The sequence below is a fragment of the Streptomyces sp. NPDC046215 genome, from assembly GCF_040646215.1.
GTDB lineage: Bacteria > Actinomycetota > Actinomycetes > Streptomycetales > Streptomycetaceae > Streptomyces > Streptomyces stramineus.
This window is the reverse complement of record NZ_JBEYZW010000045.1, coordinates 1-54,485: the sequence shown is the minus strand read 5'-3', so window position 1 is coordinate 54,485 and position 54,485 is coordinate 1. Positions and strand designations below refer to the sequence as shown.

At 72.1% G+C, this 54,485-nt stretch carries 50 protein-coding genes, 4 tRNA genes and 3 pseudogenes (1 of these 57 running past the window's edge); 34 read left to right on the top strand and 23 right to left on the bottom strand.

The window, feature by feature from the left end; all coding sequences use genetic code 11:
* Nucleotides 1-570: the 3' portion of an SDR family oxidoreductase gene (locus ABZ951_RS20390; RefSeq protein WP_344084772.1), read on the top strand. 195 nt of this gene lie to the left of the window's left edge; 570 of the gene's 765 nt are visible here — the last part of the coding sequence; its start codon lies beyond the left edge, outside the window; it ends in the stop codon at nt 568-570.
* A 67-nt stretch (nt 571-637) separates the two neighbouring features.
* Here ABZ951_RS20390 and ABZ951_RS20385 read toward each other — a convergent pair whose 3' ends face one another.
* The gene (locus ABZ951_RS20385) at nt 638-2,095 is read right to left on the bottom strand and encodes an aminopeptidase P family protein (RefSeq protein ID WP_344084769.1); all 1,458 of its coding nucleotides are present in this window, start codon (nt 2,093-2,095) and stop codon (nt 638-640) included.
* 123 nt (nt 2,096-2,218) lie between these two features.
* A complete protein-coding gene (locus tag ABZ951_RS20380; RefSeq protein ID WP_344084766.1) occupies nt 2,219-3,856 on the bottom strand; it encodes a SpoIIE family protein phosphatase in 1,638 nt (545 codons plus the stop codon).
* A gap of 867 nt (nt 3,857-4,723) precedes the next feature.
* Here ABZ951_RS20380 and ABZ951_RS20375 point away from each other — a divergent pair.
* Nucleotides 4,724-5,461, top strand: coding sequence for a bifunctional DNA primase/polymerase (locus ABZ951_RS20375; protein WP_361280397.1), 738 nt, complete (start codon nt 4,724-4,726; stop codon nt 5,459-5,461).
* 359 nt (nt 5,462-5,820) lie between these two features.
* Nucleotides 5,821-6,477, top strand: a complete 657-nt coding sequence (locus tag ABZ951_RS20370; protein WP_361280395.1) for a hypothetical protein — start codon at nt 5,821-5,823, stop codon at nt 6,475-6,477.
* 379 nt (nt 6,478-6,856) lie between these two features.
* Here the strand turns inward: ABZ951_RS20370 and ABZ951_RS20365 are convergent, their stop codons facing one another.
* From ABZ951_RS20365 to ABZ951_RS20355, 3 genes are all read right to left on the bottom strand, one after another.
* Nucleotides 6,857-7,825, bottom strand: coding sequence for a DUF5926 family protein (locus ABZ951_RS20365; protein WP_344098193.1), 969 nt, complete (start codon nt 7,823-7,825; stop codon nt 6,857-6,859).
* Nucleotides 7,826-8,621: 796 nt separating this feature from the next.
* Nucleotides 8,622-9,095, bottom strand: coding sequence for an ATP-binding protein (locus ABZ951_RS20360; RefSeq protein WP_344096719.1), 474 nt, complete (start codon nt 9,093-9,095; stop codon nt 8,622-8,624).
* 181 nt (nt 9,096-9,276) lie between these two features.
* Entirely contained in the window at nt 9,277-10,137 is an 861-nt protein-coding gene (locus tag ABZ951_RS20355) for a glycerophosphodiester phosphodiesterase (RefSeq protein WP_344096717.1), read from the bottom strand.
* Nucleotides 10,138-10,392: 255 nt separating this feature from the next.
* On the opposite strand from ABZ951_RS20355, the gene ABZ951_RS20350 reads away from it, so the two are divergent.
* On the top strand, nt 10,393-12,141 hold the full coding sequence (locus ABZ951_RS20350; RefSeq protein WP_361280392.1) for a trypsin-like peptidase domain-containing protein: 1,749 nt from the start codon (nt 10,393-10,395) through the stop codon (nt 12,139-12,141).
* A gap of 84 nt (nt 12,142-12,225) precedes the next feature.
* Here ABZ951_RS20350 and ABZ951_RS20345 read toward each other — a convergent pair whose 3' ends face one another.
* Nucleotides 12,226-12,990: an MOSC N-terminal beta barrel domain-containing protein gene (locus tag ABZ951_RS20345; RefSeq protein ID WP_344096713.1), complete on the bottom strand. Its 765-nt coding sequence runs from the start codon at nt 12,988-12,990 to the stop codon at nt 12,226-12,228.
* 292 nt (nt 12,991-13,282) lie between these two features.
* Here ABZ951_RS20345 and ABZ951_RS20340 point away from each other — a divergent pair.
* The 4 genes from ABZ951_RS20340 to ABZ951_RS20325 all read left to right on the top strand — a co-directional run bounded on the left by ABZ951_RS20340 (nt 13,283) and on the right by ABZ951_RS20325 (nt 14,776).
* Nucleotides 13,283-13,369 (top strand) — tRNA-Ser (locus ABZ951_RS20340).
* A 96-nt stretch (nt 13,370-13,465) separates the two neighbouring features.
* Nucleotides 13,466-13,987, top strand: coding sequence for a DUF3515 domain-containing protein (locus ABZ951_RS20335; RefSeq protein WP_344096711.1), 522 nt, complete (start codon nt 13,466-13,468; stop codon nt 13,985-13,987).
* Nucleotides 13,988-14,127: 140 nt separating this feature from the next.
* The gene (locus tag ABZ951_RS20330) at nt 14,128-14,508 is read left to right on the top strand and encodes a cupredoxin family copper-binding protein (RefSeq protein WP_361280390.1); all 381 of its coding nucleotides are present in this window, start codon (nt 14,128-14,130) and stop codon (nt 14,506-14,508) included.
* Nucleotides 14,509-14,650: 142 nt separating this feature from the next.
* Entirely contained in the window at nt 14,651-14,776 is a 126-nt protein-coding gene (locus ABZ951_RS20325) for a hypothetical protein (RefSeq protein ID WP_344096706.1), read from the top strand.
* 16 nt (nt 14,777-14,792) lie between these two features.
* On the opposite strand, the gene ABZ951_RS20320 is transcribed toward ABZ951_RS20325, so the two are convergent.
* Nucleotides 14,793-16,190: a glutamine synthetase gene (locus ABZ951_RS20320; RefSeq protein ID WP_344096704.1), complete on the bottom strand. Its 1,398-nt coding sequence runs from the start codon at nt 16,188-16,190 to the stop codon at nt 14,793-14,795.
* Nucleotides 16,191-16,327: 137 nt separating this feature from the next.
* Here ABZ951_RS20320 and ABZ951_RS20315 point away from each other — a divergent pair, with 137 nt between their 5' ends.
* Nucleotides 16,328-16,543, top strand: a complete 216-nt coding sequence (locus ABZ951_RS20315; protein WP_344096702.1) for a DUF4287 domain-containing protein — start codon at nt 16,328-16,330, stop codon at nt 16,541-16,543.
* 95 nt (nt 16,544-16,638) lie between these two features.
* Here the strand turns inward: ABZ951_RS20315 and ABZ951_RS20310 are convergent, their stop codons facing one another.
* Together ABZ951_RS20310 and ABZ951_RS20305 are read right to left on the bottom strand one after the other, a co-directional pair.
* Nucleotides 16,639-17,472, bottom strand: coding sequence for a helix-turn-helix transcriptional regulator (locus ABZ951_RS20310; RefSeq protein WP_344096700.1), 834 nt, complete (start codon nt 17,470-17,472; stop codon nt 16,639-16,641).
* 10 nt (nt 17,473-17,482) lie between these two features.
* Nucleotides 17,483-18,361, bottom strand: a complete 879-nt coding sequence (locus ABZ951_RS20305; protein WP_344096698.1) for a hypothetical protein — start codon at nt 18,359-18,361, stop codon at nt 17,483-17,485.
* Between the two features lie 304 nt (nt 18,362-18,665).
* Between ABZ951_RS20305 and ABZ951_RS20300 the strand changes: the two genes are divergently transcribed.
* From ABZ951_RS20300 to ABZ951_RS20290, 3 genes are all read left to right on the top strand, one after another.
* Nucleotides 18,666-19,721, top strand: a complete 1,056-nt coding sequence (locus tag ABZ951_RS20300) for an ALF repeat-containing protein (protein ID WP_344096696.1) — start codon at nt 18,666-18,668, stop codon at nt 19,719-19,721.
* 282 nt (nt 19,722-20,003) lie between these two features.
* Nucleotides 20,004-20,972: a hypothetical protein gene (locus tag ABZ951_RS20295; RefSeq protein WP_344096694.1), complete on the top strand. Its 969-nt coding sequence runs from the start codon at nt 20,004-20,006 to the stop codon at nt 20,970-20,972.
* A 56-nt stretch (nt 20,973-21,028) separates the two neighbouring features.
* Entirely contained in the window at nt 21,029-21,682 is a 654-nt protein-coding gene (locus ABZ951_RS20290) for a hypothetical protein (protein WP_344096692.1), read from the top strand.
* Nucleotides 21,683-21,982: 300 nt separating this feature from the next.
* Here ABZ951_RS20290 and ABZ951_RS20285 read toward each other — a convergent pair whose 3' ends face one another.
* A complete protein-coding gene (locus tag ABZ951_RS20285) occupies nt 21,983-22,657 on the bottom strand; it encodes an alpha/beta fold hydrolase (protein ID WP_344096690.1) in 675 nt (224 codons plus the stop codon).
* Between the two features lie 145 nt (nt 22,658-22,802).
* Here ABZ951_RS20285 and ABZ951_RS20280 point away from each other — a divergent pair.
* A pseudogene (locus tag ABZ951_RS20280) lies at nt 22,803-22,914 on the top strand (IS5/IS1182 family transposase); the annotation flags it as partial.
* Nucleotides 22,915-23,087: 173 nt separating this feature from the next.
* Nucleotides 23,088-23,615 carry a hypothetical protein gene (locus tag ABZ951_RS20275; protein WP_344096688.1) on the top strand — a complete coding sequence of 176 codons (528 nt, stop codon included), beginning with the start codon at nt 23,088-23,090 and terminating at the stop codon, nt 23,613-23,615.
* A 62-nt stretch (nt 23,616-23,677) separates the two neighbouring features.
* Here ABZ951_RS20275 and ABZ951_RS20270 read toward each other — a convergent pair whose 3' ends face one another.
* Both ABZ951_RS20270 and ABZ951_RS20265 read right to left on the bottom strand, forming a co-directional pair.
* Nucleotides 23,678-24,874, bottom strand: a complete 1,197-nt coding sequence (locus tag ABZ951_RS20270) for an FAD-dependent monooxygenase (protein WP_344096686.1) — start codon at nt 24,872-24,874, stop codon at nt 23,678-23,680.
* A gap of 2 nt (nt 24,875-24,876) precedes the next feature.
* Complete coding sequence (locus tag ABZ951_RS20265) at nt 24,877-25,239, bottom strand: nuclear transport factor 2 family protein (RefSeq protein WP_344096684.1); 363 nt, start codon at nt 25,237-25,239, stop codon at nt 24,877-24,879.
* A gap of 188 nt (nt 25,240-25,427) precedes the next feature.
* On the opposite strand from ABZ951_RS20265, the gene ABZ951_RS20260 reads away from it, so the two are divergent.
* The 7 genes from ABZ951_RS20260 (at nt 25,428) to ABZ951_RS20230 (ending at nt 31,484) form a co-directional block, all read left to right on the top strand.
* Entirely contained in the window at nt 25,428-26,306 is an 879-nt protein-coding gene (locus ABZ951_RS20260) for a LysR substrate-binding domain-containing protein (protein WP_344096682.1), read from the top strand.
* A 338-nt stretch (nt 26,307-26,644) separates the two neighbouring features.
* Nucleotides 26,645-26,959 (top strand): hypothetical protein, encoded by a 315-nt coding sequence (locus ABZ951_RS20255; RefSeq protein ID WP_344096680.1) that lies wholly within the window; start codon nt 26,645-26,647, stop codon nt 26,957-26,959.
* 181 nt (nt 26,960-27,140) lie between these two features.
* Entirely contained in the window at nt 27,141-28,298 is a 1,158-nt protein-coding gene (locus ABZ951_RS20250; RefSeq protein WP_361280384.1) for an OB-fold domain-containing protein, read from the top strand.
* The gene (locus ABZ951_RS20245) at nt 28,295-28,690 is read left to right on the top strand and encodes a MaoC family dehydratase (protein WP_344096907.1); all 396 of its coding nucleotides are present in this window, start codon (nt 28,295-28,297) and stop codon (nt 28,688-28,690) included. Before ABZ951_RS20250 ends, ABZ951_RS20245 begins: the two co-directional genes overlap by 4 nt.
* On the top strand, nt 28,687-29,853 hold the full coding sequence (locus ABZ951_RS20240; protein WP_344096905.1) for a lipid-transfer protein: 1,167 nt from the start codon (nt 28,687-28,689) through the stop codon (nt 29,851-29,853). Before ABZ951_RS20245 ends, ABZ951_RS20240 begins: the two co-directional genes overlap by 4 nt.
* Nucleotides 29,854-29,906: 53 nt before the next feature.
* Nucleotides 29,907-30,746 carry a DUF1906 domain-containing protein gene (locus tag ABZ951_RS20235; RefSeq protein WP_344096903.1) on the top strand — a complete coding sequence of 280 codons (840 nt, stop codon included), beginning with the start codon at nt 29,907-29,909 and terminating at the stop codon, nt 30,744-30,746.
* Nucleotides 30,747-30,944: 198 nt separating this feature from the next.
* Nucleotides 30,945-31,484, top strand: a complete 540-nt coding sequence (locus tag ABZ951_RS20230; RefSeq protein WP_344096901.1) for a SigE family RNA polymerase sigma factor — start codon at nt 30,945-30,947, stop codon at nt 31,482-31,484.
* Nucleotides 31,485-31,654: 170 nt separating this feature from the next.
* On the opposite strand, the pseudogene ABZ951_RS20225 reads toward ABZ951_RS20230, so the two are convergent.
* The 3 genes and pseudogenes from ABZ951_RS20225 to ABZ951_RS20215 form a co-directional block, all read right to left on the bottom strand.
* Nucleotides 31,655-32,003, bottom strand: a pseudogene (locus ABZ951_RS20225) (hypothetical protein).
* Between the two features lie 87 nt (nt 32,004-32,090).
* The gene (locus ABZ951_RS20220) at nt 32,091-32,630 is read right to left on the bottom strand and encodes a hypothetical protein (protein WP_344096899.1); all 540 of its coding nucleotides are present in this window, start codon (nt 32,628-32,630) and stop codon (nt 32,091-32,093) included.
* The gene (locus ABZ951_RS20215; protein ID WP_344096897.1) at nt 32,627-32,872 is read right to left on the bottom strand and encodes a helix-turn-helix transcriptional regulator; all 246 of its coding nucleotides are present in this window, start codon (nt 32,870-32,872) and stop codon (nt 32,627-32,629) included. The genes ABZ951_RS20220 and ABZ951_RS20215 overlap by 4 nt, the downstream gene beginning before the upstream one ends.
* A 279-nt stretch (nt 32,873-33,151) precedes the next feature.
* On the opposite strand from ABZ951_RS20215, the gene ABZ951_RS20210 reads away from it, so the two are divergent.
* Nucleotides 33,152-34,066, top strand: coding sequence for a hypothetical protein (locus ABZ951_RS20210; RefSeq protein ID WP_344096895.1), 915 nt, complete (start codon nt 33,152-33,154; stop codon nt 34,064-34,066).
* Nucleotides 34,067-34,178: 112 nt separating this feature from the next.
* On the opposite strand, the gene ABZ951_RS20205 is transcribed toward ABZ951_RS20210, so the two are convergent.
* Nucleotides 34,179-35,216 (bottom strand): hypothetical protein, encoded by a 1,038-nt coding sequence (locus ABZ951_RS20205; protein ID WP_344096893.1) that lies wholly within the window; start codon nt 35,214-35,216, stop codon nt 34,179-34,181.
* A gap of 171 nt (nt 35,217-35,387) precedes the next feature.
* The gene (locus tag ABZ951_RS20200; protein WP_344096891.1) at nt 35,388-35,639 is read right to left on the bottom strand and encodes a hypothetical protein; all 252 of its coding nucleotides are present in this window, start codon (nt 35,637-35,639) and stop codon (nt 35,388-35,390) included.
* 111 nt (nt 35,640-35,750) lie between these two features.
* Here ABZ951_RS20200 and ABZ951_RS20195 point away from each other — a divergent pair, with 111 nt between their 5' ends.
* From ABZ951_RS20195 to ABZ951_RS20185, 3 genes are all read left to right on the top strand, one after another.
* A complete protein-coding gene (locus ABZ951_RS20195) occupies nt 35,751-36,578 on the top strand; it encodes a helix-turn-helix transcriptional regulator (protein ID WP_361280380.1) in 828 nt (275 codons plus the stop codon).
* Nucleotides 36,575-36,790 carry a DUF397 domain-containing protein gene (locus ABZ951_RS20190; protein ID WP_344096887.1) on the top strand — a complete coding sequence of 72 codons (216 nt, stop codon included), beginning with the start codon at nt 36,575-36,577 and terminating at the stop codon, nt 36,788-36,790. Before ABZ951_RS20195 ends, ABZ951_RS20190 begins: the two co-directional genes overlap by 4 nt.
* 108 nt (nt 36,791-36,898) lie before the next feature.
* The gene (locus ABZ951_RS20185) at nt 36,899-38,554 is read left to right on the top strand and encodes a long-chain fatty acid--CoA ligase (RefSeq protein WP_344096885.1); all 1,656 of its coding nucleotides are present in this window, start codon (nt 36,899-36,901) and stop codon (nt 38,552-38,554) included.
* 76 nt (nt 38,555-38,630) lie between these two features.
* On the opposite strand, the gene ABZ951_RS20180 is transcribed toward ABZ951_RS20185, so the two are convergent.
* Nucleotides 38,631-39,005, bottom strand: a complete 375-nt coding sequence (locus ABZ951_RS20180) for a hypothetical protein (RefSeq protein WP_344096883.1) — start codon at nt 39,003-39,005, stop codon at nt 38,631-38,633.
* A gap of 306 nt (nt 39,006-39,311) precedes the next feature.
* Here ABZ951_RS20180 and ABZ951_RS20175 point away from each other — a divergent pair, with 306 nt between their 5' ends.
* Both ABZ951_RS20175 and ABZ951_RS20170 read left to right on the top strand, forming a co-directional pair.
* Nucleotides 39,312-39,806, top strand: a complete 495-nt coding sequence (locus ABZ951_RS20175; protein WP_344096881.1) for an RICIN domain-containing protein — start codon at nt 39,312-39,314, stop codon at nt 39,804-39,806.
* A gap of 86 nt (nt 39,807-39,892) precedes the next feature.
* Complete coding sequence (locus ABZ951_RS20170) at nt 39,893-40,204, top strand: hypothetical protein (protein WP_344096912.1); 312 nt, start codon at nt 39,893-39,895, stop codon at nt 40,202-40,204.
* Between the two features lie 353 nt (nt 40,205-40,557).
* On the opposite strand, the gene ABZ951_RS20165 is transcribed toward ABZ951_RS20170, so the two are convergent.
* From ABZ951_RS20165 to ABZ951_RS20155, 3 genes are all read right to left on the bottom strand, one after another.
* Entirely contained in the window at nt 40,558-41,253 is a 696-nt protein-coding gene (locus tag ABZ951_RS20165) for a hypothetical protein (protein ID WP_344096879.1), read from the bottom strand.
* Between the two features lie 253 nt (nt 41,254-41,506).
* Nucleotides 41,507-42,346 (bottom strand): class I SAM-dependent methyltransferase, encoded by an 840-nt coding sequence (locus tag ABZ951_RS20160; protein ID WP_344096877.1) that lies wholly within the window; start codon nt 42,344-42,346, stop codon nt 41,507-41,509.
* Nucleotides 42,347-42,760: 414 nt separating this feature from the next.
* A complete protein-coding gene (locus ABZ951_RS20155; RefSeq protein ID WP_344096875.1) occupies nt 42,761-43,993 on the bottom strand; it encodes an MFS transporter in 1,233 nt (410 codons plus the stop codon).
* Nucleotides 43,994-44,093: 100 nt separating this feature from the next.
* Between ABZ951_RS20155 and ABZ951_RS20150 the strand changes: the two genes are divergently transcribed.
* Complete coding sequence (locus ABZ951_RS20150; RefSeq protein WP_344096873.1) at nt 44,094-44,690, top strand: TetR family transcriptional regulator; 597 nt, start codon at nt 44,094-44,096, stop codon at nt 44,688-44,690.
* Between the two features lie 131 nt (nt 44,691-44,821).
* On the opposite strand, the gene ABZ951_RS20145 is transcribed toward ABZ951_RS20150, so the two are convergent.
* Both ABZ951_RS20145 and ABZ951_RS20140 read right to left on the bottom strand, forming a co-directional pair.
* A complete protein-coding gene (locus ABZ951_RS20145; protein WP_361280377.1) occupies nt 44,822-49,948 on the bottom strand; it encodes a PAS domain-containing protein in 5,127 nt (1,708 codons plus the stop codon).
* Between the two features lie 201 nt (nt 49,949-50,149).
* Nucleotides 50,150-50,608, bottom strand: a complete 459-nt coding sequence (locus ABZ951_RS20140) for an SSI family serine proteinase inhibitor (RefSeq protein ID WP_344098084.1) — start codon at nt 50,606-50,608, stop codon at nt 50,150-50,152.
* 241 nt (nt 50,609-50,849) lie between these two features.
* On the opposite strand from ABZ951_RS20140, the gene ABZ951_RS20135 reads away from it, so the two are divergent.
* From ABZ951_RS20135 to ABZ951_RS20110, 6 genes and pseudogenes are all read left to right on the top strand, one after another.
* A tRNA-Ser gene (locus tag ABZ951_RS20135) sits at nt 50,850-50,940 on the top strand.
* Nucleotides 50,941-51,147: 207 nt separating this feature from the next.
* A tRNA-Arg gene (locus ABZ951_RS20130) sits at nt 51,148-51,220 on the top strand.
* Between the two features lie 42 nt (nt 51,221-51,262).
* Nucleotides 51,263-51,336: transfer RNA gene (locus tag ABZ951_RS20125), tRNA-Met, on the top strand.
* A 189-nt stretch (nt 51,337-51,525) separates the two neighbouring features.
* Nucleotides 51,526-51,852: pseudogene (locus ABZ951_RS20120) on the top strand (winged helix-turn-helix domain-containing protein); the annotation flags it as partial.
* Nucleotides 51,853-51,949: 97 nt separating this feature from the next.
* Entirely contained in the window at nt 51,950-53,476 is a 1,527-nt protein-coding gene (locus tag ABZ951_RS20115; RefSeq protein ID WP_344098083.1) for an MFS transporter, read from the top strand.
* Nucleotides 53,477-53,604: 128 nt separating this feature from the next.
* On the top strand, nt 53,605-54,393 hold the full coding sequence (locus ABZ951_RS20110) for a TetR/AcrR family transcriptional regulator (protein ID WP_344098082.1): 789 nt from the start codon (nt 53,605-53,607) through the stop codon (nt 54,391-54,393).
* Nucleotides 54,394-54,485: the final 92 nt, after the last annotated feature.

Genomic DNA, 54,485 nt, shown 5'->3' with positions numbered 1-54,485 from the left:
GTCGTCCACGAGGCCGACCTCACGAACGTGGTGGAGGTCGAGGGGCTCTTCGACGTCGCCGTGGCCGCTTTCGGCAAGGTCGACTGCATGGTCAACACCGCCGGCATGGTGATCAAGAAGCCGATGACGGAGGTGACGGAGGAGGAGTTCGACAAGATGTTCGCCGTCAACTCCAAGGCGGCGTTCTTCATGATGCGCGAGGCCGCGAAGCGGCTGGAGGACGACGGGAAGATCATCACCGTCGTGACCTCGCTGCTCGCGGCCTACACCGGCCTGTACTCGGTGTACGCGGGCAGCAAGTCCCCGGTCGAGCACTACACCCGGGCCCTGTCGAAGGAGCTGTTCGGGCGGCGCATCTCCGTCAACAACATCGCGCCGGGACCGATGGACACCGGCTTCTTCTACCCGGCCGAGGACGACGACTCGATCGCGTACCACAAGTCCTCGGCCATGAACGGGGAGCTGACGAAGATCGAGGACATCGCGCCCTACGTGAAGTTCCTTCTCACGGACGGCTGGTGGCTCAACGGCCAGACCGTCTTCGTCAACGGCGGCTACACCACCCGCTAGGCGCGGAACGCGGCCGGCCGCGGCCCCCGGCAAGGGGACGCGGCCGGCGCGCGGGTACCGCGGGGCGTCAGCCCTTCAGGGCCGCCATCCACGCCTCGACGTCCGCCGACGTGCGCGGCAGCGCCGCGGAGAGGTTCCGGTTGCCGTCCTCGGTGACGAGGATGTCGTCCTCGATCCGGACGCCGATGCCCCGGTACTCCTCGGGCACGGTCGTGTCGTCGGCCTGGAAGTACAGGCCGGGCTCGACGGTCAGCACCATGCCGGGCTCCAGGACGCCGTCCACGTACGCCTCCGTCCGGGCGACCGCGCAGTCGTGCACGTCCAGGCCGAGCATGTGGCCGGTGCCGTGCAGGGTCCAGCGGCGCTGGAGGCCGAGCTCCAGGACGCGCTCGACCGGGCCCTCGACCAGGCCCCACGCGACGAGCTTCTCGGCGAGGACGCGCTGCGAGGCGTCGTGGAAGTCCCGGAACTTGGCGCCGGGCCGGACGGCCGCGATGCCGGCCTCCTGGGCCTCGTACACGGCGTCGTAGATCTTGCGCTGGAGGTCGGTGTACGTGCCGTTGATCGGCAGCGTGCGGGTGACGTCCGCGGTGTAGAGGCTGTGCGTCTCCACGCCGGCGTCCAGGAGCAGCAGCTCGCCGGAGCGGACCGGGCCGTCGTTGCGCACCCAGTGCAGGGTGGTGGCGTGCGGGCCGGCGGCGCAGATGGAGCCGTAGCCGATGTCGTTGCCCTCGACGCGGGCACGCAGGAAGAACGTGCCCTCGATGTAGCGCTCCGAGGTGGCCTCGGCCTTGTCGAGGACCTTCACGACGTCTTCGAAGCCGCGGACGGTGGAGTCGACGGCCTTCTGCAGCTCGCCGATCTCGAACGCGTCCTTCACGAGCCGCTGCTCGCTGATGAAGACGCGCAGCTCCTCGTCGCGCTCGGCAGTGACCTTGTCGGTCAGGGCCGCCTCCAGGCCGGCGTCGTGGCCGCGCACGGCGCGGACCGGGCCGGTGGCCGCGGCCAGGGCGCCGGCGAGCTCGCGCACGTCCGCGCAGGGCAGGCCGTACAGCCGCTCGGCTTCGGTGAGGCTGTGCCGGCGGCCGACCCACAGCTCGCCCATGCCGTCGAGCCAGAACTCGCCGTTCTCGCGGTTGGAGCGCGGCAGGAGGTACAGCGTCGCGTCGTGGCCCTCGGGCCCGGTGGGCTCCAGGACGAGGACGCCGTCCTGGGTCTGGTCACCGGTGAGGTAGACGTACTCGGTGGAGGCGCGGAAGGCGTACTCGGTGTCGTTCGAGCGCGTCTTCAGGTTGCCCGCGGGGACGACCAGCCGCTCGCCGGGGAAGCGGGCGGAGAGGTCGGCGCGGCGGCGGGCGGTCTCGGCGGCCTGGGCGATGGGCTGCAGGTCGCGCAGCTCGGTGTCGGCCCAGCCCGACTTCATGCTGGCGGCAAGCTCGTCGGAGACGGCCGGGTAGAGGCCGTTCTTCCGCTGCTTGATCGGCTCGTCACCTTCGGGGTTCTCGGGCGCGGGCTGCTCGGTCACTGTTTCCTCCTCGGACGGGGCCGCTTTCCATCGTATGTGCGAGGAAATGTGCGGGAGAAGGCTGTGACCGCAGGAGGTGGGCCGAAACAAGATCGGTCAGGACCGGAGGCGTGGCGGTGGAGGTCAGTCGAAGCGGGCGGCGAGCAGGACGACGTCCTCGGGGCTGTCGGTGCCGGTGGGGCTCTCGGAGTCGTCCGGCAGCACGGTCCGCAGGATGTGCTCCACGACGGCGTCGGGGTCGTGCCGGGCGGCCCGGGGGACGCTCGCCGCCGCGGCGTGCAGCCGGGCGAAGGCCCGGTCCATGGTGTCGCCGGTGCGGTGCAACAGCCCGTCGCTGTAGAACAGGAGCGTTTCGCCGGGCGCGGGTTCGATCTCGATGCTGGGCGCCTCCCAGCACGCGAGCATGCCCAGCGGAGCGGACAGCGACGTCTCCACGTACGCGACCCGGTGCTCGCCGATGATCAGTGGGGGGCAGTGCCCCGCGCCCGCCAGGACGACCTTCCGTTCGGCCGGGTCCCAGTAGGCGAAGACCGCGGTGGCGGAGCGGGCCGGCTCGGTCAGCCGCAGCAGCAGTTCGAGGTCGGACAGGACCGCGACCGGATCCTCGCCTTCCATGACGGCGTACGCCCGGAGGGAGGCCCGCAGCCGGCCCGTCGCGGCGACCGCGCCGGGCCCGGAGCCGGTGACTCCGCCCACGGTGAGCCCCAGCGCGCCCTCGGGCAGCGGCAGCGCGTCGTACCAGTCGCCGCCGCCCCGCGGCCCGGTGCGGTGCCGGACGGCCAGCCGGACCCCCGCGATCCGGGGCAGTCGGCTGGGCAGCAGCTCCTCGTGGAGGGTGGCCGCGGTCTCCCGGGCCTCCGCGAGGGCGAGGTGACGGGCGAGGTGCTCGGTGGCGTAGTCGCGGTAGAGGCCGGCGAGGTGCCGCTGGCGGCCGGTGGGTTCGGCGGGCTCGTCGTAGAGCCAGACGGCCGCGCCGAGCCGTCCGGCGGCCTCGGACTCCAGCGGCACGGCGTAGCTCGCGCCGTAGCCGAGGCGGGCGGCGACCTCGCGGTGGCGGGGGTGGAGGTTCTCGTCGGCGGCGATGTCGGGGTGGGCGGCGCCGGCGCGGGAGCCCGCGGGGGGCAGGTCGTCGAAGAGCCGCCCGCAGGCGTCGTAGGCGGCGGGCGGGCCGGTGGTGCCGGCCGGGAGCGGCCCGTGCGGGATGGTCTCCAGGTGGCCGAGGTCGGCCTGGCCGAGGCCGAGCCCGACGGTGGTGCGGCGGTCGCGGCCGGGGCCGTGGGCGGGCTGGAGGGTGACGAGGCCGCGGCGGGCGCCGACGAGGGCCGCTCCGGCGCGCAGCAGCTCGCGCAGGGCGCTGTCCAGGGTGTCGGTGCGGGCGAGGCGCTCGGTCAGCTCCTGGAGCGCGGTGAGGTCGCAGATCCAGCCCGCGAGGTGGTCCTGCACGACGGCGTGGGGCGCGGGGCGGGGGCTGCGGGCCGGGGCGGGTGCCCCGCATGGCCCGGCGGTCGCGGGGCAGGAGGCGGAGCTGGACGGCCCCGCCCCTCCGGGGGATCCCGCGGGGGACGCGCCCCCGGGGCCGTGCGGGGAGCGGGCGGAATCACCAGGTCCGGCGGGACCGGCGCATTCGCCGGTGCCGGGGGATCCGGCGGAGTCGGTGGGGGAGGCGGCTTCGTCCTCGGCGGAGGCGGGGGGAGGAGTGTGGGAGGGAGCGGACAGCGGAGGGTTGATTCCGGCCACTTTCGGCAGATGGGGTGTAGTCATGGCCTGCTGCCCGGGGCGGGCCGCTCGGCGGCGCGGGGGAATGCGGTCCTCGGCAGCCCGCTCGGCGCCCTGTCGAACCCTCTTGACCAGCTGGTTAGCCAGTGCCTTTTCGTCAATAGCATCGCAAACCCCCTGTCGTGTTGCGCGCTATCAGTGCTCCACATGTACACGCCTGGGTAAGGCGATGTCCAGCATTGGACCGGTGGGATTGGTGGTGTCTATGGGGTTTCAAAGTTGGCCGGAAAATGGTCCGGCGGCCCGGGATTCACGATCGACTGACGTCGCTCGACAGCGCGTCATATCCACCTCGGTGGGTACGTACTCGGAGAAGGGCAGGGGCAGTTGGGGCCGCCCCGGAACCCGGTGGAGGGCCCGAGCGTCTTACACCGGCAACAGCCGCGCCCATCCCCCGAGGGCGTGGGGCGACCCGTGCCGCAGGGCGAGGGGCGTTCAGGTTCGGCACAAAGCGCCATACGCGCGCCACCCCCCGCCATGTTTCACGCTCGGCCCGTGGCGTGATGCGCTGCGTTGTACATGCAGTGACATTGGAACCACGTGGTGTGCCGGCTTCATAAGAGCCACGGCGTGTTGTGCGGCGTGCCACGCAGGGTCGTAGTGCCATGGAGTGAAGGCGCAGCCCGGCGCGATGCATTCGGAATGCGCAGTTCAGTTCCGTTCGGCCCTGTGCAGTCCAGCAGTCCCGTTCAGCCCGTACGGCCCGTGCCATCCCGTTCAGCCCTGTTCGGTCCCGTTCAATCCGCGCAGTGCCGTGCAGTTCCCTGCACAGCCCTGCCCCTGTAGTGCGAAAAGACCCTTGTCTCCGGCAAGGGCTCCAACTTCGGCGTTAACGGAAAGGAACGAGCGCTCATGCGCGAGATCCTCGGAAGGCGACGCAAGCTCTCGCTCCGGCGGAGCGGCAGGTCCGCAGTACTGACGGCGGCCCTGGCCTACGCCACGGAGTGGCAATGGCCCGTGGTCCCCGGCGTGGGGCTGCTGGCCGGTGACGGCCGCGAGCCCGACTGCGCCTGCCCGCACCCCGACTGCGCGGCCCCCGGCGGCCACCCCTTCGACCCGGGGCTGCTGGCCGCGACGACGGACGCCCGGATGGTCCGGTGGTGGTGGACCCAGCGCCCCGACGCCCCGGTGGTGCTCGCCACGGGCGGGCGTGCGCCGTGCGCGGTGAGCCTGCCGGCGGTGGCCGGCGCACGCGCCCTGGCGTCCTTCGACCGCGCGGGCGTGCGCCTGGGTCCCGTGGTGGCCACCCCCACCCGGTGGGCCCTGCTGGTGGCCCCGTACTCCCTCGCCGTCCTCGGCGAGCTGCTCCACAGCCAGGACTGGGTGCCCGGCTCGCTGCGCTTCCACGGGGAGGGCGGCTACGTGGCCCTGCCGCCGTCGCCCACGGGGGCCGGCCGGGTGCGCTGGGAACGCGCGCCGCAGCCGCCGGCCCCGGCGCCGGCCGCCGGGAGCGCCCGCACGGTCCGGGCGCTCCGGGCCCGCGCGGCCGAGCCCGCGCCGCCCTGGCTGCCGGACATCTCCACGCTCGTCGACGTCCTCGTCGAGGAGAGCGCGGGCACGCCGGGGGGCGGCAGCAAGCTCGCGTACTGACGCGGCAGAGCGGCCGCAGGGGCCCCTGGGGGCCTCGGGAGGTTCCCGGCGAGGTCCGGGACCGCAGGAGGAGCGGCGACCCCTTCAGGGGGGAGCCTGTGCGGGGACGAGAGAGCGCGTACGGACGGGAGACGCACGCGCTCTCACTCGTACGGGTGTAGCCGCTCCGGGAACTGCGGGAAACGGCCGCGCGGCCGCCGTGCGGGAGGGGTTCCGCCCGCTATGTTCGGCTGCGGGCCTGTGCCGGATTCCGTGCCGGGCGCCGCCGGTTTCTGCGGGGTGTCGGCGGGTGTCCCTTTGGCCGTCCCCGCGGTCCGGCTTTCGCGGCGAGTGCAGGTGGTCCCCATGAAGCGTGCGTCATGAAGCGTGCGTCCGGTGTGCCGAGTGCGGCGCAGCAGCGCGCGGCGAATCTCAGGATGGTCGCGCTCGCGAGCGCGGTGGCTCTCGCCATCGTGCTGCCGCTGGCGGTGGCCACGGCGGGTCCCACCGGGCTGATGCGGCCGGAAAAGGCCCAGGGGAAGCCCCGCGGGGCGGTCGGCGAGCGGCCGGGGGCCGCCGCGGCGCTCCCCGACGAGCCGGGCGCCTCGCCCTCGCCGGCCCGCGCCGCGGACCCCGGACCCCGCCGCTCCGTGCGGTGCGGCCCCGAACTGACCTCGCCCGAGGGCGTGGAGGCCCAGACGTGCGTCCTGGAGCAGGGCACCGACACCTGGGCCCGGACGTACTACCGCAACGCCACGGGCGGCCCTGTGACGGCCGTGCTGACCCTGATGGGCCCCGACGGGCGGACGGTCGAGGTGCACTGCCGGACGGACGCCTCCGACGAGCCCGGCGGGTGCGAGACCCCGCGCGAGCGGACGACCCGTGCGCCGGAGCACGGCCGGGAGCGTGCCCAAGGGCGTGCGCCGGTTGGTGAGGGCGGCCAGGAGGCGTACACGGCGGTCGCGGAGATCGCGTCGCCCGAAGGGGATCTGCTGCTCAGGTCCGGGAGCAACTCACCGGGGGACCGGGCCGATTAGGCGCCGCCCGCGGACCGGGGGCCGGGGGATCGGCCGTACGGGTCCGGGCATGGAAGCGCCCGGTCGCTGGCGACGGGGGATGCACCAGCGACCGGGCTCCTAGAACGGTAACAAGAGATCGGCCGTTCGCAAATTCGATCGCGGATTTCCGGACGCGTATTTCCGGGCTGACAGCGGGAGTTGTGACAGGAGTCACGTAATTGACGCCCGCTCCACCCCCGGAATCAGCGGCTCCGACCGGTTGCGTGCCCGGCCAACGGGGGATCCGGCAGGCTTCCTGCCGGTTCCGTGTCAGCTTTCTGCCGAATTCATGTCCGGTCCGCGTCGTCCGGTCGGCACTTCGCTGCCGTTCTCGCCTGCCGTGCGGGCCGATCGGGCTTCAGTTCAAGGTGACCTGACGGCTGGTGAGGCCGCCGCGGGCGCGCCGCTCCTCCGCCGTCAGGGGTGTCTCGTTCGCGAGGGCCGCGGCCAGCCGCTCCGCGAACGCGGCGGCCGGCTTCTCGACGTCCTCCGCGCGCATCGCGCTCGGGAGGTCCCAGACGGGCACGGTCAGACCGTGCGCGCGGAACGAGCCGACGAGGCGCGTCCCCTCGCCGAGCGAGGTCTCACCGGTGACGTGCAGCCGGGCGAGGGCGTCCAGAAGCTTCTCCTCCGGGTGCAGCATGACCCAGCGGAGGTGGTTCTTCTCCGGCGTCTCGCACCAGTAGGCGGCGTCCACGCCGGAGAGCCGGACGGTCGGGATCGCGGCGGCGTTGGCTCGATCCAGCGAGGCGGCGACCTCCCCGGTGGCGCTGTCGGCGTTCTCGACCCAGAACTCGAATCCGGTGTGCACGGCCGGCTCGAAGGGGCTCGCGGGGTCGAGCAGGTCCTGCAGGCGCGGCCCGTCGGCGTCGGCGCGCCCGGCGGTGACCGGGCTGCCGGGCTCGGCCGCCAGGGCACGCCGGAGGGTGTCGGCGAGGTCGCGGCTGAGGTCGCCGGACGCGGTGTCGTTCTGCAGGCCCAGCAGCACGGCGCCGTTGTCGCGGCGCAGCGCGGGCCAGGCCATGGGCAGCACGGTGGCCAGCGTCACGGACGGCACGCCGTCGGGCAGCCCGCCCTTGAGCGTCAGCTCGACGGTCGCGGCGGGGACGAGCTCGCGCAGCGCGACCCAGTCGGCCTCACCGGGCAGCCCCTCGAACGGCCGCTGCACGAGCTCGACGGCGCTGTGCGCGGCTTCGCGCCCGTGGCACGCCTTGTACCGCCGCCCCGAACCACAGGGGCAGGGCTCCCGTGCACCGACGACGGGAACGGCCCCGTCGACGGCCTTGGGCGTGGCGGCCTTGGTCTGGGGGCGGCGCTTCTTGGCCATGGCGTGCGTGTCTCCCGGTCGGTGCAGGTACAGATGCGTATGGGCTGATGCCTGCGCGAGCCTAGCGGTCACGGGGGGCGGGGGCGTGGGGGCGCGGGGTAGGGGTGTGGCGGGGGTTGCGGCGGCCGCCGGGACCGGGTTGCGGTTCGCGACGGTGACGGCGCTAGGAGGCCGTGCTGTTTGCCGGCGTGGTGGCGGGGTGGGGGCTGCGGGGGTCGGGGCTCTCGGCGGGGCGGCCTTGGCGCTGGCCGCGCAGGCCCGGCGGCGAAGCGTTGCTGCCTGTCGGCGTGGGGGGCGCCGACGCGCAACACCTCGCGGATCGGGCCGACGTGGCTCGCCGCGTGCCGGGCGGCGTCGGCGGTGGTGCGGGGCCGCTGCCGTGCGTCAGGGCGGCCGTTGGATCCGTCGGCAGTCGCGGGCGCGGCGGGCTGACATCGCCGGTGACCTCGGTCCGCCGGGTCGGCGGGAGCCTGTGCCGTGGCCAGGGCTTGAAGGGCCGGGCCGGGGTCGGGGTCGGGGTCGCTGACCGTCTCGCGTCGGGTGCGCCCGGTTGGGCGGTAGTTGTCACGCCCGGCCGGAGGCCACCGCCGCTCAAGGCAGTGATCAGCGGGAACACCGGGAAGGCCAAGGCCGGGAAGGCTGAACGCCGGAAAGGCCGATGGCGGGGGTGCCGGCCCGTCGTCGCGCGCGGGGCGCGCCTCGGGCTGGGGCCCACCGGCCGTGCCGGGTGACAGATGCGCCAGGTGACGGACGCGCCGGGCTCGCACGCCCGTGGTCTACGCGCGTCGCGCCCCCGTCATGCCAGCTCGTCGATATCGATGAACGCCATGTCGGGAACGAGATCCATCCGCGTGGCGAAGCCGCCCCGCGCCGAGAGTACGGCCCATACGGTCACTTCGCCGCGGGCATCCCGGACGCCCCAGTCCTGGGAGAGGGCGTTGATGATGTTCAGGCCGCGGCCGCCGCGCGCGGTCACCGAGGGAGTGGCCGGAAGGGGCCGGGTGGGGCCTCCGCCGTCCGTGACCTCGACCGTGAGCCGACCGTGTTTGTCCACTCTCCAAGCGACACGTATCCCCCCGTCCTTTTCCGCGTCTCTGTCGCCGTTCTCCGGGCTCAGCGGGCGTCCGTGCCGGTACGCGTTGCTGAGCAGCTCCGAAAGAATCAGTACGGCGTCGTCGATGACTGAATCCGATACCCCGCTGATGCGCAGATCCTCACGCATCCGGTGTCTTGCCTGGCCCACCGCGCTCGGACCATGGGGTACGGCCATGATCGACGACGTGGGCACCTCCTGTGCCACCACCAACGCCACCCCCGAGACCTCCTTTGCCCCACGTCAGGGGATGGATGCCCCAATGGCCTGGACCGGAAACCGGCCATCCGCGAGACGGCGAGGCACTCGGACCAGTCGAACACACACCGAACGCGCCGGTGCACTCCATGTAATGGCGCTACCGCCGACCGAGTTGGGAAAGCACCTGCTTGGGCCGGTTTGTGATCACCGCGTCCACGCCGGCCCGCGCGCACAATTCGACGTCGGCCGGATCGTTCACCGTCCAGACGTGCACCTGGTTCCCGGCGCGGTGCAGCCGCTCCACGTAGCCGGGGTCCTTCCTGATGATCCGGATGCTCGGCCCGGCGATCCCCACGCCCGCGGGCAGCCGGCCGTCCCGGTGCCTCGGTGAGAGGAACTGCATCAGGTAGACGGTGGGGACGGCGGGCGCCCCCGCCTGGACGCGGTGCAGGGAGCGGGCGGAGAAGCTCATGACGCGCACGGCCGGGGGCTCGCCCGTGGGCGGCTTGGTGAGGCCGAAGCGGTCGAGCAGCGTGAGCAGTCGGTCCTCGACCTGCCCCGCCCAGCGGGTCGGGTGCTTGGTCTCGATGGCCAGCTCCACGCGGCGCCCGGCGTCGGCGACGAGCTCCAGGAGCCGTTCCAGGGTGAGGACGGCGGTGGCGTCGAGGTCGGGGGCCTCCCGGTCGGTCGCCTCGCCCTTCCAGGAGCCGAAGTCGAGGGCGGCGAGGTCGGCCAGTTCGAGCGAGGAGACGGCGCCTCGGCCGTTGGACGTGCGGTTGACGCGGCGGTCGTGGACGCACACGAGGTGGCCGTCGGCCGTGAGGCGTACGTCGCACTCCAGGGCGTCGGCGCCGTCCTCGATGGCCTTGCGGTAGGCGGTCAGCGTGTGTTCGGGGGCGTCCTCGGAGGCTCCGCGGTGGGCGACGACGGACAGCGGGTGGGCCCCGGGGGCGATGTCCCGGGCCGAGTGCGCATAGGTCACCGCGTTATGGTGCCACCGCCCGGCACCGTCACGCATGCGGTCCTCTTTGCTATGGATGTGATGGATTCATCGTGGACGTTCCCCGGGGGCCCGGGCCGGGGCGGCAGGGCACAGCCTCCGCTTACGGTGGTCTGACGTGACATGGGAAAAGCTGGCGACGGAACCATCCATGACGTGGGCGCGTAGGACATGTACACGTAAGACGTGTGCGAGGCGCGAGCACGCAGGCGTGGCCCGACGTCGCGACGAGACTGATGTGCACCTGGTGGTGCACGTGATGAGGAGAGAGCTGTGAGCACCGAGAACGAGGGCGCCGCCGTTCCGTCTGCGGCCGCCGAGTCGGAGCGCCCCGTTCCCGCCGCGCCGCCGGTGCCGAGCGCTCCGCCGGAGCCGGTGGACGCGGCGCCGGCCGCGGAGCCGTCTGCGGCTCCCGCTCCCACGGCGGAGGAGGCCCCCCAGCGGGCACAGCAGCCCCAGCAGACGGCCACTCCGGAGCCTGCCCATGCCCCGGAGCCTGCCCATGCCCCACAGGCCGCTCAGGCTTCGGAGCCCGCCCATGCCCCGGAGCCCGCTCAGGCCCCGCAGGCCGCACAGCCCCAGCAGCCCTCCCAGCCCCCGGCTGACGCGACGGCGCAGCTGCCGGTCACGGCCCCCGCCCCGCAGGCAGCACAGCCCCCCCAGGCCGCACAGCCCCCGCAGTCCCCGTACGCCCAGCCCGGAATGCAGCAGCAGTCCCAGCAGCCCCAGCCCCCGCAGGGCGCCTGGTACGGCGCGGCCACCCCGGATCCCCAGCACCAGCCCTACGGCGGAGCCCCCGGCGCCGGCCCCGTCTACCCGGGCGGCCCCGGCGCCCCCGCCGGTCCGGCCGGCCCCTGGGGCGCCCCCACCCTCCCGCAGCCCCCGGCCCGCAAGCGCGGCGGCGGCCTCGTCGCGGCCGTCCTCGTCGCGGCCCTGGTCGCGGGCGGTGTCGGCGGCGGCATCGGCTACTGGACGGCGCACCGCGCCGACGGCGACAGCTCGACGACCGTCTCCTCGTCCGGCGACCCGAAGCTGGAGAGCCGCGCCCCCGGTTCCGTCTCGGACATCGCGAACAAGGCGCTGCCGAGCGTCGTCACGATCGAGGCCCAGAGCGGCGGGGGTGAGGGCGGCACGGGCACCGGCTTCGTCTACGACAAGCAGGGCCACATCCTCACCAACAACCACGTGGTCGCCTCCGCGGCCCAGGGCGGCGGCAAGCTCACGGCGACGTTCTCCAACGGCAAGCAGTACGACGCCGAGGTGGTGGGCCGCGCGCAGGGCTACGACGTCGCCGTCATCAAGCTGAAGAACCCTTCCGGCGCCACCCTGAACCCGATCCCGCTCGGCAACTCCGACCGCACGGCCGTGGGTGACGCCACGATCGCGATCGGCGCGCCCTTCGGCCTGTCGGGCACGGTCACCACGGGCATCGTCAGCGCCAAGAAGCGCCCGGTGGCTTCCAGCGACGGCGGGGGCGCGGGCAACGCCTCGTTCATGAGCGCGCTCCAGACCGACGCGTCGATCAACCCGGGCAACTCCGGCGGCCCGCTGCTGAACGCCCAGGGCGCCGTCATCGGCATCAACTCCGCCATCCAGTCCGCGAACAACGGCGGCGGGCTCGGTGGCGCCCAGCAGCAGGCCGGCAGCATCGGTCTGGGCTTCGCGATCCCGATCAACCAGGCGAAGAACGTCGCCGACGAGCTGATCAAGACGGGGAAGCCGGTCTACCCGGTCATCTCCGCGATAGTGAACATGAAGGAGGTCGGCTCGGGCGCCAAGATCTCCCCGTCGGGCGACGGCGGCTCGCCGGCCGTCACCCCCGGCGGCCCGGCCGACAAGGCGGGTCTGAAGCCGGGCGACGTGATCACCAAGATCGACGACACGGCGGTCGACAGCGGCCCCACGCTGATCAGCGAGATCTGGACGCACCGCCCCGGCGACAAGGTCAAGGTCACCTACACGCGTGACGGCAAGCAGGCCACCACGGAGGTTGTCCTGGGCGAGCGCAAGGGCGACAAGTAAGGCGTGAAGCCTGATGCGTGAAAGGGGCGGCCGGAGAACCTCCGGTCGCCCCTTTCACGTCTGCCTGCCTCAGATCCGCCGGGCTCAGGCCACGACCGGGTCTCCGACGAGGAGCCGCGCCGTGCCCTCGGGGTGGACGAGGGCCCCGAGGACGTTCTTGCGGTGGCGGGCCAGCACGCGGTGGATCTCCCGGTCGGCGGGCAGGCCGCGCTGCTCCCGGGTGGTCATGGCGCACCGCGGCGTCGGCTTGCGGACCCAGGCGGTCGCGTCGCCGATCCGGATCGTCCGGCCCGTCCACGACTCCTCGGGGTAACCATGGCCGACCGTCCGTACGACGATGTTCGGGCGGAAGCGGCGGACGTCCCAGTCGCCGTCCGGGTGGAGCAGGCGGGCGGCGCGCAGGCTGGACGTGGTGAGCACGTGCAGGGTCGACTTGGTGTCGAAGAACAGACCGGGCTGGGTCGAGAGGTCCTTGGCGAGGCTCTCGTCCTCGGGGTCGGGTTTCTCGAACACCGCACTCATACCGGCGACCGGTTGCACCAACTCCGCTTTGCGGTCCAGCCAGTCGCTGAGCCGGGTGGTCAGCTCCGGGTCGTCGACGGAGAGTTCGGCCTGCCCGGGCAGGGTGACGAGCACCCCCTCGCTCGGGCAGGTGCGTGCCGTGGCGAGCAGCAGCCGGGGTTCCTTCTTCGCGGAGAGGAGCTTCCCGGCGGTGACGTCGAACACCGCCCGGGTGCGGTCGCCGGCGATGCCGTGTTCGCTCAGCTCGGCGACCGTTATCCGCTCGCCCCCCATGGACTTGACGGGGTAACGCCACATCTGCGCGACAGTGCCCGCGCTGCCAGGCATCGGCCTGCCCTTCCATGCTGATCACGGTGCCGCCCGGGGGTAGCGGCACCGTGGGTCTCGGTGAGGGAAACATACCGTACGGTCTGCTTTCTCTCCACCCCCCCTGGCCCGGCAAATCCTCGCCGCTCACCGCCCCGGCCCCCGACCCGCCCCGAAGGCCGGAGCACGCCCGAAGGAGGCGCCCTTCCCTGCCGCCGGGCCCCGGGACCGTCCCATCTCTTGATCACCGCTGCACGGCGGATTCGTCCACCCGGTAGGCTGTTCCCGCGCTGCCGCAGGTGCGACGGCGCGGGGAGAGTTGCCCGAGCGGCCTAAGGGAACGGTCTTGAAAACCGTCGTGGCAGCGATGTCACCGTGGGTTCAAATCCCACACTCTCCGCCGTGTGGCCGTCCGGCCAGGTTGTGAAGGGGTGCCCCGGGTCGGGGTGCCCCTTTCGCATGGGCCTCGGCTCCGGCCGGGTGGAGGGGGGTTTGTGTGGGCCGGGTCAGCGACCGCGTCGTGCTGAGTGCCTCGCGTCGGCTCGCCGTACTCCTGCTGTTCGCTGCCGTCGGCTGTTCGGGCGGTGGTGGGGCGGAGAGTGCCGGGCCCGTTCCCGCCCCGCAGGGGAAGCAGGCCGAGCACTGCCGGGCTCTGCACCGGGCGTTGCCCGGCACGGTGGGCGGGCTGAAGCGGCGGGCCGTCGGGCCCGATTCGGAATTCACCGCCTTCTGGGGGAGCCCTGCCATTGCGCTGCGCTGCGGGGTCCGGCGGCCCCTGGTCGTCACCGAGGGGCATGACGGATACCGGCCGTGGACGCCCACCTGGGAGTTCCGCGGCGTCGAGTGGATGCCCGAGGGGCAGCCCGGTGGGGACGTCCGTCTCACCACGTCGAAGCGGGAAGCGTGGGTCGAGGTGACGGTCCCGAAGAAATACACCGGGGGCGACGGGGAATTCGGCGCGCTCGACGTGCTTTCCGACGCGGTCCGGAAGACTATTCCGTTCGGCTACATCGGCTGATCCGGTGAGCCGGCGCCGTCACCCACTGGTTTCGCTCGCGGAGACTGCGGTATTCCGCAGCCCCATATCCGGGTCAGGGGCGGTTATCGCGGTAGGGGCAGGGGAAGTTCTCCCTACTCGCTCGCGGGAAGGAAATGGCCATGCCGCGCTTCTCTCCTCGTACGCTTCCCCGTCTGCTCACCGCCCTGGTGGCTCTGCTGTCCCTGGGGGTGCTCTTTCCGGCGCCCGCGCTTTCCGTTCCCCGGCCCGTGCCGCACCGGTCCGCTGCCGTCGTCACCGTAGAAATGCGGAGCTTCGCCTTCATCCCGCCGTTCGTGACCGTCCAGCGTGGCGACTCGGTCCGCTGGGTCAACAACGAAGATGTCGGCATCGACCACACGGCGACCTCTGACGGGCCCGGGTGGGATTCCGGTCGCCTCACGCCTGGACAGAGCTTCACCCACGTCTTCGAGACCCCTGGGGTCTTCTCCTATCACTGCGCTCTCCACTCGCAGATGACCGGCACTGTCACCGTGCGGTAAGGGGGAAGCAGCCACCGGGTACGCCTGCTTCCGTGTCCGGTGGCCTGCGATTATTTCTTCCATGACGAGTCGTCGAAGCAGGTGCCGGAACTGCGGGGGCAAGCGCGGGTTCCTGCGGCGTGAGTGCAAGCCTTGCCGGTCTTTGCCGAGGGATCGGGGCGGGAAGGCCGACCTGGCCGTCGACGCCGCCGAGACCGCCGCCGATCTCGGCGCCCTGAGCCTGATAGGGCGTTTCGTCCGGGGCGTGGTGAGGGTGCTGGTCGACTGACGGCCGGCCAGGCCCGTCAGCAGCCTTCCTGGCCGTACATCGTCCGCTCCCAGTCGGTCACCGAGCCGCAGAAGCGGGCCCATTCGTCGGTCTTGAGGACCTGGAACAGATCGGTGAGTTCCGGGCCCAGGGCTCCCGTGACGACCGGGTCCGCGACGAATTTCTCGACCGCCTCGCCCAGTGTCATGGGCAGCGCGGCGGCCGGGGGAGCGGTTTCCGTGCGGCCGGTGCCTTCCTGGGCGGGGCCGGGGTCGATCCGGTTCTTGAGGCCGTCCTCGATGGCCGCGAGAAGCACCGCGTGGGACAGGTACGGGTTGACCATCGCGTCCGGGAGCTTGAATTCCAGGCGCCCGTTCGCCGAAAGCCGGACGCTGCACGTCTTGTTGTCCATGCCCCAGTTGGCATGCGTGGGCGCGAATTGGCTGGCGTGCCAGTAGCGCTTGTACGAGTTCACCGTCGGCCCCATGACCGCCGTCATCGCCGTGGTGTGGGCGAGGATTCCGCCGATGGCGTGCCGAGCGGTGTCGGTCAGGTGCAGGTGGCGCGTGTCCGGGTCGGCCAGGACGTTCTCCTCACCTCGCCACAGGCTGAGGTTGTGGTGGCAGCCGTTGCCCTTCCGGTTGTCGGCCGGCTTGGGCATGAAGCTGACGGTGTAGCCGAGTTCGCGGGCGACCTGGCGGCAGATCTGCCGGTGGACGATGAGCCGGTCGGCGGTGCGGTCCGCGTGGTCGTACATCCAGTTCAGTTCGAGCTGGTTCGGGTCCTCGTAATCGCCTTCGATCATGTCGAGCCCGAGGGCCTGCCCGTAAGCGATCACCTTTTGGTAGATAGGCCGGTACCGCTCCAAATGGTCCACGTGGTAGGCGGGGCTGGTATGCGGGCGGGGCCGCGCGTCGAGACCGGGGCCGGTCCAGGACAGCTCCGGTTCGCAGCCGCTGCGCAATTCCAGGCCGGTCCGCCGGGTGAAAGCCGCGTGGACCTGCTGGAGGTTTCCGCGCGCGTCCGTGGCCAGCGGCCGGCCGCCGAGTTCTCCGGCCGTATGGGCGGGCTCGTAGAGGCGGCAGAAGAATCGGCCCGTGCGGGTGTCCCAGGGCAGCACGGCGAAGGTGTCCAGGTCCGGCATGGCCGTGAATTCCGTCGCCCCGCACCCGCCGCCGAGCAGCGTGCCGTAGCGGTCGGTCTGGAGGTCCGCCAGCCCGGTGCGGTGCATGTGCACTCCGTGCTCGACATTCCGGGCCAGGTGCCGGGCGGGCACGACCTTGCCGATGACCCGGCCGGTCAGCGTCACCGTTTGGTAGTACAGATACTCCACACCGGATTCGGCCATCCGGGACCGTACGGTCTCGACGGCGGCCTCGTCGGTGTTGCGTTCGCGGTGCTGGTCCAGCCGGGACCGGTCACTGACAGTCGTCACGACGTCCTCGCAAACGGGGAGGGGATCGGGCCTACGGGCCCACCCTGGCAGGAGACGCGCCGTGTGCAACCCGGGAGGGAGGATCACGGATGCGCTGGTCAAGATCGATTGTCAGTGGGTGGATCCATACTCGGGGCATGACTGAGACCGTGAAGGGCCCTGCCAGTTACTTCCCGTCGATCGAGAAGAAGTACGGCCGTCCCGTGGCCGAGTGGAAGGACCTCATCCGCTCCTCGCCGCTGACGAAGCACATGGAGATAGTCGCCTGGCTGAAGACCGAGCACGGCCTCGGCCACGGCCACGCGAATGCGCTGGTCGCGCACACGTTGGCCGAGGGCCGGGACGGGTCATAGGGCGGCGATGAAGGCGGCCCAGGACGGGCGGCCCGTCGGGGCCTGGAGCCTCTGCACAGGCCGCCCACCGTGGGCTCTCCGGATGTGGGGCCGCTCTAGTCTCCGGACGGGTACCGCTCCTCCATCACCTTGCGGATGTACTCCTTGGTGGGCACGGGAGCGAGCGCGTTCGCCTGCATGCGGTCGTAGGCGCAGGCGTACATTTCGATTTTTTCCGGGTCGTCGATGAGGCCACCGGCGCCGATGCCGTCCAGGTAGAGCAACTGGCCCTTGTGGGGGAGCGTTAAGAGGGTCATGGAGCCCCCCACCGTGCACGGTTCGGAGCTCGCGTACGGGAGGATTTGCAGGTGAAAGCGCGGCCGTTCGGTCAATGCCAGAAGCTGGGTTAGTTGTCCGCGCATGACCTCCTGGCCGCCCACGATCCGGTAGAGCACGGCTTCGTCAAGAATGATCCACAGCCAGGGCGGCGTGGCGGAGTCCAGAATGGCCTGTCGGCCGAGGCGAGTAGATACCTTCTCTTCCGTGGTCAGCCCGCTGTAAATGTCGTAGGGGCCGAACAGGGCTCGCATGTAGCCCTCTGTCTGTGTCAGCCCCGGCATCATGTGCGAAAACTTGTGCATCCTTGTCGCTTTGGTCTCGGCTTCGAAGAAGGGCGTGGACCAGCTGGGAAATCGCAGGGGGTAGCCGATGTGCTCCCAGAGGTCGGACAAGTCGCCGTCCGCGCCCAGGACTTTGTCCAAGGCGTCCGACAGCTGTCGCGGAAGTGATTCTGTGCCCAGCTCGATCCTCGCGATTCTGCTGTGCGAGACGTAGACCTTCCCGCCTAGTTCCCGCTGTGTCCAGCCGGCCTGCGTGCGCAGCTTGCGGACCTTCTTGCCGTAAAGCGCGGCCAGGGAGAGCCCTGGCTGGAGCTTCTTCTGTCCGGGCATCGATTCCCCTTCAGTAGGCGAGTTGGGACGCCTGGGCGGCGGCCCAGCCACTATCCGGTCGTGCCGCCACATCGAGGCGACAGTCCCTGCACTGCGTCTCCTCCCCCACCGGCCGGAACGCCCGCTCGCAACCCCCCTCGCACGTCTGCAACGCCCGCACCGCCGGTTCCGTCACCCCCAGCGGCGGAGTCTCCGGCATCTTCCGCACCAGACGATCGCGCGCCAGCGCGGCAGGCGCGTGGACGCGCTCCGGCAAGCCGTCCGTCAGGGCCTCGCGGAGTTCCTTCACCGTCGCTCCCCGCAGCAGCCACTCGCCCGCCAGCGCGGCCAGCCCCTGGACGTCCCGTCCCGTGAGCCGCAGCTTCCGTTCGCGGTGGGAGACCGACGCCAGGACCAGCCCGCCCCGGTCGATCAGCGGCTGCGGCACTCCGCAAGCGGCGGGGGGCTGGGGGGATGGGTTGTCCGTGTTCTCTTCCGTGTTGTCTGGGTAGCGGCCGACGGCCCGGCCCTCCGGCTCACCGACGGCCGGTTCCTCGACCGTCGGCTGAGAAGACCCGGGGGCGGCCCCGTCCCGTAAGGCCACTGCCTCGTCCGGCGTCAGCGGTACGTTCGAGACGAGCTGCGTCGTCGTCCACCGGCCGCCCGTGCCCTGGCGGCGCCACTCGTGGACGTAGCCCTCCGCCACCAGCTCCCGCTTCGCGCGGATGAACGCTGTCTTCTTGATGCCCGCCTGCGCCGCCGTTTCGGACAGCGGAACATCCACATCCCTCGGAAGGGACAACTGCCAGGTCAGCAGGCGGACTGCCGCCGCTGACAGGCGCGGGTGCCTGATGATCTCGTTCGGTACTTGGGAGAAGAATCGCTCGGGGGAGATAGCATGCCGGAGCATTCCTGGGGACTCCTGTAGAGGTCCTCGTGGGTGTAGGCCCTCGGATTGGTGTTGTAGCACCGCCGGGGGCCGCTTCGTTTCGTACGAAGCCACCGAATGCCGGTCACCGTACCGCAGGCTCGATCGCCCGCGCGGGCCTTCAACCCCAGTTCTCAGATGGCAAGTTCGTGCGATTGGGACCTCCTTCGCATGCATCAGCGAGCACATCACCGGGCCGACATCTTCGCCCTGATAGGGCCTTGCGTAATATATGAGTCAGTTAAATGTTTTTCCTTGAATTCAGTCGAAAAAGTGGGTATACCGCGTGAAGCTGGCTCGTCTCTCGGCCATCGTCGTCGCTGCCGCGATGGCACCGGCCGTTCTGCTCTCCTCCCCGGCAGTCGCCGACCCGGCCTCGGGTACGGCCGCGTCGACGCCCGACAAGGCCGATGAGACCGCCAAGGGAGGCTCGCAGGAGGAGAACGACCGGATCGCCATCCTGAGGATGATGGGCGAGAAGGACGCCGGCCGGGGCCTCAAGCGCGAGGGAAGCAAGGCGATCGACGGCGGTGCGGCCGCCATGCGCCAGTTCATCGAAAAGGGGCAGTACGACGCCCGCGATGAGGACAACATGGTCGCCATCACCCGGATGCTCGGCGACAAGAACGCCGGCCCGACCATGAAGGAAGCGGCGGGCAAAGCGCTGGACGGCACCGCCGCCGACCGCGTGAAGTTCCTCGCGGAGGGGCAGGAATTCGCCCGCTTCTCGGACAACCGGATCTTCGTGAGCCGGATCTACGGTGCCGGTGGCCCCACCGTCAAGGAAGCCGCCCGCAAGGCGCTGGACGCGAACACCAATGACGCCCTCGTCCGCTTCCTGGAGACCGGCCAGCACGTCGCCCGCGTCCAGGACGACCGGCTCCGCGCCTCGCAGCTCGCCCACAAGGCCGGCCCCGCGGTGAAGGCCGCCGCCCGCGCCGCGTTCATGGGCACCGACGAGGACATCCGCAAGTTCCTGGAGTCCGGCTACGCCGAGGCCAAGGCCAAGGACGACGCGGCCGCGAAGGCCGCCAAGGACAAGGCCGAGAAGGACGGCAAGGGCGAGGCGTCGAAGGACAAGCCCGCCGAGGGCGGCACCGGCACCGCCACCACCACCGGCACCAAGTCCACCTCCACTTCCACCTCCGCCTCCGGTGGGCAGCAGAAGCCGGGCGGCCAGGCCGGCGGCGCCACCGCCGGGACGGAGCAGGCCGGCGGCCACATGGCCACTACCGGCGCCGGTATCGACGCGCCCTGGACGATCGGCGGGGCCGCCGTGGCCCTCGGCGCCGGTGCGGGCCTGGTCGTCATGGCCCGTCGCCGCCGGTCCGCCGAGGGCTGAGCAGGCCGACGCTCCCGCACCACCCGGCAGGCCGCACCACCCGGCAGGCCGCACCACCCGGCAGGCCGCGCCGCACCGTCCACGACGGTGCGGCGCGGCCTGCCGCTGCGTTTCCGGACATTCTCGTTCCGGTGGCCCCGGGGGCGGGTCGCGGTGGTTACCGTCCATGACGACACGACCCATCGCATCCAGCAGGGGGTTCCCGTGGCACCTTCAACGACACCCGGTTTCGTCTGGGCCCAGCCGTTCGGTCTCGGGGGTGGCACCGTCGGCAATCCCGCTGTGGCTCCCAACGCCGACGACCGTCTCCAGATCTTCGTCCGCGGCGGCGGCAAGGACCTCCACTCCGTCTGGCAGGAGGAGGACTGGGAGTGGAGCCCGGGCTGGTACGTCCACCCCAAGACGTCAGGCACCGTGGACGGCAGCCCCGTGGCCCTCCGCAGCCCCAACGGGCACATCCACGTCTTCTGGCGCGGCCCCGATCACGCCATCTGGCACCTGCGCCAGCAGGTCATCAACGGCGCCTGGGGCACCCCGGCCAAGATCGCTTCCGGGGCGGCGAGCGACCCCGCGGCCGCGCTGAACGCCGACGGGCGGATCTCCGTCTTCTACAACGGCACGGACCGCGCCCTCTGGCACGTCGACCAGACCCGGGTCGGACACGCGGGCTGGAACCCTCCGGACAGCCTCGGCGGCAATACCGGCCCCCACAGCAACCTGGCCCCCAGCGCCGTCCGCAACGGCGAAGGGCGCCTGGAGGTCTTCGTGCACGGCGCCGCCGACGAGGTGTGGGGCATCGCCCAGAAGGCCGCCGACTCCACGAGCTGGGGCGCGTACTTCATCGTCTCGGCGCGCAAGGCGCACGTGGTCGGAAGCCCGTTCGCCGTCACGGACGCCGACCAGCGCATCCGCGTCTTCTGGCGCGCGGGCACCACCGGTTACCACGCGGCACACCAGCCCGGCTTCACCGGCTGGAAGGTGCCCCAGCCGCTCTCGGGCAAGGTCGTGGAGACACCGAGGGCGATCCTCGCGCAGGACGGCCGCCTGGAGGTCTTCGTTATCGCGGACGATCGCGGCCTCTACGTCACCGAGCAGCAGAAACCCAACGAGGACGCCTTCACCCAGGCCCACCGCATCGGCGGGAACCTGCCCGGCCTCCCGGTCCCGGCGAGGTTCCACGACAACCGCGTCGTCGTCCCGCACCGGGGCTCGGACGACGGGGTCTGGGCCTTCCAGCAGACCCGTGAGTAGCTGAACAAACCGCAGGTCAGGGCGGATTGTCAGTGGTGGGGGGTTCAATGGTCGGCATGAACTCACCTGAGCTCGTGGCCGAACTGCCCCACCCGGCGGTGCTCTTGGAGCGCTGCCGGTCGCTCGCGGTCCTCGACGCGATTTTCGCCGGGAGGGAGCGCACATATGCCTTCGACCCCGCTTGGGGGGACGGGGTGGCGCTGGCGTCGATGGACAACGGGGGCGGCGATCTCTACGCCGTCGTCTTCGACCCCGCGGGCGTGTTCCTCTACGGCTTCGACCACGAATGCGACGCGACGCCCTGGCGCGAGGACGACCGCGTCCACTGGCCGGGGCTGCTCGACGGGCTGCCCCCGGCGCTCGCCCGTTACGCGGCCGAGCCGGCATTCCAGCTCGACGGGTTCTTCGACGCCACCGTGTGCGCCTGGCGCGAGACCGGGGACGACGCGTGGCGATGCGGGCCGGTCGTGTTCGAGGACGGCGAGTCCGACGGCGCCGATTTCCTCTTCGAGCAGCTGCTCGACGCCGACGGCACGGCCTACGCGGACTGGGCCGAGGACATCTTCGAGCGCCCCGTCGACCGCGCCGCCGTGGCGGCCGTCTTCTCCGGGGCCGCGCTGACCCCGGAGCTCGTCCATCAGCTCAACCCCGAGGCGGATTACGAGGAAATCGCCCGAGAGGCCGCCGCGCTCGGCCGGCGAATACCTTAGGGCCTGCCGGCGGGACTGCGGGGTGGGAGGCGAACGACGGCCCGCGGCCGACGCCCTGCGCCGCTTGAGGACGCGCCCCAGGCGGTGCCCCGCCGCCGCGGGCGGCGAAGCCGATCGGTAGCCGAGGGTTCGCTGGGCGCGGCTCAGGCCGCGCACGGCTCAGGCCGGACACCGCTCAGACCGTACACGGTTCAGGCTGCGCACGGCTCAGGCGGGACGCGGCTCAGGCCGGGGCCGACTCCAGGACACGGCTCAAGCCGGACACCGCTCAGGCTGCGCACGGCTCAGGCCGGACACCGCTCAGGCCGGGGCCGACTCCAGGAGGATCTTCAAGAGGGCTTCCGGGACGTCCCGCATCAGGTTGTGCTTGCCCGACAGGGCGTGCGTCGTCCACTCCGGGTCCGTCCGCAGGCGCTCGTACAGCGCGGTGAACGGCGATTCGCCGCCCCACTCCGACTCCGTCGCGTACACGTACGTCCGGCTTCGGAAGCGGCTGAGGTCCCCGGTGAGGCGGATGCGCTGGAGGGCCGATGCCAGCGGGTGCGGTGTGGTGCGGGGGTCGAAGAACGGCAGCGGCGGGATCGCGTAGCCCGTCTCGCCGACCGTCCGGTGCCAGTCCGGCTGGGCCGGGAGAAGGGCGAACACGGAGTCGCCGTCCTGCGGGACGAGCGCGTCGAGGAAGACCAGGGAGTCCACGCGCTCCGGCAGCCGGTCCGCGACGCCGGTGATCACCATGCCGCCGTAGCTGTGGCCGACGAGCACCGCGTCCTCGATGTCCTCGGCCTCCAGGACGCCGGCCACGTCCTCGATGTGGGTGTCGAGGTTCACGGTGGAGGTGAGGAGGTGGGCGCGCTCGGCGACACCGGTCAGGGTCAGTGCGTGCACACGGTGGCCGAGCCGCCGCAGCGGCTCGGTGAGCGTCTCGAAGCTCCAGGCGCCGTGGCACATACCGGGAACGAGAACGAAGGTGGCCATGTCTGACTCCTCAGCGGTGACGGTGATGGTGACGTTGGCGGCGGTCGTGACGGTCTTGCCGGCGGTTCTGCTAAGGACCGTCCGACGGTCACGTGGCCGAGTGGCGCTAGTTGTGCCGTTCCGGCACAGCGGGGGGCGGGGTGAGATGTCGGAGCAGGAGTGGGCGCGGCCGGAGTCGCATCTGCTGAAGGACACAGGGCGGGGCGGGCGGTGGGCGTGTCAGCACGGTGATCGACGGGCTCTTGTTCCGCCTGCGCGTTCACCCGTGCGTCGGGACATTGGTGCACCAGGTGGCGCATGGGGGTGCGGAGCGGATGGTTGGCACGCCAGTGCAGCGCGGGGTGTGGGTCTCGATCTGGCCAAGTGGCCGATACCTCTGGGCTAATGGCTGAACCGTGCCCCACTGTCCCGAACAGCCATAGGAGGCATCGTGCTTGCCGGTATACGCTCCCGGACCTTCGGCACCACCCTTGCGCTCACTCTCGCGGTCAGCGGTCTCCTCGTCCCCACCAGCGCCCACGCCGCCGTCGGCGACCTGGTCTGCCAGGGGACGCAGAAGACCACCTTCGACCCGCCCCTGACCAACACCACCCGGAACACCAAGGTGAAGGTCCGCGAAACGTGGTCCACCTGCACAAATCCGGTCGGCATCACGTCCGGCCGCGGTGCTCTTGAGGTGACCGTCCCCTCGTCCTGCCAGTCCCTCGGCCTCGGCCCGGAGTCCACCATCGAGTACAAGTGGAACAACGGCCTGAAGTCCACCGTGCACTGGACCACCGTCTCAGTGACGAGGCTGACGGCCACCAGCGTGGTGACGAAGACGGGATCCGTCACCGACGGATACGGCAAGAACGACTCAGCCATCGAAACGATCACCCTGGTCAACCCGGACCCCCTGGCATGCGCGGGATCGGGGGTATCCAGCGTGGAGGGGGCCGGGACACTGACGTTCCAGTAACCCCGTACGCCGCACCACCGAGCGTGTCCGGCGTGCACTCGCCTGAACTCGTCGGACACGCGCTAAGAGTGACCGGCCTGCGGGCGTTCGGGGCGACGGCGGTCGGCGCCCGTCACGCGCCGGTAGTGCTCGGTGATCCGGGCCAGTTCGGTGGGCGTGCGGGCCTCCGCTCCGGCGTGCAGCTCGCGGTTGGCGGCGATCACGGCCGCGGTCGCCTTCCCCCGCGTCGACTCGTACGCGGTCAGGCCCCCCGGGTATCCGGAGCGGGCGAGCTCGTCGGCCAGGGCGCGGGCGTCGACGATCGCCTGGGACGCGCCGTTCGCACCGACCGGGTACATGGGGTGGGCTGCGTCGCCGAGCAGGGTGACCCGGCCCGAGCCCCAGAACGGCAGGGGATCCCGGTCGACCATCGGATACTCGAGGATCATCGAGCTGCCGGTGATCAGGGCGGGTATGTCGAGCAGCCCGAGGTCCCAGTGGCCGATGTGGCGCAGGACGTCCTCCGGGCGGCCGGGGAGGTTCCAGTTGGCGTCGCCGGGCAGCGGGCCCGGGTCGGCGACCTGCACCTGGACCACCCAGTTGATCAGGTCCGGCCCGATCGGGTAGGCGACGAGCTCCAGGCCCGCCTCGCTGCCCGCGCCCCGCGCGATGAGGCCCGCGCCGCGCGCGACGAGCATCGCGTCGCCGCCGAGGAAGGGCCGCCCCTCGGTCACCCCGCGCCACATCTGCACCCCCGACCACGCCAGGGGCCCCTGCCTCGGGTGCAGTTGGGCCCGTACGGCCGAGTGGAGGCCGTCCGCGCCGACGAGCACGTCCGCCGCGATCTCCGTGTCGCCCGCCAGGGCGCGTACGGAGCCGGCGTCCTGCGTGAACCCCGTCACCCGGACGCCGGTGCGGACGGCGTCCGGGCCGAGCCGCTCGCGCACCGCGGACAGCAGCAGCATCTGCAGCCGCCCGCGGTGCACGGCGTACTGCGGCCGGTCATAGCCCCCGGCGAGCCCGCGCTTTTCGGTGAAAAGCGTGGTTCCGGACCGGTCGCAGTAGTTGAGCTCGGTGATGGCGACGCCGATGCGGGCCAGGTCGTCGCCGAGACCGAGGTCGGTGAGCTCCCGCACGGCGTGCGGGAGGAGATTGATGCCGACGCCCAGGGGGCGGAGTTCGCGGGCGCCCTCGACCAGGGACGACTCGATGCCCGCCGCGTGCAGGGCGAGGGCGGCCGTCAGCCCGCCGATGCCGGCCCCGGCTATGAGGACGCGCATGGTCAGCCCGCGATCTCGGGGCGGTCGATGATGCGCAGCCAGGTGCCGTCGGCCTGCTGCCGGGCCACCTGCACGCGGCCGCCGGTGCCGTCGGCGGGCCGCGTCGAGGTGACGGCCAGGTCGCCGTAGCGCACGGTCGGCAGGGGCTCCTCCACCTCAAAGCGCGGCGCCTGCGCCATCATCTGCCGGTACAGGGCGAGGATCGCCTCCCGGCCGACGGTCTGGGTCCCCGGCGGGTAGGCGACGACGGCGTCGTCCGCGTAGAGCTCGGCGAGCCCTTCGGCGTCACCGGCGTTGGCGCGCTCCACGAACATCCGGGCCAGGTCCTCGGGCTCGGTGGCGCGGGTGCGGGGGGTGGGGCTCATGGCGGCTCAGCTCCTCTTGATCTTCGTGCGGGTTGATCGTCGTGCGGGTTGGTCCTTATGCCGGCCCGGTTGCCTCGGGGCCCAGGCCCGGGCTCGGCCCTTCGGCGGCCTGCCCTGTGCGTCCAGCCTGGCGGCCCCGGATCTAGAAGTCCAAGAGTTGCTTGTGCTGGTCACTAGAATCATTCGTTATGGAACTCCGCCAGCTCGCCTACTTCGTGACCGTGGCCGAGGAGGCCAACTTCACCCGCGCCGCGGCCAAGTTGCACGTGGCCCAGCCCGGCGTCAGCGCGCAGATCCGGCGGCTGGAGCGCGAGCTGGGGCAGGAGCTGCTGGACCGGACGAGCCGCTCGGTGCGGCTGACGGAGGTGGGGGAAGCGGTCCTTCCGTACGCCCGGGCCGCGCTGGCGGCGGTGGACGGGGTGCGGCTGGCCGTGGACGAGATGACGGGCCTGGTGCGCGGACGCGTCGCGATCGGCATGGTGACCTCGCACGATGTCGACATGCCCACGCTGCTGGCCGAGTTCCACCAGGACCACCCCGGCGTGGAGATCACGCTCGCCGAGGCACCCTCTCACGAGCTGATCGAATCGCTGCTCGACGGGCGGCTGGACGCGGCGATCGTCGCGGTGGGGGAGGAGGTGCCGCCGGGGCTGGCGCTGCACACGGTCACCGAGCAGCGGATCGTGGCGGCCGTCGCCCTGGACCACGCGATGGCGAAGGGGGAGACGGTCCGGCTGGCCGACCTGCGGGAGCAGGTGCTGATCAGCTTGCCGCGGGGGACGGGGATCCGGTCGATCCTCGACCGTGCCTGCGCGGCGGCCGGGTTCGCGCCGCACGCCGCCTTCGAGGCCGGCAGCCCGGTGGCGCTGGCGGAGCTCGCCGCGCGGGGGCTGGGCATCGCGGTGATTCCCGAGGGCCTGGCCCGGTCCCGGCCCGATCTGCACACGCTGGCGATCGTCGAACCGGTGTTGCGCGGGGGTCTCGCGTTCGCCTGGCGCACGGACGGTCCCATGAGCCCCGCCGCCCGGGCCCTGGTGGGACGGGCCCTGCGCTTGCTCGGCGAGTGATACCGCCCCGTCGGTCTGTCCATATCTGCAGGTTTCCGGACTTCCGGCGTGAGCGGGTTTACGGAATTGGCGGAATCTAGCCGGAACGGTTCTTCGCTTGGGGCTCATGGTCCCTGAGGCGCTCCGAGGGTGGCGTGGGCGGCACGGGTCGGGGCTTCAAGGTGTGGTGCGGGTTTATTCGAGAGTGGTCATGCTTGCGAGGGAATGGTGAGCGACGGGTGGTTCGGTGGGGATTCTGCGGGCAATTCTGGGGTTGCGACGTCGGCATGAAAACGCCAGGTGGTCGGCCAACCACCGGGCTGTAGGCAGTAGTTCCGTTCTGTTCTGGAGGAATTGATATGGCAAGCACCCGTACTGCTCGCGTCATCGCTGCGGTTGCCGCACTGCCGATGGCAGTCGTCCTCTTCTCCGGCGTGGCCTCGGCCGACGACGGCAATGGCAACCAGGTGGCCAACCGGGGTTCGAACGCGGGGGCCGCGGCGATCGTCGGAAGCGGCGTCGGGGGGACCAACCACGGCAACTCCACCACGGGGCAGCAGCAGGCCACCGGCCTCGGCGCCTCGAACCAGAACAACACCGCGAGCGTCAACGGCTCCGACTACACGGCCATCCGCCAGGAGAACGTGTCGGTCACCTTCACCGAGCTCTGGTAGCCCGGCAGGGGGGCGGTACGTGACCGGGTGAGAGTGGACCGGGTTCGGTGATGGTTGCGCGGCGGCACTTCGGTGCCGCCGCGCAGTCGTTTCCGGGTGGCTCCGCCCGTCCCGCCCATGGTCCTTGACAGCGCCCATTTTTCTGACGGACAGTCAGAAAAATCCGCTGGAAGGGGATCACATGCGCGACCCCGAAGCCGCCCGCCGCGAAGCCGCCCGCCGCGAAGCCGCCCGCCCCGAAGCCGTTGACTCGGATGAGATCCGCCCCGACGACATCCACCCGTTGCTCCGGCCCTACGAGGGCCGCCCGGCCGCCGTTGCCGGGCAGGGCAGGGACCCCGTCAACGCCCCCATGATCAGGCACTGGTGCGAGGCGCTCGGCGACACCGGCCCCGCCTACGCCGGCAGTGACCCCGTCGCCCCGGCCACCATGCTCCAGGTCTGGATCATGCCCGGCCTCCTGGGGCAGCCGGCCCGCTCACCGGCCTATGACGAACTGCTGGGGCTGCTCCAGCAGGCCGGATACACGGCGGTGCTCGCCACCGACTGCGAGCAGGAGTACCTGCGGGCGCTCCGCCCCGGTGACGTGATCACCTTCGACGCCGTGATCGAGACGGTGTCCCCCCGGAAGATCACCAAGCGCGGCGCGGGCTACTTCCTCACGACCCGCACGGAGATCAGGGCCAACGGCGAGCTCGCGGGGATCCACCGCTTCCGGATCTTCCGCTACGCGCCGGCCACCGCTGCTGCCCCCGCAACCTCCACCGCCCCCGCGCAAGGCGCCCCCGCGCAGGCTGCCCCCGCGCAGGCCGCCCCCGCGCAGGCCGCCCCCGCGCAGGCCGCCCCCGCGCAGGCCGCCCCCGCGCAGGCCGCCCCCGCGCAAGGCACCCCCTTACAGGACACCCCCGCGCAAGGCACCCCCCTGCGCCCCCTCCGCCCCCGTCCCGTGATCAACCGCGACAACGCCGGTTTCTGGGACGGAGTCGCCCGGCACCAGCTGCTCCTCCAGCGCTGCACCGCCTGCGCCCGGCCCCGGTTCCCCTGGCTGCCCGGGTGCGCCGACTGCGGGTCACCCGACTGGGAGCCGTTCGAGGCGGCCGGTTCCGGGACCGTCTTCTCGTACGTGGTCATGCACCATCCGCCCTTCCCCGCCTTCGACCCCCCGTACCCGGTGGTCCTCGTCGAACTCGCCGAAGGGGTGCGGATGATCAGCGGCATCACCGGCGTCGCCCCGGAGGGCATCCGGATCGGGATGCCCGTCGAGCTGGAATTCCTGCGCGTGGACGCGGAGCTGGAACTGCCCGTATTCCGTGCGCTCACGGCGGAAGGCGCGGCATGAGGGCCGGTGACGAGCTTCCTCCGCTCTCCGTCCCCGTCACTCGTACGCTCGTCGTCGCGGGTGCCCTCGCCTCCCGCGACTACCAGGACGTTCACCACGACGCAGAGGCCGCCCGAGCGAAGGGCTCCCCTGACATCTTCATGAACATCCTCACCACCAATGGTCTGGTGGGTCGGTATATCACTGACTATTTCGGTCCTGAAGCCGTGCTTCGTAAGGTTTCGATCCGGCTGGGCGTGCCCAACTATCCAGGCGATGTTCTGGTCTTGACCGGAAGGATCGTCTCCTTGAGCGATCACACCGCAGAAGTCACCGTCATCGGCACCAACAACCTGGGCCCCCACGTCACCGGAACGGTCATGGTCGCCCTCCCACCCGAGCCCGCCCGATGAGCGCCCGGCACCCCGATGTGCTCGGCGGAAAGGCGGCCGTCGTCGGCATCGGCGCCACGGAGTTCTCGAAGGACTCCGGCCGCACCGAGCTCGCCCTGGCCGCCGAGGCCGTCCGCGCCGCCCTCGCCGACGCCGGGCTCACCCCCGCCGACGTGGACGGCCTCGTCACGTTCACCATGGACACCAGCCCCGAGATCACCGTCGCCCAAGCGGCCGGCATCGGCGAGCTGACGTTCTTCTCCCGCGTCCACTACGGCGGCGGCGCCGCCTGCGCCACCCTCCAGCAGGCCGCCCTCGCCGTGGCGAGCGGCGTCGCCGAGGTCGTCGTCTGCTACCGGGCCTTCAACGAGCGCTCCGGCCGCCGCTTCGGCTCCGGCGTCCGGCACCGCGAGCCCACCCCCGAGGGCGTGGCGCTCGGCTGGGCCCTGCCCTTCGGGCTGCTCACCCCCGCCTCCTGGGTCGCGATGATCGCCCGCCGCTACCTGCACACCTTCGGCCTCCAGCCGGAGATATTCGGGCACGTCGCCGTCACCGACCGCCGGTACGCGGCCACCAACCCGGCCGCCTACTTCCACGGCCGGCCGATCACCCTCGCCGACCACGCCGCCTCCCGCTGGATCGCCGAACCGCTGCGGCTGCTCGACTGCTGCCAGGAGACCGACGGCGGCCAGGCGATCGTCGTCACCTCACTCGACCGTGCCCGCACGCTCCCGCACCCGCCCGCCGTGATCGTCGCCGCCGCCCAGGGCGCGAGCCGTGCGCAGGAGCAGATGACCAGCTTCTACCGGGACGATCTCACCGGCCTCCCCGAGATGGGGGTCGTCGCCCGGCAACTGTGGCGTTCCAGCGGCCTGAGCCCGGGAGACATCGACGTGGGCATCCTCTACGACCACTTCACCCCGTTCGTCCTGATGCAATTGGAAGAGTTCGGCTTCTGCGCGCCCGGCGAGGGCGCCGGGTTCGTCGCCGACGACCTGCTCCCCCTGAACACCCACGGCGGCCAGCTCGGCGAGGCGTACCTGCACGGCATGAACGGCATCGCCGAAGCCGTCCGGCAGGTCCGCGGCACGTCCGTGAACCAGGTGCCCGGCGCCGGGCGCGTCCTGGTCACCGCGGGCACCGGGGTACCCACGTCCGGGCTGCTTATCGGGGCAGACGGATGAACCGGTGGCGTGTCTGCAAAGGCGCCGCTCCGGCATCGGCTTTGACTCGCCCCATGGACCGACGAAAGAGGATCATCGGGTATCTCGTCGCCCTGATGGTGGGGCTGGGACAGCTCATCACCGGTGCCGAGCCCGCGGCGGCGGGAGATCGCGGCGATCCGAGGGCGGAAGGGGCGTCGATCTTCAGGGGCTGGGGCATCGACACCTGCCAGGCCCCGTCGCTGAACACGCTCCGCGCGTGGCGCTCGTCCGACTACCGCGCCATCGGCGTCTACTTCGCGGGTCGGGCCCGGGCCTGCCCGCGGCAGAAGTACCTGAGCGGCCGGTGGCTCGTCGGCGCCGAGGAGCTGGGGTGGCGGATGCTGCCCATCTACGTCGGCTCCCAGTCGCCGTGCGTGCGCGCCAAGACCAAGAAGCACTTCACCATCGGCACCCGCGACCCCTACGGACAAGGCGTTTCGGAGGGCCGCGACGCGGTGGCCCGGGCCGACGCGATGGGCATCGCCGATCCGAGCCCCCTCTACCTGGACATGGAGGCGTACAACTACCGCAACGCGAGCTGCGCCCGCACCACGCTCAACTTCGTCCGCGGCTGGAGCACGGCGGTCCGTAACCGTGGCTACCTGCCCGGCTTCTACAGCAGCGCCGACTCCGGCGTCCGGCACATGGAGCGGGCCCGGCGCAGCGGTACGAGCGCCCTGCCCGACCTGATGTGGTTCGCCCGCTGGCAGGTCACCCCCTCGACGGACGGCGAGCCGGCCCTGTCCCGCAACGCCTGGCAACCCCACCGGCGGATCCACCAGTACCGCGGCAACGTCACCGAGACCCACGGCGGCCGGAAGCTGACCGTCGACCGCAACCTCGTCGACGCGCCCGTGGCGATCATCGACTGACCTCCGGCCACGACCGCACGCCCCGCGACCCGCCCGCCCACCAGCGGGCGGGTCTTTCTCCGGCAGCCCTGACCCGGCCCCTGAGCACCCTCCCCCTTCAGGAGGTGGGGAGAACCCCAGCAGTACGACCTGAGGGGGACCGTTCTTCGGCACCTGCGGCCGATCCGCCGGGTACGGGTGCGCTCCTAGCGTTAAGGCATGGCAGCTTCCACGACGTCCGTGTGCACCAGCGCATCCACCGCCGTGTACCCGTCGTTCTCCTCGTACGTACGGGCACGCGGTCCGGTGCTGCAGCGCACCGCCCGCTCGCTGACCTCGAACCCGTGCGACGCCGAGGACCTGCTGCAGACAGCGCTCACCAAGACGTACCTGGCCTGGGAGCGCATAGAGGACCACAGGGCCCTCGACGGCTACGTACGCCGGGCCCTGGTCAACACCCGCACGTCCCAGTGGCGCAAGCGGAAGGTCGAGGAGTTCCCCTACGACGAGCTTCCCGAGCGGGAATCCGCGCCCGGCGCGGACCCGGCGGAGGCGCAGGCGCTGCGCGACGCGATGTGGCGGGCCGTCCTCCGGCTCCCCGCGCGGCAGCGGGCCATGGTCGTCCTCAGGTATTACGAGGACCTCACCGAGGTGCAGACGGCCGAGCTGCTCGGGGTGTCCGTGGGCACGGTCAAGAGCGCGGTGTCGCGTGCGCTCGGCAAGCTGCGCGAGGACCCGGAGCTGTCGCGGGCGGCGTGAGCGGTCCGTCTGCGACGCTGCGGGGGGCTGTCGGCCGGGGGGTGTCGGCCGTCATGGGCGTCGGCTCGCGGCACCGTTGAGGGTCTCAGCGGTACCTTCGGGACGCCCAAACCACCCCAAACCCCCCACCCCTCGTCCCCAACCTACCCCCACCGTGATGAGACGCCCCCTCACGCCCACGGGGCCGTGAACGGCCGGCCCGGGACGGGCTTGGCGATGAGGGCGATCGAGGTGAAGAAGCTGACCTGGCCGATCGCGACGGTCAGGGTCGCGAGCGCCTTGTCGTCGTAGTGCTCGCGGACGGCGGCGTACAGCGTGCAGGACGGTCAGGTAAGTGCTGCCGGCGATCCGGCCGGCGCGCAGCTGCATCAGGCTGATCGTGGCGCGGGGGACGGAACGGTTGCCGGTGGCCTTGAAGAGGGCCGCCGACACCTCCGCGAGCTCGGGGATGAGCTCGACCGGGTCCTTCGCCATGCGGGGGCGCATCGGGAGCGGGGCGGTGATCGAACGAGCTGCCATGGTGGTGGGGTCCCTTCGTGCTTCATCGTCGCTGTCACTGCACTGACGGATCGCGACGAAGGGATGTGACAGGTGGGCGAAAAAGTTTCAGGCCAAGTCGTCGACCTCGTCCTGCACCATCAACCCCGCCGTCCACAGCGGCATCAGCCAGAACGTCACCAGGGCGACGATCAGCATCGGCAGGGCCGCCCCCGAGTGGACCGTGTGACCGGCCCACTGCCAGCCGATGACCGCGAGCACCGCGCTGAGGAGCAGGCCGACGGAGATGCGGTGGGCGCGGGTGTAGATCGCGTTCCGCTCGGCGAGCTGGCGCTCGTCGAGGACGCGGCTGCGGAGTTCGACGAGCCCCCGGGTGGCGCCGTTGATCGCGCCCGTCGCTATGCACCACAGGGGCAGCCCGACGATCACTGTGCCCAGGACCAGCCACGGGTTCTGCTTCCCGAACGCATCGAACATCACGGCCAGCACGGCCGCCGTCACCGTGACGTGGGCGGCGACGGCCGCGCGGCGCCGGGCGCGGGTGGCGGTGAACGGCTTGGTGGCCGGGTTGTTCATGATGGCCAGCATGCGCTGGTCGTAGCGCTGCATGCGGCGCTCGTAGGGCGTGAGCTCGGCGGTGTTCGTCATGACTTCCTCCCGTAGACCTCGTCAGTGAGCGGCCGGAAGGGCTCCAAGGAGAAGAGCGCCTCCACCGGTAGATCGAAGAACTTGCCGATCTTCAGGGCCAGATCGAGGCTCGGGTTGTACTGCCCGCGCTCGATGTAGCCGATGGTCTGGTAGTGGGCGCCGACTGCCTCGGCAAGGCTCTGGCGGGAGACCTTGCGCTCTGCCCGGACCACCGCCAGCCTGTTGTGCACCTGCTCGCTCATGTATAAGAAGTACTACATCCCGTTCAAGATCCGCAACAGGAGGAGCGGGGGAGGTTCCGGAGGGGGCCGCGCGGTGCGTCCTCTCTCATCCCGGCGCCGACTATGGGGCGAGTTCTCAACTCGCTTCACCCGTACGGGAGATCGCGCGAGATCGCGGAGGTTGAGTGCGCTACGTTCGCCGGGCTCGGGTTGCTTCGTCTGCTTACGAAGCGACCCCCGGCGGTGCGTCAACACCGGCCCGGGGGTCTACACCCCAAGGACTTGCAAGGAGTCCACGGAATGTTCCGGCATGCTATCTCCCCCGCCCGCTTCTTCACCCAGGTGTCGAACGAGCTGATCCGCCACCCCCGCCTCTCCTCCGACGCCGTGCGCCTGCTGCTCTGGCAGATGTCGCTCCCGGCGGACGCGCCCCAGACGCTCTCGGAGACGGCCAAGCAGGCGGGCATCAAGAAGACCGCGTTCCTCCGCGCGAAGCGGGAGCTGATCGCCGAGGGCTACCTCCACGAGTGGCGCAGCCAGGGGCCGCGCGGGTGGTGGTCCACCCGGCAGCTCATCTCCAACGTGCCGCTGTCCGCCGAGCAGGCGGTCGAGGTCCGCGACGGCGAGACCCCTCCGGCGGACGAGGAACCGGCCGTCGGTGAGCCGGAGGGCCCGCCCGTCGGCCGTCACCCAGAAGAAAACACCGGGGAGAACACGTACCACCCTCCCGGCGGGGTGCCGGAGCCGCTCGTTCAGCGAGGCGCGCACGTCCTGGCGGCGGTCTCCCACGGGGAGCGGCGGCTGAGGCTGACCGGCCGGGACGTGGCCGCGCTGGCGCCCCTCGCCGGGGAGTGGCTGCAACGCGGCGCCGCCGTCGCCGACCTCCGCGAAGCGCTGACGGCCGGCCTGCCCGGCCAGATCCACTCGGCGGCGGGGCTGCTCCGCAACCGCCTCATGCGGAAGATGCCGGACGCGCCGACCTTCGCCGAGCAGCAGGCCGCCGAACGAGCCTTCCGGCCGGTCGAACCCCGGGTCGCCGGGACGCGGGAGTGCGCGGGCGACCACGTGCAGCCGCGCCTCTTCCGGCCGGTGGCGGACGAGCTGCTGTGCGCGGAATGCCGGTGCGAGCAGGCGGCGGGCGACGTGTCGGGCGCGGTCGCGGCGACGCAGCGAGGGGTGGCGGCGGTGCGGTTGGCGATGCGGGGTGGTGCGTAGGGACGTCGCCGGTTCAGCCGCGCCCCAAAGGGGCGCGGGGAACTGCGCGATCAGCCACAACGCACCCGCAGGTGACGGCTCCGACGTCCAGCGGAGCGCCTGGCGCGCGGCGTCACAGCGGCCAGGCGTGGGCCGGGTCGTCCAGCCAGGCCCACTGCCTGCCGTCTTCGACCGTCGCCCCGAAGCGGGTGAAGCCGGGCTTTCCGTGTTCGGTCCACCAGTGGTACGCGGCCTGCACCTCCTCCCACAGGTCGCGCGGGCCGCCCTGCCGGACGCGGAAGACGGAGCCTTCGGGCTCGTAGCGGACCGATGCCGACGATTGCCCGTCGGTGAGGTGCACCCCGTGCTCGTCCGTCCCGTACCGGCACGGCACTCGCAGCCCGATCGCGAACCTCGCCTCCGGCGCCGTGAGAACGCGCGGGTCCGTGCTCGTGCTCGACGCCCGGTCCGGCTCGTCGTCCGGCCAGTCCGCCGGCTCGTGGCGGCGCATCCACAGGGACGGCGCCTCCGCCACGACCTTGCCGGTCGCCGTTTTTCCGTCCGACTCCAGCCGCAGCAGGGTGCCGTTGTGCATGCCGTGGCCCCACGGCGTGACGATCACGCCTTCGGTCTGCCGCACCCACGCGTACGGGACGCGCTGCACGGCACGGGTGGCGAGCAGGCGCTGATAGGGCGCCCCCGCCTCCCAGCCGAGGGCGCCGTCGCCCCAGACGACGTGCGGCCGGTGCCCGGCCGCTTTGAGCCGGAGGGCCGCCCGTTCCGCGAAGAGGCTGTTCACCTCGACCGTCGTGACGTTCCCGGCCCCGAGCCGGTGCGAGGCCAGGGCCGCGCTCCAGCCCGAGCCGGTGCCGATCTCCAGCAGCTTCTCCCCGGGCTGCGCGTCCAGCTCGCGCAGCATCGAGGCCACCGTGCGCGGCGCCGGGCTGCCGCCGTCCTTCGCCAGGACGAGCGCGACGTCCAAGGCCACCACCTCTTCCCACCGCTCCGGCCACGCCTCGCGGTCCAGCTCCTCCACCGTGCCGTTCCCCCACTGACTCCAACACCGCGCGGCGACGAACGGATGCCGGGGCACCGCCTCGAAGGACGGCACCCAGGCCGGAGCGAGCCGGCCGTCCTCCGCCAGCTGCCGTACCAGCTCTGACCAGCTCATGCCTGCCTTCTCACCTTCTCGTTTCGACGTGCGAGCCGGTCGGCGGACCGTAGTCCGGGAGCGGGACGGCCAGGCCGACCGTCCCGTACGACGGGAACCGTTCCACTTGGCAGTGGGCGCAGCGCAGGCTGTCCTGGCCCTCCTCCCAGACGTGCGCGCAGTCCCGCCCGGTCACAGCCGGACCCCCGGCCTGCCCATGACCGCGCGCCAGCCGCGCTTGATGATCTCGGTGTACGAGCGGTGGGAAGGGTTCGCGGCGGCGTGCCCGAGCACCCAGTCGATGCTCTGGGTCGGGTCCTCGGTGCGGGGCGACCCCTCCCCGCACAGGTCGCATTCCTGCGCGTAGGTGCGAGACCTGGCGTCCGGCTCCTCGTCGGGCTGGACCGTCCAGTACATGTGCTTGACCACGGCGCGGGTGCTCACCGCTTTACCCCTCACTGTCTGTGCTGATTCGGTGACGAGTCTGGGGGTTTCCCAGTAGGCTCGCCAGAGGTAAAGGCTTATGGCACTTCACTGCGAAAACAGGTGACAACTATGCCTGCTCCCAAGGAACTCGACCCGTCCAAATCCCTCGCCGCTCTGTACGGAAAGAAGTTACGCAAGCTGAGAGTTCGAGCTGGGTGGACTCAAAGGGAGTTGGGCGACCAGATCCCACTAGCGCACAGCCGCATCGCCCAGTTCGAGCTCGGGAAGGAGGTGCCGCCCAAGGACATCTCCGACCGACTGGACAAGCTCCTGGATGCAGACGGTGATCTTTCTGATCTCTGGGAGCACGTCAAGCGCGCGCCGTACTCCGACTGGGTGCGCAAGTACGTGGAGTACGAGGCCAGGGCCACCGCCATGCACAAGTACTTGCCGTTCCACGTGCCCGGTCTGTTGCAGACCGAGGCATACGCCCGGGAAGTCATGCGGGCCGCGCGACCGTGGTTCACTGCGGACGAAATCGAGGAAAAGGTCGCCGCGCGACTCGCCCGGCGGGTGGTCCTGGAGAAGGCCGAGCCGCCGTTGCTGTGGGTGGTGCTGGACGAGGCCGTGCTTCGACGTCCGGTCGGCGGACCTTCGGTCATGCGTGAGCAACTGGCCTACGTCCTGGAGGCTTCGTCGTCCCTGCACGTGGAGGTCCAGGTCCTGCCGTTCGAGGTCGGCGCGCACGCCGCCATGGGCGGGACGCTGACCTTGCTGTCCTTCGACAACTCCCCGGATGTGGCCTACGTTGAAGGGGAATCCTGGGGCGACCTGGTAAGGGACCGGCGAGCAGTGGCTCGACACTCCCATCGGTACGACCTAGTTCAGGCTTCGGCTCTCTCACCGGGCGCATCAGTCAACTGGGTTGCAAAGGCGATGGAGGAATTCGCAGCATGAAGGCCATTCGAACCGAACTGAGCCACGCTGTATGGCGAAAGTCAACCTACAGCGTAGGGGACGAGGAATGCCTTGAGATAGCGGACAACATTCCCGGCAACGGGGTCCCCGTCCGGGACAGCAAGCGCCCCCAAGGGGCCGCCCTGATCATCCCGGCGGCCGCATGGACCACGTTCGTCACCGCAGTCCGGAGCGGCAAGCTCCCCCGCTGACGATCGACGAAATCGTGCCCGCAGGGTAGTGACTTACCGAGGGGAACGAAAGCAGAATCGACGGGACTACCTCGCGCAACGCGGCGCGCAGAATTGGGAGGCCCCTCGGTGCTGAGCACGATGCAGGACGTACCGCTCACCGTTACCCGCATGCTCCTCCACGGCGCGGTCGTGCACGGGGACGCGAAGGTGACGACCTGGACCGGTGACGGCGAGCCGCTGCGCCGCACGTTCCGGGAGGTCGGCGCGCGCACGATCCAGCTGGCGCACGCGCTCCGGGACGAGCTGGGGGTCGTGGGCGACCAGCGGGTCGGCACCCTTATGTGGAATAACAGCGACCACATGGAGGCGTACCTGGCCGTGCCCTCCATGGGCGCCGTCCTGCACACGCTCAACCTGCGCCTGCCTCCCGAGCAGCTCGCGTACATCATCAACCATGCCGCCGACCGCGTGATCATCGTCAACGGTTCGCTGCTGCCGCTGCTCGCGCCGCTGCTGCCGCACCTCGGCACGGTTGAGCACGTCGTGGTGGCGGGCCCGGGGGACAGGTCGCTCCTCGAAGGCTGTCGGCCGACCGTGCACGAGTACGAGGAGCTGCTCGCGGGCCGCCCGGATGACGCGTTCGACTGGCCGGAGCTGGACGAGCGCGAGGCAGCCGCGCTCTGCTACACCTCCGGCACGACGGGCGACCCCAAGGGTGTGGCGTACAGCCACCGTTCGGTGTACCTGCACGCGATGGAGGTCAACGCGGCGGCGTCGTTCGGGCTGACACCGGCGGACACGTGTCTCCCTGTGGTCCCCATGTTTCACGTGAACGCGTGGGGCTTGCCGTTCGCGTGCTTCATGGCGGGCACGTCGATGCTGATGCCGGACCGGTTCCTCCAGCCGGCGCCGCTGGCCGACATGATCGAGGCGGAGAAGCCGACGGTCAGCGGTGGCGTGCCGACGATCTGGGCGGGACTGCTGACGGAACTGGACGCGAGGCCGCGCGACATGTCGTCGTTCCGGACCGTCATCGTCGGGGGCGCCGCGTGCCCGCCGGCGCTGATGAAGAACCTGGAGGACCGGCACGGGGTGACGCTCGTCCAGGCGTGGGGCATGACGGAGACGTCGCCGCTGGGCTCGATGGCGTTCCCGCCGCTGGGGATGACGGGCGAGGAAGCCTGGCCGTGGCGCATCATCCAGGGCCGTCCCCCGGCCGGCGTGGAACTGCGGCTGGCGGCGCCGGGCGGCGGCATACAGCCGTGGGACGGGGAGTCGACGGGTGAGGTCGAGGTCCGGGGGCCGTGGATCACGGCCGCGTACTACGGCGGGGCGGCGGGTGAACCGTTCCGCCCGGAGGACAAGTTCAGCGAGGACGGCTGGCTGCGCACGGGCGATGTCGGCGTGATCTTCCCGAACGGATTCCTGAAGCTGACGGACCGGTCGAAGGACGTCATCAAGTCGGGCGGGGAGTGGATCTCGTCGGTCGAGCTGGAGAACCAGCTGATGGCACACCCGGGCGTGGCGGAGGCGGCCGTCGTCGCCGTCCCGGACGAGAAGTGGGGCGAGCGCCCGCTGGCGACGGTGGTCATGAAGGACGGCGTGGCCTGCGACTACCCGGCCCTGAAGGCGTTCCTGGGCGAGCGGGTGGCCCGCTGGCAGCTCCCGGAGCGCTGGACGCGGATGACGACGATCCCGAAGACGTCGGTGGGCAAGTTCGACAAGAAGGTGCTGCGGCGCCAGTACGCCGCGGGGGAGCTGGACGTCACGGTCGTGCCGTAGCGGCGGGACGGGCCCGGGAGCTGCCCGCCCGAGGGGCGGACAGCTCCGGCTCAGCGCTTGGCCGTGTGGGCTGCCATCAGCACTTTTCGAGGCTGCCGCCCCCGATCAAGGAGTCCTTTACCCAGCCCTGATTGTCGGTGCCCTTGATCCGCGCGTGGGTCCAGGTCCCATCGTTCTTGGTGTTGGTGTAGCAGTGGAAGTAGATGGTGGCCCCCTTGGGAATCTGCCCCAGGGCGGCACAGTTCGTGTGGGGGCCGCCGCGGTAGCGGACCCCGTTCTTCACGACCTTCGCCTTGTCCGCGTCCTTGTTGGACCACTTGTGCGAACAGTCGAGGACGCCGGTGGTGCCGGTGCCGACGGTGGGCGCGGCCGAGGCGGCGGGTGCGAGCAGGAGCCCGCCGCCGAGCAGAGCCGCTGTGGCTGCGAGGGCCAAAGGCTTGCGTATGTTCATGGTGTGTCCTCTCTGTTTGATGGACCCACGCATGATGTCCGGGGTTGGATGCAACGGGAACCTATTTGCGGGATGAAAGAATTTGCGCCTGCATAGGTAGTTGGCGGTACGGCCTTCGGCCGAGCGGGGTTAACGGAGGCGGCGGTGCCGGGGCTGGAACGGGCCGTCCCGGGGTGGGTTCCGGACAGATCGTGAGCCCCCGGTCCGGTGGCCGGACCGGGCTCTGGTCGGGTCGGCCCGTGGGCGGCATCCTCGCCCACGGGGTGCCCGCAGGCACCCGGGCCGGCACGACCCACGGAGGTCTAGATGAGAGCCATCCGTATCCCCGCCCTGATCGCCGCGGCGGTCCTCGCCGCCACCGGGATGGCGACCGGCACCGCACAGGCCGCCGTCCCTCTCTGGCGCAGCCTCGCCGGGTTCGAGAAGTGCGTGGGACTGGCCGACAACGGGAGCACCGCGAACGGCACCGAGCTCGTCATCTGGGACTGCCACAGCCACCCCGACCAGCAGTGGGCCCCGAGTGCCCCCGTCGGACTGATCCAGAGCCTGGCCGCCGCCAACAAGTGCGTCGGGCTGGCGAACGGCGGCAGTACCACCAACGGCACCCGGCTGGTCGTCTGGGACTGTCACGGCAACCCCGACCAGCGGTGGGCCGTCCACAGCGACAACAGCGTGCGCAGCCAGGTCGTCGCCAACAAGTGCGTGGGCCTCGCGAACAACGGCAGCACCACCAACGGGACGCGGCTCGTCATCTGGGACTGCCACGGGAACTACGACCAGCGGTGGCGGTTCGGGTTCTAGGGATCGCGTGATGAGCCCGGTGAGGGCGGCATAGGGTCGTTCGCATGTCTGTACGTCTTCGTATGCGTCAAGCACTGCCGGAAGCGATGCGTGCCCGCGACAAGGCCGCCGTGAGCGCGCTGCGTTCGACACTCGCCGCGCTGGACAACGCGGAGGCGGTGCCCGTGGACGAAGCGGGGCTGCGCGGCGGGGCGCTCGAACACTCGCCGGCCGGTGCCGGGGCGGCGGAGGCGCCGCGGCGTTTGCTGAGCGAGGGGGCCGTGGTCGATGTGGTGCGGGCCGAGGTGGACGAACGGCTTGCCGCTGCCGCGCAGTTGAGCGGGCTCGCGGAGGGGGAGCGGGCTGCGCGGCTTCGGGCGGAGGCGGATGTGTTGCGGCGGTTTCTCGACGACGTTTAGACGACGTTTAGGGGAGTGCGCGGTCGGCTGCGGGGGTGTGGGGGCCGGGCGCGGCGTTCCCCGCGCGCCTTCGCTTCGCTGGGGGTTGGGCGTTGTCTGCGGGTGTGTGGGGGCTGGTCGCGCAGTTCCCCGCGCCCCTTTTTGGGGTGGTGCTGGGTTGCGGGCATGTGCCGGTTCGTGGGGGCTGGTCGCGCAGTTCCCCGCGCCCCTTTTTGGGGTGGTGCTGGGTTGCGGGCATGTGCCGGTTCGTGGGGGCCGGGCGCGCCGTTCCCCGCGCCCCCTTCGGGGCGCCCCCTGCGGGTTCCTACGCGTCGGCTGGGGCAACGGGTATCTCGGCTACAGCGGTGGCGCGGTCAGCCGGGGTCGTTCTCCGGGCGGGCGCTCGCCAGCGTGACCACCGCTCGGCGCAGGGCGCGGTCGCGCAGTTCGCCGTACGCGGCCAGCTCGGTGCGGCGCAGCTCGCGGACCTCCGCGAGGAGGTTCGGTTCCAGGCGGGCGCGCGTCCGGCCCAGACCGCTCTCCCGGTCGCAGCGGGCCTGGACGGCCGGGGCCGGCGGCTTGTCGTCGCCCGCCGGGCCCACGCAGCGCTCCCAGCGGGCCCGGGCCGCCTGGTACTCGGGGACCTTCGCCATGCGGGCGGCGGCCTCGGCGTCGATGTTGTTGACGGTCACCTGCGCGCGGAACCAGCGGCGCTGGTCCCCGTACAGCGTCCGCTGCGCTTCGGCGAGACAGCCGTCGGAGTGGGCGGTGACGGTGTAGCCCGTGGCGAGGGTGACGGACAGCTCGCGGGCCCCGGTGCCGAAGAGGGCGTCCCGGGCCTTGCGGTCTTCGGCCGTGGGCTTGGACGTCGTGCCCTGGCTCGGCGGTCGCAGGCCGCGTGCGGTGAGGCAGCGGTCGACGAGCGACTGCTGGGCGATCTTGAGGAGGTCGTCCCGCTCGTTCTCACCGGAGGGGATCGCGGGCGGCGAGGGCACGGCGGGGACTTCGGTGCAGCCGCCGGTCAGCAGGGCGGCGGCGAGGGCGGCGGCGGTGAGGAGAGGGGCGCGCACGGCTCACCCGGCCCGGTGGTCCGTGACGGCGGGCTGAACGGGCCTGTGGAACACGGAGAATCCCCCCGGGTGGGTGTGCGTGTGCGTCCGTCGTGCGGAGAGCGGAGGCAGGACGAGAAACACCAAGCAGGCTGCCCGTTCGGGCGGGGGGCATGCGGGGGTTCACCCGATCGGGGGGCGACTTCTCCGGTGCGTCAGCTGGGCCGCCGGCGTCAGGCGTCCCTCCGTGCCCGGGAGGCCCCCGCCCCGCCCGTCACCGCCGTGCGTGGAAGATGCCCCACCGCAGGTGCCCCGTGCGGGACGCGTCCGCCCAGAGCGGGAGGTTCTCCAAGAGGTTGTCCACGTAGGCCGGGCTGATCACGTCCTGGAGGTCGCGCGCCCGGCGGCCCGTCTCCTCTATCAGGCCCAGGTAGTGGGTCAGCAAGTGCTCGCTGAGGTCCTCGAACTCGACCTGGGCCAGGCCCAGGCCCGTCAGCCGTTCCCGGTAGAAGGCGGGTGTGGCCAGGGCCGTGACGTTCAGGCGGGCCACGGCCGCGCGCAGGGCGGCCGGCGGGGTGTCGTCGGCGGACATCAGGTCCGTGAACAGCAGGTCGCCCCTGGGCTTGAGGACGCGTACCGCCTCGCTGAGGACCCGCTCCCGGTCGCCGCTGTGGCAGAACGCCTCCTGGGACCACACGACGTCGAAGTGCGCGTCGGGGTAGGGAACGTCCTCGAACGAGCCGGTGACGACGTCTATGCGGTCGTCCAGGCCGCGCTCCCGGTTCGTCTTGCGGTGGCGTTCGTTCTGGGTGCCGCTGATGTTCAGTGCGACGACCCGGCAGTGGAAGATCTCGGCCAGCCGGCGCGCGGGCCCGCCGTAACCGGAACCGAGATCCAGCACCGTGGTACCCGGCCCCAGCCGCTCGGCGGCCTTGGCGGCTATCCGGTCGACCGTCCGGTGCGATGCCTCGGCGACCGGTTCGCCCTCGTGGGCGTACACGCCGGTGTGGATGTCCTCGCCGCCCCAGAGGGTGGCGTAGAAGGCGTCGACGTCGCTGGTGTCGTAGTAGCGGCGGGCCGCTTCGGCGGCGGCCGTTGTCCGTTCCTGGCTCATTATCGTCAGCCTCGCTTTTCCCGTACGGGTCTGGGCGGACCAGTGGGGGTCTGGGGTCACGGGAGTTGCTGAGGCTGACGGTAATGGGGGGTGCGGGGTGGGGGCAGGAGGGCGGTTCCGGCCACAACGCTCCGCCGCGGCGCTCCGCTGGGGGTTGGGTGTTGGGTGCGGGTGGGTGGGGGTTGGGCGCGCAGTTCCCCGCGCCCCTGTGCTCCGCTGGGGTTGGGTGTTGTCTGCGGGTGCGTCGTGGCTGGGCGCGCCGTTCCTCGCGCCCCTTTGGGTCGCTGGGGTTGGGTGTTGGGTGCGGGTGGGTGGGGGTTGGGCGCGCAGTTCCCCGCGCCCCTTTGGGGCGCTGAGGTGTGCGGGTGTGTTGTGGCTGGGCGCGCCGGTCCCCGCGCCCCTTTCGGAGCGTCGTCACGCGTGCTTTGCGCGGCCCCGGGTTGCTCCGAACCAGCCGATCGTCAAGGAAACGGCCGCTATCGCGCAGACGCCGTTCCAGCCCCAGTGTGCGAAGGCCGGGCCCGCCAGGGCCGACGCGCTCGCGCCGCCGATGAACGCCGACACCACGTACGCCGTATTGGCCGAGGACGGCTTCGCCGTCGCGCCCAGGGCCCGCGCCTGGTTAGCGACCTGGCCGCCCGTGAGTCCGACGTGGATCACCGCAGCCGCCGCGCACAGCGCCCACAGGTGGTGACCGCCGAGCCAGAACAGCGGCAGCGAGGCCGCCACGATGACGTACGAGGACGCGACGACCCGGTCCGGCCCGAAACGGTCGATCATGCTGCCGGAGAGCGGGGCGACGGCGGTGGAGATGAGGCCGAAGAGGCCGAAGAGGCCGGCGGTGGCGGTCGAGAGGTGGAAGGGGGTGTCCGCCGTCAGCAGCAGCGCCAGCGTCGTCCACAGCGAGCTCCACGCGCCGAACAGCCCGCCCTGGCGCAGGCACGCGGCCCGCAGTTCGGCCGACGAGCGCATCAGGCCCGGCAGCGCGGCGATGGACTTGAGCGGCCGGGCGGCCTGGCGCGGACGCGTCTCCGCGGGCAGGGCCAGGGCGGTCAGCAGGCCGACGACGATCGTCAGGACGGCCCCGCCGATGAAGACGGTCCGCCAGCCGTACGCCTCGCCGACGAGCCCGCCGAGGACGCGCGCCGCGACGACGCCGGTGAACAGCCCGGACACCACCGCGGCCAGGTGGCGGCCACGCCGGTCGGCGGGCGCCCGCTCGGCGACGAGCGGGACGAGCAGCTGCGGGACGACCGTCGCCGCGCACGCCACCAGGACGGCCGCGGCCAGCGCGGGCAGACCCGGCGCGAACGCGGCGGCCACGAGCGCCACACCGGCCACGGACGACAGCACGGCGACGAGCCGGCGGCGGTCGGCGGTGTCACCGAGCGGGGCGAAGGCCAGCAGGCCGATGGCGTAGCCGAGCTGGGAGACGGAGGCGATCCAGCCCGCGGAGGAGGGGGAGGCGCCGAAGTCACGGGCGATGAGGCCGAGGAGCGGGGCCGCGAGGTAGATGTTCGCCGCGGTGACGGCGGTGCACAGGGCGATGACGGCGAGCAGGAGCCCGGGGCGGAGGGCCGGACGGCCCGGGGCGGCCGGGGTGGCGGGGGCCTGGGCGGGGGCGGGGGTGACGACGGGTGTCGACATGGGTGCGGTGCGCTCCTCGAAGCTTGCAACCAACTAGTTAGTTATAAGTTTGGAGCCTGCCTGGGAGGCTGTCAACCAGTTAGTTGGTTACCCTGGGTGCATGGCAGCTGTCAGGAACCCCGAGGCCACGAAGGCCCGCATCTTCGCGGCGGCCACCGCCGAATTCGCCGCCCACGGCATCGCCGGCGCGCGCATCGACCGCATCGCCCGCGAGGCCAAGGCGAACAAACAGCTCATCTACGCCTACTTCGGCGACAAGGCCGCGCTGTTCGCCCACGTCCTCGAACGCGCTCTGGTCGAACTCGCCGCCTCCGTCCCCACCGAGGCCGAGGACCCCGACGACTACGTCGACCGCCTCATGGACTACCACCAGACCCACCCGGAGCTGATGCGGCTGCTCCTGTGGGAGGGCCTGGAGTACGGCACCGGGCCGATCCCCATGGAGGAGGAGCGCCGGGCCCGCTACGCGGCGAAGACCGCGGCCTTCGCCGCGGCCCAGGAGGACGGAACGGTGGCCAAGGTCCTCCCGCCGCAGGACCTCGTCTTCGTGATCAGCGCGATGGCCGGCTGGGCGATGGTGGCCCCGCAGTTCACGAAGCTGCTCGTCGGGGACACGGACGAGGACAAGGCGCGCCTGCGCGCCTCCGTGCGGGAGGCTGCGCGGCTTCTCACCGAGCCGGAAGGGGGTGGGCGGTAGGTCGTGTTCGGCGCGTCTTCGGCTGCGGGTCTGTCGTTGCCGCCTGCGCGCCTGCGGCGGCGAGCGCCCTGCGGGCGCGTCCTCAGACTCCCCCAGCTAACGCTGGGGGGTGCCCCCGCGACGGCGACCCGTCAGTTCGAGCCGATTTTCGTCAGCAGGTCCACGATGCGGCCCTGCACCTCCGCGCTCGTCGAGCGCTCCGCGAGGAACAACACCGTCTCCCCCGACACCAGCCCCGGCGACTGCGCCGGGTCCATCTCCGCCGACGTGTAGACGACCAGCGGCGTACGGCTCAGCAGGCCGTTGCCGCGCAGCCAGTCCACGATGCCCGCGCGGCGGCGCCGCACCTGCATCAGGTCCATCACCACGAGGTTCGGGCGCAGCTGACCCGCGAGCGTCACCGCGTCCGCGTCCGTCGCCGCGTGCGCCACCTGCATGCCGCGCCGCTCCAGCGTCGCGGTCAGGGCGTTCGCGATCGGCTCGTGCTCCTCGATCAGCAGCACGCGCGGCGGGTGCATCTCGCTGTCCCGCGGGGCCAGCGCCTTCAGCAGCACGGCCGGATCGGCCCCGTACGCGGCCTCCCGCGTCGCCTGCCCCAGCCCCGCCGTCACCAACACCGGAACCTCCGCCGCCACCGCCGCCTGACGCAGCGACTGCAGCGCCGTCCGGGTGATCGGACCCGTCAGCGGATCGACGAACAGGGCGGCCGGGTACGCCGCGATCTGCGCGTCCACCTCCTCGCGCGAGTGCACGATCACCGGACGGTAGCCGCGCTCGTTCAGCGCCGCCTCCGTGGAGGCGTCCGGCGCCGGCCACACCAGCAGGCGGCGCGGGTTGTCCAGCGGCTCCGGCGGCAACTCGTCGTCCACCGGCGGGCGCGGAGCCGAGACGACCTCCACCGCGCCGTTCGGGCCGTCGAGCGGCTCGGGCCCCTCGGAACCCTCGTCCGGGGCCCCTATGGCGAACGCCCGGCCCTCCGGCGTGCCGAGCTGCTGCGGGCGCGGACCGGTGGACGGCGTCGGGCGCGCCGTCGTCTGCGCCTCCCGCTCCCGCTCACCCTCGGAGGGGTTGCCCAGCTTGCGCCTGCGGCCCGACCCGACGGGCGTACCGCCGGCCGGAGTCTCCCCGGCGGCCGGGCCCTGGCCGAGCCTGCGCACGCTGATGGGCTGCGCGGCAGCCTCCGGCGAGGCGGCCTGCTGCGCCGCCGCGCCGGGCTCCTCGGCGAGTGCCCGGCGGGCACGGCGCCGGCCGGTCGGAGCGGGGGCGCTCGCCGCTTCGGGCTCGGTGGCGGTGCGGACGGCTTCACCGGGGCCGACGGGTTGCTCGGCCTTCGCCTGCGCGGCCTTCGCCTGGCCGGCGGGGCTGCCGGGGCCCGGGGTGAAGGGGGCACCGGGCCCGCCGGGCGGGTTGGGCCCTTGCGGGGGCGGGGGCCCGGCGGGGGCGGGACGCGGGCGGTCGGCCGCACCGGCTGCGTCGGCGCGGTTCGCCGGGGCCTGGCCGTGGGGGTACGGGCCGTTCGTCCGGTCCGGGCCGGGCGCCGCGCCCGGGCCCGGCTGGGCGAACGGGCCGCCGGGGCCCTGGTTGTCGGGGTACGGGCCGGGGCTCGCGGCTGCGGGTGTGCCGGATGCGGCACCGGCGTGGCGGGCGGTGCCTTGGCCTGCGGGGAGCGGGGCGTCGGCGCCGTTCGTGCCGGGCGCCGCGTCCGGGTTCGGCTGGGCGTACGGGCCGCCGGGGCGGTCGGCCGGGCCGTGGGCTGCCGGGTAGGGGCCGTCGGCGCCGTTCGTACCGGGCACTGCGCCGGGACGCCGGCCTGCGGGGTGCGGGCCGTCAGTTCCGTTCGTGCCGGGCGCCGCGCCCGGGCCCGGCTGCGGGTAGGGGCCGCCGGGGCCCTGGTTGTCGGGGTACGGGCCGGGGTTCGCGGCTGTGGGCGTGCCGGATGCGGCACCGGCGTGGCGGGCGGTGCCTTGCCCTGCGGGGTGCGGGGCGTTCGCTCGGTCGGGCCCGAGTGCCGCGTCGGGGTTGGGCTGGGGGTAGGGGTTGCCGGGCGTGCCGGGGCGCGTGGCCGGGCTGTGGCCTGCGGGGAGCGGGCCGTCAGTTCCGTTCGTACCGGGCGATGCGCCCGGGCCCGGCTGGGGGTACGGGCCGCCGGGGCGGTCGGCCGGGCCCTGGCCCGCGGGGTAGGGGCCGTCGGCCCGCTCCGCGCCGGGCGAAGCGTCCGTGTCCGGGCCGGGGTACGGGCCGGAGCCGGGGCGGTTCGGGTGGGCGGCCGCGCCGGGGTGCCCGGCTGCGGGGTCACCGGGACGGTTCGCCGGCCCCCCGCCCACGGCGCGGGGGCCGTTCGCCCCGTCCGTTCCGGTGGGCTGGGGGTACGGGCCACCGGGGCCGGGGCGGACGTCGGCCGGGACCTGGTCGGCCGGGAACGGGCCGGGTCCACCGTGGTTTCCGGCGCCGGGACGGTTCGTCCGGCCCGCGCCGGGCACGTCCGGGCCGAGGCGGTCCGGCCCGGCAGGCGCTGAGCCGGGTCCGGTCGGAGACGCACCGGCCTGCGGGTACGCCCCGGGGCCGTTCCCGCCGCCGGGGCGGCCCGCAGCGTCGGCGGGGTTCTGCGGGTACGGGGCCGTACCGGGTGCGCCGCCCGGGCGCGCGGCAGGCGCCGCGCCGGGCTGCGGGTGCGGCCCACGGCCGCCCGGACCGTCCGCCGGGCCTTGCTCGGTCACGAACGACCCGGTCCGCCCGAGAGGCACCGCCGTGCCGGGACCGCCCGGCACTCCGGGGCCGGGCCGGATCGGTCCGGCAGGCGCTGAGCCGGGTCCGGTCGGAGACGCACCGGCTTGCGCGTACGGGCCGGGGTCGCCCGGACCGTCCGTCGGGTCCTGACCGTTGACGAATGCTCCCGTCCGCCCGAGATGGGGCGCCCCGGGTCCGTTCCCACCGCCGGGGCGGCCCGCAGCGTCGGCGGGGTTCTGCGGGTACGGGGCCGTACCGGGTGCGCCGCCCGGGCGCGCGGCAGGCACCGCGCCGGGCCCGGCCGAACGGCCGTCGGATCCGTCGGTGGACTCCCGCCGGAACGGGCCCGGCCGGGCAGCCTGCGTCCCCGTGCCGTCGCCCGCCGGTACCGGACCGGCCGGCGACGCCGGGCCCGGATCGGCCAGGAACGAACCGGTCCGGCCGAGGTGGGGCGCCGCCTGGCCCGTCTCCTGCGGAACCGGGCCGGGCCGGACGGCCCCCGCCTCCGCCGGACCCGTGCGGTCCGCGTCAGCCGGCGGCAGCGCGAACGGCGCCCGCGGCCCGGACGGTTCGGCATGGGTCTGGCCCGGAATGGACCGTTCCGGGGTCTCCGTGAGGGCGCGCCGCGCCCGGCGGCCGGTCGGCGCCGCCGCCGGACCGAGCGCGGCGGGCAGCCCCGACTCCGGCGTGCGGTCCGCCTCCGCCGGCGGCAGTGCGAACGCCGCCCGCGGCGCCTCCGGCTCGGCGGCCTGTCCCCGCCGCGCCCGGCGGCCGGTCGGGGCCGCCGCGGCCTGCGCCGGCACCCGGCCCGCGGCCTCGGAGCCGCCCGGGCCGTCCCCGGAAGGAGGCCGCTCCTCCTCCGCACGAGGACGCGCCCGCCGACGCCCCGTCGGCTGCGGCTGCGGCTCCGCCGCAGGAGAGTCACCGTCCGCCTTCGCCGCGGTCTCCCGCGGCGCCGGCGCCGCGCCCGTGCCGCGCGCCCGCTGCGACGGCACCGGCATGACCGTCGTCGCGTTCATCGTGTCCATGGCCGTCAGCCGCTCCGAGGACGACGACGCCGTCACCGGCCCGGCCTTCGCGGAGACCGGCACCTCCAGGACGTAGGCGCTGCCGCCCGCGCCCGGCACGTCGTGCGTCTGGAGCACCCCGCCGTGACCGCGCACGATGCCGCGCACGATCGGCTCGTGCACCGGGTCGCCCCCGGGGTACGGGCCGCGGACCTCGATCCGCACGACCTCGCCGCGCTGTGCCGCCGCGACGACGATCGTCGAGTCACCCGTACCGGAACCGGCGCCCGCGCCCGCCCGCGTGCCGCCCGTCGCGTCGACCCCCGCCACATCCGCGATCAGGTGCGCCAGCGCCTGGGCGAACCGGGCCGCGTCGACCTCGGCCTCGATCGCCGGCGCGTGCACGGCGAACTGCGCCCGGCCGGGACCGATCAGCTCGACGGCGCCGTCGACACCGGCCGCCACGACCTCGTCCAGGGAGACTTTGGTCTTGTCGAGCTTGGTTTCCCCCGCGTCCAGCCGCTGATATTCCAGGACATTGTCGACAAGCGTCGTCATCCGCGCGTACCCGGCGGAAAGGTGATGGAGGATCTGATTGGCCTCGGGCCACAGCTGCCCGGCGGGGTCGGCGGCCAGCCCCCCGAGCTCCCCGCGCAGTTGGTCCAGCGGCCCGCGCAACGACGTGTCCAGCACGGCGAGCAACTGCTCGTGGCGCGCCGCGAGGGCGTCGTAGGAGCGGCGGTCGGTGAAGGTCATCACCGCGCCGACGAGCTGGTCGCCGTCGCGCACGGGCGCGGTCGTCATGTCGACGGGCACCGAACGGCCGTCCTTGGCCCACAGCACCTGCCCGCGCACCCGGTGCTTCCGCCCGGAGCGCAGGGTGTCGGCGAGCGGCGACTCGTCGAACGGGAAGGGCGTGCCGTCCGGCCGCGAGTGGTGGATCAGCGGGTGCAGCTCGCGGCCGCCGAGGTCACTGGCCCGGTAGCCGAGGATCTGCGCGGCGGAGGGGTTGACGAGGACGACCTTGCCGTCGGTGTCCACCCCCACGACGCCCTCGGCCGCCGCGCGCAGGATCATCTCGGTCTGGCGCTGCTGGCGGGCGAGTTCGGCCTCGGTGTCGAGGGTGCCCGTCAGATCGCGGACGACGAGCATCAGCAGCTCGTCCCCCGTGTAGGGGGAGTGGTCGGCGTACGGGGTCCGGCCGTCCTCCAGATTGGCGCTCGTCACCTCGACGGGGAACTCCGTACCGTCCGTGCGCCGGGCCACCATCCGCGTCGGCTTCGTCCGGCCGTCGTCGCTGTCGGGGAGCCGCATCGAGCCCGGGATCCGCCGGGAGTCGAAATCCGGGAGCAGGGAGAGGAGTCCACGGCCCACGAGCCCGGTGCCGGGCACCTCGAAGGTTTCGAGAGCTATGTGATTGGCGTTGACGACCGTGCCGTTGCAATTGACGAGCAACAAGGCGTCGGGCAAAGCGTCGAGTATGGCTGCGAGGCGAGCAGCGCCTCGGGATGGCCTGCTGCTCACGACGACGCTTCCTCCCTGGTTACCGCTTCCTTGCCGACCGCGCCGGGCCTCGCCGCACGTGTCTCCGGCGCCCCGTGGCGTGTCACTGGAGGGAAGTCTACGGGCTGCGGAGGCGGGCGCGACGGCGGACGACGCGTGCGGCGAGGCGCGCCGACGGAGCGCCACGGGGCGTCCCGCCGCAGGCCGGACATGCCCCTCGTGTCAGTTCTTGGGGGTGGACTTCGGGTTCTCGAACAGGCTTGAAAGCGTGTTCCAGCGCGCCATTTCGCACCCGTTCGTCCGGTTGAAGTCCGCCTTGACGGGGCGGCCCGCCCACCGGCCCTCCACCCGGGCCCGCGCGTCGCCGCCGTAGATCATGGTGCAGGTCTCGTCGCTCCGCACGGGCGCGAAGGGGTCCTTGCCCCACCGCGTCTCGCCGTCGAGCTGCGCGCACGCGTCCTCGGCGTGCGCCGGGGAGTACGTGCCGCCGGTGGGGTGGCAGTACAAGGTGTGCGTGCCGTCGAACTTCCCGCTGTCGGTGACGGTGATGGTGAGGTGGTCGCCCGGGGCGTCCTCCGCGACCGGCAGCGGCAGGGGCAGCGCGCCGGCCGGGCTGACGGGGAGGGTGAGCAGGGCCGGCGCCAGGACGGCGGTGGCGACGGTGAGCCGGCGGAGCGACATCGGGGACTCCAGGGGTGCGGGGGACGGGTGTGCCGTTCGGGTCGGTGCGCGAGGGGCGGCGGGCCCGGGAGAGCCCGGCCGAACCCCTCACCCCTCTAACGCGCCCGCGGGCAACGCGTTGCGCGCCGGATACGTCTTTGCCCTGGCCGGGGGAATCCCGGTACCGTAGGGATCGATTGGTGACGGGCCGCAAGGCTGTGTCATCATCTGCACGCACCACTCGCGCATGCGCGGGTGAGCTGGAGGCGTCGCCTAGTCCGGTCTATGGCGCCGCACTGCTAATGCGGTTTGGGTCTTAAAGCCCATCGAGGGTTCAAATCCCTCCGCCTCCGCAGGTGCCGGAAAGCCCCGGCCGTCCTCGTGACGGCCGGGGCTTTCCGCATGGGCGGGCGGGCCGCCGACCAGCTGTGGATGATCTTGCTGGAGGGCTGTTTTCGCAGCTCAGCACGGGTGTGGGTAATGGATTTCGCGTCCCGGCGCAGTTCATGTAATGTTGTCCACGCAACGCCGACCGGCAAGAAAAACCGCCGGAAAGCCGAGCGCTCGTAGCTTAACGGATAGAGCACTTGACTACGGATCAAGAGGTTGCAGGTTCGAATCCTGCCGAGCGCACAGCCGAGGAACCGGTTCCGATGGATCCGGCTTCTCGACCGTCGCGGGGTGGAGCAGCTCGGTAGCTCGCTGGGCTCATAACCCAGAGGTCGCAGGTTCAAATCCTGTCCCCGCTACTCAGAACACAGGCCCGGCACTCGAAAGAGTGCCGGGCCTGTGTCGTTCCCGGCCGCGTTGCCGGAGCCGATGCCTCCGCTTCCCGGGCGCGATTCTCAGCCGAATCACAGAGAGCCGAAAGAGCCTTCTCAGCTCCCGCCGCCAGCCTCGTCCCCATGACCACGACGACCACTGCCTCGCGCCACGCGCTGACCGTGGGGGACCTGGTGCTGGATGAGGACACCGGTACGGTCTCCCGGGCCGGCGCGGAGATCCGGCTGACCGCCACCGAGTTCGCCCTGCTGCGCTTCCTGATGCGCAACCCCGGGCGGGTGCTCAGCAAGCCCCTCATCCTCGACCGGGTCTGGTCCTGCGGCTTCGGCGGCTACGGAGGTTTCGGCGGCCGCGCCAATGTCGTCGAGCTCTACATCTCCTACCTCCGCCGGAAGATCGACGCCGGGCGCGAGCCGATGATCCACACCCGGCGCGGGTCCGGGTACCTCATCAAGGCCGCGCCGCCGGGCGAATCCGGGTAGCGGCCCGGTGTCCGGCAAAAAGAGTTGTACAGCGTAGAACTCCTCTGTACGGTGTAGAGCGCTTGCTGGCCATACGCCGTACAAGGGGGGCTCCTGTATGACCGCCACGACCACCGACTCGCCCGGCACCGCCGACGGGCGACCACAGCGCAACCCCACCCGCTGGGTGATCCTCGGCGTCATCTGTCTCGCGCAGCTCACCGTGCTGCTCGACAACACGGTGCTCACCGTCGCCATCCCCTCGCTCACCGCCGACCTGGACGCCGCGACCTCCGACGTCCAGTGGATGATCAACGCCTACTCGCTCGTCCAGGCGGGCCTGCTGCTCACCGCCGGCAGCGCCGCCGACCGCTACGGGCGCAAGAAGCTCCTCGCCCTGGGCCTGGGCGTCTTCGGCCTCGGCTCGCTCCTCGCGGCCCTCTCCGAGAGCACCGGGCAGCTGATCGCCGCCCGCGCGGGCATGGGCGTCGGCGGCGCGCTGCTGATGACCACGACCCTCGCCGTGATCGTCCAGGTCTTCGACGCCGACGAGCGCGCCAAGGCCATCGGCCTGTGGGGCGCGGTGAGTTCCCTCGGCTTCGCCGCCGGGCCGCTCATCGGCGGCGCGCTCCTCAACCACTTCTGGTGGGGCTCGATCTTCCTGATCAACCTGCCGGTGGCGCTGCTCGGCCTGCTGGCCGTCGTCAAGCTCGTGCCCGAGTCGAAGAACCCCTCGGGCGACCGGCCCGACCTGCTCGGCGCGCTGCTGTCCACCGTCGGCATGACCGGCATCGTCTTCGCGATCATCTCCGGCCCCGAGCACGGCTGGACGTCCGCGCGGGTCCTGATCGCCGCCGCGGCCGGGCTGGCCGCCCTCACGGCCTTCGCCCTGTGGGAGCGGCACATCCCGTACCCCATGCTCGACATGCACTTCTTCCGCAACAGCAGGTTCGTCGGCGCCGTCTCCGGCTCCATCCTCGTCGCCTTCGGCATGGGCGGCTCGTTCTTCCTGCTCGGCCAGCACCTCCAGCTCGTCCTGCACTACGACCCGCTGGAGACGGGCCTGCGGATGTCCCCGCTGGCGCTGGTGATCGTCCTCCTCAACCTCACGGGCGTGGGCGTCCGCCTGCTCCAGAAGGTCGGCACCCCGCTGTCCATAGCGGGCGGCATGGGCCTGCTCGCCGCCGGGCTCACGGCCATCGCCGTCCTCGGCCGGGACGGCTACGGCGGGATGCTGCTCGGCCTCGTCGTGATGGGCACCGGCATCGCCCTGGCCATGCCCGCCATGGCCAACGCGATCATGTCGGCCATCCCGCCGGAGAAGGCCGGCGTGGGCGCGGGCGTCAACGGCACCCTCCAGGAGTGCGGCAACGGCCTGGGCGTCGCCGTCCTCGGCGCCGTCCTCAACTCCCGCTTCGCGGCCCTGCTCCCCGCCGTCGCCGCCGGAGCGGGCTCCCTGCCCGCGGCGCTCGCCCACGCCCGCACACCGCAGGAGCGCCACGCCATCGAGGACGCCTTCGCCTCGGGCGTGCAGTCCAGCCAGCTGGTCGGCGCGGCGGCGGTCCTCGCGGGCGGCATCCTCGCGGCGGTCCTGCTGCGCCGGGCGGAACGGGCACGGGCCGCGCCGGCGGACCAGGCCGCGTAGCGCCCCGGGCCGGTGGCTCCGGGGCGCCCCGGAGCCGGGCCCGCCCCAGGTCACAGGGGTGCGGGCGCCCGTCCGGCAGGGCCTAGCATTCGGTACGAACCACCGGGCAGTCGACAAGGAGAGCGCGCATGGCGAGCGGCGACCGCGCGGGAGACGTACGGGCGAGCGTCTGGCTCGCCGGGAAGACGGCTCCCCGGCGCAGGACCGGCGCGGCCGGTGACGGCGCGGCCCTCGACCTGCCACGGATCCTGGCGACCACGGTCCGGCTGCTGGACGCCGAGGGCCTGGCGAAGTTCTCGATGCGCCGGCTGGCCACCGAGCTCGGCGTGACGGCGATGTCCGTCTATTGGTACGTCGACAACAAGGACGACCTCCTGGAGCTCGCCCTCGACGAGGCCAACGCCGACATGGCCGTCCCCGACGTCTCCGACGAGAGCGTCGACTGGCGCGAACACCTGCGCCGCCTCGCCCTGGAGTACCGCAAGAGCCTCGTCGTCCACCCCTGGGTCGCCCAGCTCGTCGGCCGGTACCTCAACATCGGGCCGCACTCGATGGCCTTCGCCGACGCCACCCTGTCGGTGATGCGGCGCAGCGGCCTGCCGCAGGAGGACGTGACCGGGGCGCTGTCCGCCCTGTTCCAGTTCGTCTACGGCTTCAGCACGATCGAGGCGCTGCACCAGGAGCACTGCCGGGCCGCGGGCGTGAGCATGGACGAGTACTACCAGCAGGTCGCCCGGGCCCTCGCGGCCCGGGAGGAGTTCACGGCGTCCTACCAGGAGTCGGCCGAGGTGCTCCAGGCGCAGCAGGACGTCTCGGTCTCCGAGCGGCGCGAGCGGGAATTCGCCTTCGCCCTGGAGACGGTCATCGCGGGCATCGAGGCCATGCGGGACCGCAAGCCCGGGGACCGGGACCGCTAGGGCGTGTCTTACGGATCAGCCCGGGGCCGCGACGCCCGGCACGGCACCTCGCCGCGTTGTCGCATCACCCGAGTACGCCCAGTACGCGGGAG

Excerpts from the sequence above, each read along its gene's own strand:
- ABZ951_RS20245 (WP_344096907.1), top strand. The coding sequence starts at position 28,295 with ATGAGGGCCGGTGACGAGCTTCCTCCGCTCTCCGTCCCCGTCACTCGT.
- ABZ951_RS20115 (WP_344098083.1), top strand. The coding sequence starts at position 51,950 with ATGACCGCCACGACCACCGACTCGCCCGGCACCGCCGACGGGCGACCA.
- ABZ951_RS20195 (WP_361280380.1), top strand. The coding sequence starts at position 35,751 with ATGCCTGCTCCCAAGGAACTCGACCCGTCCAAATCCCTCGCCGCTCTG.
- ABZ951_RS20180 (WP_344096883.1), bottom strand. The coding sequence starts at position 39,005 with ATGAACATACGCAAGCCTTTGGCCCTCGCAGCCACAGCGGCTCTGCTC.
- ABZ951_RS20160 (WP_344096877.1), bottom strand. The coding sequence starts at position 42,346 with ATGAGCCAGGAACGGACAACGGCCGCCGCCGAAGCGGCCCGCCGCTAC.
- ABZ951_RS20240 (WP_344096905.1), top strand. The coding sequence starts at position 28,687 with ATGAGCGCCCGGCACCCCGATGTGCTCGGCGGAAAGGCGGCCGTCGTC.
- ABZ951_RS20345 (WP_344096713.1), bottom strand. The coding sequence starts at position 12,990 with ATGCCTGGCAGCGCGGGCACTGTCGCGCAGATGTGGCGTTACCCCGTC.
- ABZ951_RS20175 (WP_344096881.1), top strand. The coding sequence starts at position 39,312 with ATGAGAGCCATCCGTATCCCCGCCCTGATCGCCGCGGCGGTCCTCGCC.
- ABZ951_RS20205 (WP_344096893.1), bottom strand. The coding sequence starts at position 35,216 with ATGAGCTGGTCAGAGCTGGTACGGCAGCTGGCGGAGGACGGCCGGCTC.
- ABZ951_RS20230 (WP_344096901.1), top strand. The coding sequence starts at position 30,945 with ATGGCAGCTTCCACGACGTCCGTGTGCACCAGCGCATCCACCGCCGTG.
- ABZ951_RS20155 (WP_344096875.1), bottom strand. The coding sequence starts at position 43,993 with ATGTCGACACCCGTCGTCACCCCCGCCCCCGCCCAGGCCCCCGCCACC.
- ABZ951_RS20355 (WP_344096717.1), bottom strand. The coding sequence starts at position 10,137 with ATGCGTGACGGTGCCGGGCGGTGGCACCATAACGCGGTGACCTATGCG.
- ABZ951_RS20170 (WP_344096912.1), top strand. The coding sequence starts at position 39,893 with ATGCGTGCCCGCGACAAGGCCGCCGTGAGCGCGCTGCGTTCGACACTC.
- ABZ951_RS20215 (WP_344096897.1), bottom strand. The coding sequence starts at position 32,872 with ATGAGCGAGCAGGTGCACAACAGGCTGGCGGTGGTCCGGGCAGAGCGC.
- ABZ951_RS20310 (WP_344096700.1), bottom strand. The coding sequence starts at position 17,472 with ATGCCCGGACAGAAGAAGCTCCAGCCAGGGCTCTCCCTGGCCGCGCTT.
- ABZ951_RS20220 (WP_344096899.1), bottom strand. The coding sequence starts at position 32,630 with ATGACGAACACCGCCGAGCTCACGCCCTACGAGCGCCGCATGCAGCGC.
- ABZ951_RS20380 (WP_344084766.1), bottom strand. The coding sequence starts at position 3,856 with ATGACTACACCCCATCTGCCGAAAGTGGCCGGAATCAACCCTCCGCTG.
- ABZ951_RS20255 (WP_344096680.1), top strand. The coding sequence starts at position 26,645 with ATGGCAAGCACCCGTACTGCTCGCGTCATCGCTGCGGTTGCCGCACTG.
- ABZ951_RS20190 (WP_344096887.1), top strand. The coding sequence starts at position 36,575 with ATGAAGGCCATTCGAACCGAACTGAGCCACGCTGTATGGCGAAAGTCA.
- ABZ951_RS20375 (WP_361280397.1), top strand. The coding sequence starts at position 4,724 with ATGCGCGAGATCCTCGGAAGGCGACGCAAGCTCTCGCTCCGGCGGAGC.
- ABZ951_RS20110 (WP_344098082.1), top strand. The coding sequence starts at position 53,605 with ATGGCGAGCGGCGACCGCGCGGGAGACGTACGGGCGAGCGTCTGGCTC.
- ABZ951_RS20270 (WP_344096686.1), bottom strand. The coding sequence starts at position 24,874 with ATGCGCGTCCTCATAGCCGGGGCCGGCATCGGCGGGCTGACGGCCGCC.
- ABZ951_RS20150 (WP_344096873.1), top strand. The coding sequence starts at position 44,094 with ATGGCAGCTGTCAGGAACCCCGAGGCCACGAAGGCCCGCATCTTCGCG.
- ABZ951_RS20140 (WP_344098084.1), bottom strand. The coding sequence starts at position 50,608 with ATGTCGCTCCGCCGGCTCACCGTCGCCACCGCCGTCCTGGCGCCGGCC.
- ABZ951_RS20305 (WP_344096698.1), bottom strand. The coding sequence starts at position 18,361 with ATGCTCCGGCATGCTATCTCCCCCGAGCGATTCTTCTCCCAAGTACCG.
- ABZ951_RS20250 (WP_361280384.1), top strand. The coding sequence starts at position 27,141 with ATGCGCGACCCCGAAGCCGCCCGCCGCGAAGCCGCCCGCCGCGAAGCC.
- ABZ951_RS20235 (WP_344096903.1), top strand. The coding sequence starts at position 29,907 with ATGGACCGACGAAAGAGGATCATCGGGTATCTCGTCGCCCTGATGGTG.
- ABZ951_RS20360 (WP_344096719.1), bottom strand. The coding sequence starts at position 9,095 with ATGGCCGTACCCCATGGTCCGAGCGCGGTGGGCCAGGCAAGACACCGG.
- ABZ951_RS20315 (WP_344096702.1), top strand. The coding sequence starts at position 16,328 with ATGACTGAGACCGTGAAGGGCCCTGCCAGTTACTTCCCGTCGATCGAG.
- ABZ951_RS20330 (WP_361280390.1), top strand. The coding sequence starts at position 14,128 with ATGCCGCGCTTCTCTCCTCGTACGCTTCCCCGTCTGCTCACCGCCCTG.
- ABZ951_RS20265 (WP_344096684.1), bottom strand. The coding sequence starts at position 25,239 with ATGAGCCCCACCCCCCGCACCCGCGCCACCGAGCCCGAGGACCTGGCC.
- ABZ951_RS20290 (WP_344096692.1), top strand. The coding sequence starts at position 21,029 with ATGAACTCACCTGAGCTCGTGGCCGAACTGCCCCACCCGGCGGTGCTC.
- ABZ951_RS20365 (WP_344098193.1), bottom strand. The coding sequence starts at position 7,825 with ATGGCCAAGAAGCGCCGCCCCCAGACCAAGGCCGCCACGCCCAAGGCC.
- ABZ951_RS20210 (WP_344096895.1), top strand. The coding sequence starts at position 33,152 with ATGTTCCGGCATGCTATCTCCCCCGCCCGCTTCTTCACCCAGGTGTCG.
- ABZ951_RS20260 (WP_344096682.1), top strand. The coding sequence starts at position 25,428 with ATGGAACTCCGCCAGCTCGCCTACTTCGTGACCGTGGCCGAGGAGGCC.
- ABZ951_RS20285 (WP_344096690.1), bottom strand. The coding sequence starts at position 22,657 with ATGGCCACCTTCGTTCTCGTTCCCGGTATGTGCCACGGCGCCTGGAGC.
- ABZ951_RS20370 (WP_361280395.1), top strand. The coding sequence starts at position 5,821 with ATGAAGCGTGCGTCCGGTGTGCCGAGTGCGGCGCAGCAGCGCGCGGCG.